The sequence below is a fragment of the Paenibacillus phytorum genome, from assembly GCF_013141715.1.
Lineage (GTDB): Bacteria > Bacillota > Bacilli > Paenibacillales > NBRC-103111 > Paenibacillus_E > Paenibacillus_E phytorum.
Genome location: NZ_WHOA01000165.1, coordinates 57,672 through 115,342 on the forward strand (window position 1 = coordinate 57,672; position 57,671 = coordinate 115,342).

Here is a 57,671-nt window from a genome sequence, read left to right on the forward strand (position 1 = left end):
CGCATAACTTAGTCGACCTCCACTAATACCGGAAGTGATAACATGCACATCGAGGACGCTGCCAATTCGGGCTGTTGCAGGTCCATTCAAGAGAAGCAGCTGTTCGTATCCGGCGCTCATCAAGCCACCGACGGAGAGAATAAAGAGGATCACAGCAATGTTGCGAATACCGGGGAGCGTGACATGCCACATTTGCCGAAAACGATTCGCGCCATCAATCTTCGCCGCTTCGTACAATTGCTGATCAATTCCAGCTATTGCCGCCATATAGATGATGGAGTTCCATCCAATATTTTTCCAAACATCAGACCCCAATATCATGGGATAAAACCATGTCGTGTTGTACAGGAATTGAATGCGCTCCAAGCCAAGTGAGGCAAGCAGGTCATTCAACGGTCCTCCATACGGAGTTAGGAGGCGCTGCATCAGTGTCACGACTACGACCCAAGATACGAAGTAAGGTAAGTAGGAAAGGGTCTGGACAACCTTTTTGAATTTCACTCTGCGAACTTCATTCAAAAGAATCGCGAGAATAATCGGCATCGGGAAACCGATGAGAAGCTTTGACAAACTGATCACAATGGTGTTACGTATGAGTTCTGTTGATTGATAATAATCAAAGAATTGGCGAAAGTACTTCAAGCCAGCCCAAGGACTTCCTGAGAAGCCGCCAGTGAATGTAAAATTACGAAACGCCACTTGAATTCCGTATAGGGGAACGTAAGAAAAGATGAAGAACCAAATGATGCCTGGCAGCATGAATAAGTAAAATACTTTATGCTGCCAGATGCGTTTCCATAGCAAACGCTTGAATGACATCGGTTTTTGGGGCTGAACTTGAGTCATAGAATTTGTCAGTGATTCCATTGTAAGCGTTTTACCTCCTTATAAGACTTACTCATAGGTTCCATTTGATATATTTATCATATCATGCGAAATTACCCACTCGTAAGTCCAAATATTTATGATCAGGTATCACTTTCTTTGGAATTGTCATATTTGTTTGATTGTCACGTCATCTTAAGCCGTTCCCTGAATTGGGTAGGCGTCATCGCGTAGTAATCTTTGAATACCTTTGTAAAATAGCGGTAACTCTGATAACCAACCTCATCCCCAACTTGAGCTACGGTTAAGGCCGTTCGTTCAAGCAGTTCCAAGCTCTTCTCCATTCGAAGACGAACGAGAAAATCAACGAAGTTATAACCCTTCTCTTGCTTAAATAAGGTGCTGAAATAAGAAGCGCTGATGCCCACATATTCAGCAACCTCCTGAAGAGAAATGTCCCGAGACAGCTTGATCTTCATGTATTCAATGCCTTTGGAAACGGGTGACAGCGAAAGGGCCTCGATGGCGATCGATTCCAGCATGAACTGAATCAACTCTTTTGCCTTCTCGGTAAGCTCAACATACGTTTCCTGACAACGGATTTCCTCTATAAACATTTCCATGACTTCACTTGTCACTGGAAGAGATTTAACTTCCCTGAGCTGACGAAACAGATTAACGAGCATCTCGCCCACGATGAAACGTATGGAATCCTCCGATTCCCCGCTGCTGCACAAATTCAGCAGAAATTCGTTGAAGAGTCCATATCCCCCTTGTTCTTCGCCTTGCTTAAAGGCAATGATGAGTTTCTTTTCAAGCTCAGTCGGGTAGAAGCCCTCGTTTTGTCCTTGAGGTGATGGATGAAAAAGATTGACAGACCCTTTACCCGTGAAAAATTTATGCCTAAGCGCCTTGAAAGCTTGAACATATGCCTCGGGAACATTGGAAATACCCTCGAACCGTTGACTGCATCCTACTGAAAGTTGAACGTTAAATAACCGCAAATATTTGTTTAAGCTTTCTTGGAAAGCATGGCCCGCAAGGAGTCCTTTGTTATCGACCGCTCTTTCTGATCCGGCTTCAAGGAGGAAAACGAAACGGTTCGGCGGCATCAGCACAGAATCAACCGCTCCGTAATTGTGAGAGATTTCATCCAAAATATTATGAACGATGAAGCGGCATAGCTTCTGGTCTTCATCGTTATAATTATCGGTGAACTTAGTGTAATCATCGAATTCCGCGACAAGCATAAGAAATGAGCCATTCACGAGGTCTAATTGAGCGTCAAATTGATTGAACCACCGCTCTGGAGAGATCAGGATGTCTTTACGCGTCAGCCAGCGCTCATAGATTTGCGCTTTTTGGAACAATGCCTTCTCCTTCTGCATTTGATTGGCATATTGGATTTTCGTCGACTGCAAATGACGCTCATCCAGTCTTCGCGCGATTGTTTCGAATACTTCTGTTAATTGCTCTTTGGTCACAGGCTTCAGCAAGTAATCTCGCACGCCAAGCTTAATGGCCTGCTGCGCATAATCGAATTCCCCGAAACCGCTAAGAATGACAATTTCCACAGGTTCACCCGGCAGAGATCGAATGCGTTCCGTTAGTTCCAAACCATCCATGTAGGGCATCCGGATATCGGTCATCACCACGTCCACTTCAGGACGTTCCTTCAGGATTTCCCATGCTTGCTGCCCATCCTCCACAATCGCAATGACTTCAAACCCATTTTTCTCCCAATTAATAATCTTGGTGTACCACTTGCGAGTTGATAACTCGTCTTCCACAATAAGCAGCTTATACATGTTCAACCCCCTCAAGCACTGGCAGCGTTAATACAACTTCCGTTCCTTTCCCGGGCTCCGACTTAATGGATAAGCCATACTCACCGCCGAAATACATCCGAATTCGACTGTTCACGTTGTACAAACCGATGCCCTTGCTGGGCGAATGATCACTTAGTAAAGTTTCTGCTTGAACCTTCGTCATCCCCACGCCATTGTCACGAACGGTCACGATGACAGCCTGCTCTGTGAGCTCTCCTATCACGGTTACAGAGCCTGCCGCCATTCCCTTCAACCCATGCTGGATCGCATTTTCCAGGAGAGGCTGAAGGATAATTTTCAAGGTGTAGAGACTTGGTATTTGCGGATCTATCTGCCATTCGACCGTATGTCGCGCACCGAAACGGATTTCCAGAATTTTCAAATAACATTTGGCGTGATCAATTTCTTGTTCGAAACGGATGGTGTTGCTTCCCTTGGATACCGATATTCGAAAGAGGTCCGCTAGGGCGACGACCATGCCAATGGCAGTCTGCTTCTCGTCCATGTCAATCTCGTTCTTGATTGCATCCAATGTATTGTAAAGGAAATGAGGATTAATTTGAGCTTGTAAAAAATTGAGCTCCATTTCCCTTCTTTCCAGTTTTTCCACATAGTTTTGGTGAATAAGGTCTCGTAAATTATCGAGCATGTTATCAAAATTACGATCTAGTTCATCGATCTCATCGCCTTTAACATGGACTCTGCGGCTCGTAGAGAGCACCCCCCTGCCTACCCGGGATACTTTGGCGTGGAGGCGTCGGATCCCGCGGGTCAGTTGACGGGTTATAAGCAAGGTCAGAAAAGAAAAAATAATCATACAAATAATGCTGACTGTTAAAATGGTTTGCCGAATTTCATTTACTTTAGATTGAATCGACGCTTTGGGCACAAGAAGGTACATCGTCCAGTCAACATTCTGGAGCTTGCGGTACCACATGACATAGTCGGTTCCCTGAATATGAAGGTTAAGCTCGGATTCGGAGCTTCGATCCGTACTCGTCTCTTCGACGATTTCCTGTGGAAGTGGTTTGCCAAGTTGAGCGGTGTCAGGGTTAAACATGATGGTTCCCTTACTGTCCGCGATGATTAAGCTTCCGCTTGCGTCCGCTTTGTTGCCCAATGTTTCCTGCACATACGTCACGGAAGGGATCTGGATCGTTAGCTTGATGTAACCAATTTTCTTAAACTGCCCGATGCTGTACATAGGACGCACTAACGCATAATAATATTTACCGTCAACCTGCTCAAGTATCCAAAACTTCGAATCCGGTATCTCATTCAATCCGAGAACCCTTCGAAGCCTATCCTCTGGAAAAAGGTATACGCCATCGGACATGACATCAGGAGATGTGGAGAAAAATTCGATGCTCTCGACATCGGTCGCCTGATAGGCTTGGATAAACCGGACCGCACGAGAGATTTCCCGATTCATAATAATAACGCCTTTTTCCCGGTATACTTCGGGTTCCGTAAGTACGTTTTGAACGGGTTCCGACACTGTTAAATTGTCTAGAATGCTTTCATAGAATCGGATATTGTAGTAAATGCCATTGTTGGATTGGACTAATATCTTTTGATAAGAATCAGATACGTACCGGATAATGAGGTCCGACATTTGATTAAGGAAGTAATTCGTTAACCCTACGATCGGAAGTAGAATGGTCACCAAATATACGATCATTAATTTTTTGTGCAACTTCATGCATGTCTGTCCCCCTTAGTTTAAGTAAGCATAACTGTCTCTTCATTTCCCTAAGGGGACAGACATTTCCTTCACGGTAATAATTAACAAATAGTTTATTGTGGAATACGCACCGTCACATTGTCGATCTGCACAGTCGCATTGTCGTCGTACCACACGCGGAACTGATAGGCATGCCCCAGTACGAAATCAGCCTCCATCATAATGGACTGATACGTATCAGCGGCATTGAAATCACTGCGCAGCACGGCTTTTTCGCCAGTTACTTTGTTGCCTGTTCCGTCATAGATGTCGAGATTCAGCACCCGCTCGGAACCGCCTGCCGGATTGTCGATCTTAATGCGGAAGTCGACTTTAAGGCTTCCGGATGGGAGATCCGCTACCCCGGGACCATGCAGCATATGACCTGCCGCATGTTCCTGCGGATTCGCATACCAACCATCTGCGGCTGCAGCTCCCGTATTATGGCCGAAGTCACGCTCCGCTTCGAAAATACGGCTCGTATAGTTCGCCGATACATGAATCGGAATCTGCGCTTCAAGGCCATTGTATGTCGCGTTCACGATGGCATCCCCGCTTTGAAGCACCTGCAGAGCGCCGCCGGCACCGATAGTGACCGTAGCTTCACCTTGCGCAACGGTCCAAGTCCCATCTACCGTCAGATTAACGTCCGGCTTGCCTTGCTCGCTCGCTTTCCCCCACAGCTGCAGCTGCTTTTGGCCTGCATCCGTTCCGAACACCAACGAGTTTACATTGGATCCACCGAATTTAAAATAAAGCGATTGTGTATTCGGCTTTGTTATTTCTGGCATATCCAGTCTCACATGGTCAACTTTGACGTTCGCCTTATCTTCGAAATGCACACGGAATTCATAGGTGCTGCCAAGCGAAAAGTCAACGTCCTCTAAACTTATATCCATGTACTGATCTTGTACGGCAAAATCCCGTAATTTCAGCTCTTTTGAAGCAATAATTTGATCAGCACTCGCATTGTTAATATCAATGATAGCAATGGTATCGTCAGATCCAGTCGCACCCGAAGCCTTCATGCGGAAAGTGACATCATGCACACCTGATGGTAAATCGGCCACATAAGGTCCATATAACATATGACCGGATCCGTGCTGCTCGATATTTGCCAACCAGCCATCTCCGTCAAGCGCCCCTGTGTTATGCCCGAAATCATTCTCTGCTTCATAGAGTCGCTGTGCTAAATTACGGTTCATCACGACGGTGACTCGATCGATTTTAACCTTGGCGTTGCCATCATACCAAGCTCTGAACTGATAAGAATGACCTGCCACAAAGTCGGCCTCAAGTGTCGAATTATGGTACGTGTCGGCGCTTTGGAACTCGGAGCGATGCACGGCTTTCTCAGCCACAACTACTCCAGCTGTATCATCATAGATATCTAGATTCAGTACACGATCATTATCGCCAGTCACACGGTCAATCATGGTTTTGAACTTAACTTGGTTGCGACCTGCAGGAATGTCTGAGGCACCCGGTCCGAAGAGCATATATCCGGCAGCATGCTCCTGCGGATTAGCTGACCAGCCATCACCATCCAACTTCCCTGTATTATGGCCAAAATCGGTTTCCGCCTCATACACCTTGTTGGCTACTTCTGTATCCTCTTTAGATACGTTATTTTGAATTAGCTTCACCATTTTTTCAGGCGTTACAACTTGAACATCGCCTTGAAGTTGATCGATAACAGCCTTTACTTCGTCCATCGATGATGACCAGGCATGAACGAGAACGAGTGAGTAGCCTGCAGCACTCTTCGGATTTCTTGGAGCCGCATTGATATGCTGCGCAACCGAATTAACATCGCTTCCAGCGATGCCATGCCATAGCATTTCACGCGGAGTGACAATAGGCTTATTGTTAGACCATTTCAAGGCCCCGTTTAACGCTTTATGGTTACTGTATTCCAAATAAATAACGCCATCGATATTCGGCTGAGCCGTATACTTATCCCACATCGCCTTTTTGTTGAAAGCATTAAAATCAATAACTTCAACAAGCGATAAATCAGCTTTGCCCATATAAATGTTTAACCTATTGAGATGTGTATCCAATTCCTGCTCCGGGTACATGGACGGATACATATATCCGCCGCCTGACGGACCAACGACAAAATTATCTTTCTTTGTACCATCCGTATAAAAACGTTCCAGAACAGTCGGTGCCAAATCCATCATGCTGGGAGAAACAGCCCAACCCATATCGAAATTCCCACGGTTTGGGTTGCCAAACCAAGGCTTGCCCTTCTCGGCCAAATCATTTAGCATCCATTGAATATTATCACCATCTGACATGACGAATGACACATAATGCACCTGATCCTGAACTGCAGGCTGCGTCGTATCCTTCTGTTTGAGCTCTTTGATGTTAAAGCTGCTTAACACTGACAAATTATAGGCATGATCTGCCGGCAGTGTGTATACACCCGCTGACGAACTCGGACGTATGAAAGCGTCTTCACCATTTGACGCATCTCCCCATCCTAAAATGACAGCATCTGGCTCCGCGTCAGCAACGACGGATTGTCGGAACGCGCTGTTCCCATCATAAAAGGTGAAAGCGTTAGCCATTACAGCGTAATCTCGTAGTTTGCCGCCCATACCGGACGCCAATTCTTCGCTCGTCTCCCCTTTTTGCTCGATCAAGGTGCGATGGTTGAGCTGGTTCCAGTATTTTTGCTTGACCCATGCTTCATCCTTCATTGAGAGATCCATCAATTGCTTATAGCTTTTGGCTTGTTTAACATCGCCTTTTTCAATTAAGATGGCTTGCTTCAAATGGGCTAGTGAAGTAGCTGCATTGATGGAGCTGTTCCCCTTTTCCCATAGTAAATAGCCATCAAACTGCTTCTTGAATTCCTTCACGAGCTTCCAAGGATCACGGATAAATTCCGTTTTCACCCCGTATTTTTGGACCAAATCGTCCAGCCATATCTTGTAATTCCCGGAATCGGGCAGTATGTAAATTTGATTAGAAGACTTATTAGCGAGTAGCCCTTGCAGCGAAGCGATCATGACACTTTCCGTTTCTGACATATCGCCCAAACGGATCACGTAAAGCTTCTTGGCTTTAACAGCAGCCTTTACATAGTTAGCGTCCAATTGCGGCGAACCACTTTGAGAAAGAGTTGTTTTATGATCTGACTCTGATTCATTAGCTGCAGCGGATGTAGACACAGATGTTCCTAAGAGTGAGATGACAATAGAAAAGCATACAAACAAGACGAATAAACTGGTTTTTCTCATTATAAACCTCCTCATAATTTGAATGTATGACTGGAACGACTTGTCATTCGAATTATACAATATATTATTAACATATTCTACATGTCATTTAGATCATTTATAATTTCTACTTAACTCCTGGATAGACTTGTAGGTGGGCCTCAGATCCTATGCAATCGATGGTTATCAATAAACAAAAAAAGCCAAGCCACTATGGTGATAACCATCCATGACTTAGCTTTTCCATTTAACCGTGTATGATTAAAGGCACAACTTTCCCTTCATTCACATCTATTAAACCAAAATCCGTTATTTTCAGTGCAGGACTAACAGGTAAAGAATGCGTGCTGATCGACATGATCGGATTATAATGGCAGTAGCCTAACGATTCCATGGCCTTGCGCAGCTGCTCAACTTCCTTGGCAACTTGCTCCAAAGGGACTTCAGTTAAAATACCTCCGACAGGCAGCTCAAGACTAGCTATCACATTGCCGTCCTCAACAACGCTGAAGCCCCCTTGATTCTTGATGACCTCATTAGCCGCGATCATCATATCGACGGGATTGTGCCCGACAACAAGCATGTTATGGTTATCGTGCGAATAAGTCGTTGCTATGGCTCCTCGCTTGATCGTATCACCGCCGATTAAACCATAAGCGCGATTCCCATTTTTCCCATAGCGCTCAAACGTAGCAATGAGTCCATAACCGCTTTCCTGCCAGTTAAGCTTTCCTTGACGAACTTCTACATCAACCTGATGCTCCTCTGTAAACGTTGAGCCATCCTTTACTATCATTGCTCGGCAAGCATACCGGCCATCAGCTGCTTCTGTGTTCACTGAGAAGTCCGCTTCTGTTAACGGTGACATATGAACGCTTTGATAGTAGTGATCTGGAAAAGCGGGTGAATGGTCGGTAGGTTGGTACGGTTCGTTCACGTCATAGACTTTGAGGCCATGCTTGTACACTTGGTCGATTGTCAGCTGCTCCAGATTGGAGATCAGTTGAAAATCACCAATTTTACCGGGTGCAATTACGCCGCGATCATACATCCGCATTCTTTTGGCTGGAGAAAGTGTGCTGGCATAAATTGCCTGCTCAGGCTTCATGCCCATGCCGATCGCTTTGCGAACAAGGTGATTCAAGTGGCCCCGACGCTCGAAGGAGTCGGCCATCACATCATCGGTAACAAAGCAATAATGCTCGGATACTTCATGCTCCATCAAATACGCCATCACTTCAGGCGTCATCGATTTTTCTTGAATTTCAATAAACATACCCGCAGCGATCCGAGCTTCCATGCCCTCGATCGATTGATGTGTATGATCGGAATCTACCCCGCTATAGATCATTCGATGCAAATCTAGATCTAATAGTTTCGGGACATGCCCTTCTATAATGAGATGAGGATAGTGGCTGCGGATATGGTTTAAGATGTGATTCGTTTTGCAGTCAGGATCTGTGATGACATCCACATAGTTCATGATTTCGCCTAAACAAATAATTCGTTCGGTACGAAGCAGCTCGTCCAAATCCTCGATTTCAATCGCGCCTCCGGTCGTTTCCATCGAAGTAGCAGGAACCGAACTCGGGATGGCGTAGAACATGTCCGCCACACAATGCTGACTAGCTTTAATGAATTCCCTCACCCCGTCAAGTCCGAAGACATTGGCGATCTCATGAGGTTCTGGAACGATGGTTGTAACACCGTTGCGAATGAGTCCATAAGAGAACGTTTCCGGCGTGACCATTGTGCTTTCGATATGCAGATGGATATCAATGAGGCCGGGAATCATATAACGTCCTTGTCCGTCCAAGCGCTGGTCTGCTTCGAATCTGTCGGTAGCCCGTTCCCCGATATATAGAAATCTTCCATCTAAGATCGCTGCATTGCCTTGAATAAATGTTTTAAAATAACTATTATAAATTCGTACATTCTCAATCAGTAAATCTACACGCATCTGTCTTCGCCTCCAAGTACATTACTCAACTAGAACTAATTTCTCGCTAGGAAAAAGAATCCGAACCTCTTGACCGTTCAGGTAAGGAAGCTCCATTTCTTTATTCACTGTGAAATTTCCCAGCTCCGTCTCGACAACGTATTGATAGCTTCTTCCAAGGAAGGTGCTGACCTTGACGCGACCTGTCAAACGATTCGCTCCTGCCTCGATTTCATCTGGCATTCCAATCACGACATCATCCGGACGAATAGCCCCTTGCTTACCCAGCTGTTCTCCTTTGCTGGCATGCTTCGTAACGGCGAACATATAATCTTTGACTTTCAACGCAATCTCTTCGTTTCCATCAAACCTTGAATCGAAAGTAATAAAATTCGTAAAGCCAATAAACCGAGCCACAAACTCCGTTTTTGGGTATTTAAATATCGCCGCTGGAGCGCCAAGCTGTTCAATGATGCCTTTATTCATAATCGCAACTTGATCGGAGATGGAGAAGCACTCTTCCTGATCGTGCGATACATAGACAGTAGTGATACCAAGCTCCTGCTGGATGCGGCGGATCTCCACCCGCATGTTAATACGCAGATTAGCGTCCAAATTGCTTAGCGGTTCGTCGAAGAGCAGCAGTTCCGGCTCGATCACAAGCGCCCTGGCAATCGCGACCCGCTGTCTTTGGCCGCCTGAAAGTTCCTTCGGAAACCGCTTTTCGAAGCCGGACAAGCTTACGATATCAAGGATGTTCCGGACACGCCGATCGATCTCTGCCCCACTCACTTTTCGAAGACGCAGACCGAAAGCTACATTATCATAAATGGATAAGTGTGGAAACAAAGCATAGCTCTGAAACACGAATCCGAAGTTCCGTTTGTTGACGGGAACGTGCGTATAATCTTTTCCGTTAAGTGAAAATTTGCCTGCCCTTGCCTCAATAAATCCCGCGATTAGCCGCAAAGTCGTCGTTTTCCCGCATCCACTAGGACCCAGCAGCGAGATCAGACTTCCTTTTTCAACACTTAGGTTGAAGTCCTGCAGAATATATTGCTGGTCATAGGCAACCGAAATATTTTCCAGTGATAGCAATGCCATGGATGAAAGCCTCCGTTATCGTTTGGTGAAATAGGATAAACCCATCAACCGTTCAATGATGAACATAAGTACGGCAGTGAAGAGCATTAGTAAGACAGAAATAGCGGCAATTGTTGGATCAAAATGATTCTCCACGTACGTAAGCATCTGTATAGGCAGCGTACTGACTCCGGGACCCGTCATAAAGACTGAAATGTCGACATTATTAAATGATTCTAAAAATGCGATAAGAATGGCTGCGATAATACCGGACTTGATGTTCGGTAAGACTACTTTGAAAAAGGTTTTAAGCTGACCAGCGCCAAGGCTTAAAGCAGCTTCCTCAATCGCAAAATCGAAATTCGATAAGCTTGATGCAATGACGCGGATAATAAAAGGAAGCATAATCACGGTATGTCCAATCAGCAAAGCTGCATAGATCGGCAGGTGATAGGTGACGATAAGGTACTTGAGCATCGTAAACCCAAGCACGATACCTGGAATAAGTACTGGGGAAATAAAAATCGCATTAAGCGCCCCTTTCCCCTTAAACTCAAACCGGCTTAACGCATAAGCCGCTGGGATACCAAGCAGCAGTGCAAACAAATTACCGATCAACGATACGATAACAGAGGTACCTGCGGTCGTCATGAACATCTTGACTTCCAAAATGTTGCGGTACCATTTCAATGAGAATCCTGTCGGTGGGAATTTCAATACACTCCCTGGCTCAAATGAAGCAAATGCAATAATGACGAGCGGCCCGAGCAAGAACATGTAGACAAGAAGCGTAAATAAGGCCAGTCCTCGATTCTTCTCCCGCATACTTCTACCCCTTCGGATTTAATTTAGTAGCCAGTTTGTTCATAAGCGCAATAACCACGAAGGTGATCACGATCATAATCACGGCAATGACGGAGGCGAGATACCAATCGTTCAGAGTAATCGCATTCTGATAGAGGAATGTAGAAATGACCCGCTGCTTGCCTCCGAGCAAAGCCGGTGTCGTATAAGCTGTCAAGCTTCCGACAAAAACAAGGATACTGCCTATAATTAATCCGGGTACACTAAGCGGCACGATGACCTTGACGAAAGCCGTAAATCGGTTAGCTCCCAAGCTCTCCGCCGCTTTGATCAGATCCGGATCTATATTCTCAAGAACACCGACCAACGTAATAATGATGAGCGGAAGAAACAAATGGAGAAGACCAATCATCATCGCAGCTGGCGTGTACAAAATATCGAGTGGCTCTTGGATGATACCAATGGCCATCAAGGCATTATTGAGCAGCCCTTTTTTACCTAAAATAATCATCCAGCTGAACGACCTGACAACCGAGCTCGTAAGCAGCGGGAAAATTGCTAATGCCAGTAAGACCGCTTTTTGTCTCGGACTCTGTTTGGAGATAAAGTAAGCCACAGGAAATCCAAGCAATATGCAAAATAGGGTGGTTACCAAGCTGACACGCAGCGTCGTCCATACGATTTTGAGAAAATAAGGGTCTTTAAAGAAATTTAAGTACCCTCCAAGCGTAAATGTCCCTTTATCGAAAAAGGTTGAACCTATCGTGAGAAGGATCGGTACCACCATGAAAATCATCAGGAACAGTAGTCCCGGTAGCAATAATAAGAATAAGAACTTTTTTTTCATGTAGCTTTACTCCTGTTCCTGGGTTCGCTAGGCACGCAGCGCGTTTATAAAAAGCTGGAGGAATTCGTCAGCCGATACCTCCGTACACACATGAACATTAGCCTCTTTGGATAAGCGGTTCTGGAAATCGCATACGGTTTGTCCGTCACACAGCTCACTTCGGGTTTCGACATCAACGTAATAATGGCGTGTCTTGACAAGCTGTTTATTCAGAGCCACTCCAACTGCAAGTGGATCATGAAGCGCACAGGCCCGAACTCCATTACGTTCATAGTAACGCTTCATATAATTCGCGGTGCTTTCCTGAACATATCGAGCTATAGGAGAATCTCCGAGCTCCCGGATATGTTCATCAGTCAGGAGAGCTTTACGCGTCACATCTAACCCTACAAGGGTTAAGGATGGAAACCCTGCCTGGAAAACGATCTTCGCAGCTTCCGGATCGACGTACATATTGTACTCCGCTGTTGGCGTTACATTGCCGAAGCCTTGTACGACGCCTCCCATTACAATCACTTCCTTGACCTGATGAATCAGATCAGGATGCTTCATAACCGCCAAAGCCAGATTCGTTAATGGAGCTGTCATAACTAAAGTGACTTCTCCAACGTGCTTCCGCACTTGATCCACGATAAAATCGGAGGCATGTCCAGCGGTCGTCTGCATATGAACCCGCATATCGCTTAAAGCGCCGCCAAGCCCGTCATTGCCGTGAACATGATGCTCAAAGTGAGAAGCTCGCATCAAAGGCTTGTCTGCCCCTTTAACGACAGGAATCTTCTCTCCCATCCCAAGCAGTTGGAGGATCTTACATGTATTCTTAGTCGCTTGGTCCAGCGAAACGTTGCCATTCACGGTTGTAATTCCGAGAACATCCATCTCTCCGCTGCGGACTGCCAACAGAATACCTAGCGCATCATCCACACCCGTGTCTACATCTAGGATGACCTTCTTTTTCATGACTAAGCCCCCTTTAAGTCCTATTGAAGAAATCAAGGATATATAAGCATATACCCTTGATTGGTTTTATTTATTGAGCAACTTCTTTGTTCCAGCGAGCAATCCATGCTTTGAGATTCTGATTGACGAATTTCATATCCAATTTGCGAAGTTTACTTACGACGTCAGCGCCATAGGTAATCCCCGTAGCTTCTTCAGGCGAAAGCTGAAGTGTCGTATTTACAGGTGAATCTACTTTCGCTTTCGCTGATTTCTCCTGTACTTCCTTGCTCAAATGCCAGTTGATAAAATCCTCAGCCAGTTGCTTATTTTTGCTTCCTTTAATCACGTTGACCGTGTTCATAACGGCGTAAGCTCCTTCTTGCGGGGAGACGAACTTCGTTTCTGGCACAGCTGCTTTCAAATCCTTCACATACATTTCCATGATAGGTCCAGCTGCAATTTCCCCTTGCGAGAACATATTAACGAATTCGGAAGTTTGGCCGTAGTATTTAACGACTCCTTTATTCACTTCCTTAACCTTAGCGAAAGCTTGATCCTCATTAAACGTCGTGCTACCAGCGACAACAGATGCTGCATCCAAAACCATTGGGCCTGTTGTTGATGTGATGTTAGGAAGTGTCAGCTTCTTGGAAAGCTCAGGGCTCCAGAGGTCGCTCCATGACTTGATCTCTTTGGTGGTTGCTTTCGGATTGTAGGCAATACCCAATCTACCTACTGTGTAGGCAGGACCGTAATCTTCGCCTAGAGGCGCCTTAGCCAAATCATAAATGTCTTTCAAGTTTGGAATACGACTGCGGTCGATCTTATCGAACAGTCCAGCTTCAATTCCTTGTTGTGCGTAATAGTCGGATAAATAAATGAGATCCACACTCGAGCTGCCTTGTTTCACTTTGTTCAAACGTTCTGCGTTGTTGCCTATTTCTAGAACGATCTTAGCATTATGCTCTTTCTCAAATGGTGCGTACACTTCTTTCTTAAAGAAATCATCCGCAAAACCCCAGGTGGAAATGATTAATGTTGTTGGTTCCCCTTTGGATGCCGCTGTGGCAGCTGCTGTGGGTGCTGTTGTAGCTCCACTTGTATTGCCCTGGTCCTTCGCTGTGCCGCAACCTGTTAAGGCTAGTCCTACTACAGATAAAGAAATTAAACCACGAACCATTTTTTGTCTCATAATTTCATCGTCCTCCCAAGTTTTATCATGTATGATTTTAATGCGTGAATCCCCTGTTAATTTTTTACTAGTATTCTTCAAGACCCCAGAACTATGCGCGTTTCGCCTTAAATCCAGCTATGCAAAAAAAAGAAAAGTACCCTTGATAGAAAGAAGCTTCTAATCAAGAGCACTTTTCATTGTAAACAATGTAAAGTGACATCTATTGGTATACATGTGGTTTCCTCTTAAGATAAATCAAAAGAGAACTCCGCCCGACTAAACTATTCGGTTTGTTTAAGAATAATGTTCGTTATTGCCCATTGCGTCGGCGGGTCATAGTCCCTTAATACCGCATCCATAGATAAACCAAGTTCTTGCTCCAGCCTGTCCCGGATTCTCTTCTTGTATATAGAGGACATATAAAAATCGACTTCGTGTTTGAGCGTTGGCGCCTCGCCTTCCAATGCAGTTGAACGTGGTGAGCGGCGATGCTTAGCATGAAAAGTAATAATGTTTTGTTCAATTGAAACCTTCAGCAGTGTTGTGCCAAAGCCGAACAGCTCTTTGGAAATTTCGTTATAGAGGTGACACAGCTTCTTCTTGTATTCATTAGAATCTAGTTGTGGCATGGAATCACCTTCAAGATTAATTATCAACCCTTATGCATGTAAATTCTATCTTAATAATACATAGGATTTCAGAATAAATCAAGAGAATCGTTCGTCTTTCTCACTGAAAAAGGGCATTATTTACCTACAACACATCTAAATGATCCAATTTCCCGAATGTCTTACAAATATTGCTTGATAGTAGTGACAGATAAACAAAAAAAAACGCTCGGGCAGCATAACACTTACTTGGTTAACACAAATCAAGGGCAGTCTCACCGCAACTTTAATACTAGTACTTTATTACTAGTAATAAGAGTGCTATACTTTAGAATAAATGAATAAATCGTAATTCTTCTGTTAAACGATAAGAGCAAAGCTAATGAAAATTAGTGACGCAAAGCTAAAGGAGCTAAGGCGAAATACTTCGCTATGCTTGCCAGTTACCGAAGGAAGGGACATATCCACAACTCCCCTTATTCTTCTTATAAGGGGAGTATTCCTTATGTAACGGGTAGCCATCTATAACAGTAAATAGCTAGGTAGAAAGTCCCCCTGAAAGGTGATAATTAAAATGGCGAGACTAATGGTTGTAGATGATTCTATCTTTATGCGATTGATGATTAAGAACATCCTCTTAGAATTAGGGCATGAAATTGTAGCCGAAGCATCGAATGGACTTGAGGCCATCTCTCTGTTTTTACAGCATTCACCTGACATCATTACGTTGGATATTACAATGCCCGAGATGGATGGTATTACTGCATTAAAGGAAATTAAAAGTTACAAGAGCGATTCAAAGATCATTATGGTCTCAGCAATGGGGCAACAATCCTTTGTCATTGAAGCCATTACCCTTGGCGCTAGAGATTTTATTGTGAAGCCTTTTGATAAAGACAGAGTAGCTGAAGCTGTAAAAAAGGTACTGAATACGTGAATGCCCACAAAGCTCTCTAAATATAGAATTAGCTATCAACGAAATAAGCAAAAATAAAGGTTTACAATTCGATCCACATATAGCTGATCTCTTTATAGGGATATTAAATAGAGAAAAAATAAGCTCGGTGGAATCCTAAAAAAAACCAGGAAGTAACACAAAAAAAGTGTTGTTTCCTGGTTTTTTTATTGAACATCTTTTACAAATATAATCCAAATCTTTTTAATTCAACAAAAATACTTTCCAATCTCTTTCCTTTTTCCGTTAACGTATATTCAACACGAGGGGGGACTTCGGGAAACACTTTCCTTTCCAATACCCCATATTCTTCTAGCGCCTTAAGACGGAGCGACAGCGTTTTTGGACTAATGCCATCCATTGATTTCAACAAGTCGCTGAATCGCAGCGTACCTTCGATAAGAAGATCCCGAATGATTAAAAAGGTCCATTTAGTCCCAATCACGTCAAGTGTTTTGGCAATGGGACAAGGCACACCAGGTGTTCCTTTGGTCAGTACGATCGGTTCAATAGTACTCATAAGAATATCCTCCATAAAAAAACGATTGATTTAGCCCATCATATCACAAAAGTAACTTTTCGGAAATTATATGAAATAAATATCACTACTTCCCTAAATGAATTAACTACATCTATAATAGCGAAGAGCCAATTGTTCCATTCCTATAAAGAATTGAAACATCTGGGTTAAGCAGTAGAGAACCTATGGAGGAGAAGAGTGAAGATGAAAAACATACTGATTATTAATGGTCACCAAAAATATGGTTCATCGTCGGGGAAATTGAATCAAACTTTGATGGATAGCATGGTAAGTTTGTTAGAAAAAAAGAACAATATCCAAACAACAATTATTCAAAACGGATATTCAATCGAAGAAGAACAACAAAAATTTCTCTGGGCTGATATTATCATTTACCAAACACCCGTCTACTGGTTCAGTGTTCCTGGGTTATTTAAAACATATATGGACGAAATCTATGCTTACGGATTATTTTTCAAGGGTGCCGATCAATATGGGAGTGGCGGATTATTAACTGGCAAAAAATATATGTTTTCGACGACTTGGAATGCCCCTAAAGAAGCATTTAACGATCCAACTCAGTTTTTTAAAGGGAATAACTTAGAAGAAGCAGTGAGTCACTTGCATCGCGTACAGGAATTTATCGGAATGCAGCCTCTAAAGAGCTTCGCTTGTTATGATGTCGTCAAAAATTCGAATATTGATCAATTTGTATACGAACTTGATGTACATCTAGAAGAGGTATTGAATTTCTAATAATACAAAATCAGGAGGAATAACCATGTTACAATATCAAAAAGTAGTGATTATCGGTGGAAGTTCTGGAATTGGTTTGGAAACAGCTAAACAAGTCATAGCGCTTGGGGCAGATGTGATCATTGCCAGCCGGTCCGAAGATAAATTGCAGAAGGCCAAAGAGGAGCTGGGATCTCGAGCTGCGGTTTACACGCTGGATACGACACAAGAGCAGCAAGTACAATCTTTCTTTGAAACCGTCGGCCAGTTCGATCATCTTGTGGTAAGTGCAGCGGAAACATCTGGCGGTTCATTTCTCCAAACGGATACAACCCAAGCGCGGCAGTTGTTCGAAAACAAATTTTGGGGCCAATACTATGCCGCTAAATACGGTGCACCGAAAATTTCAGCGAACGGATCAATCACCTTATTCTCTGGCGTCGTTGCCTACAAAGCGATGATTGGTTCTGCTACACTTGGCGCAGTCAATGCAGCAGTTGCGAATCTAGGCCAAACCTTGGCATTGGAGCTTGCACCAATTCGAGTGAATATCATTTCACCCGGTATTATTGATACGCCTTCACGCAGTAAAATGACTGAAGAAGCGCGCAATGATTTCTATGCAAAAGTAGCAAGCAAACTTCCTGTGAAACGAACTGGCACAGCAGAAGATGTCGCACAGAGCGTACTTTACTTGATTCAAAATGGTTTTGTGACCGGGACTGTTCTTCATGTTGAGGGTGGGCATATTTTGACTTAAGGATACAAGGAGTCGATGCTTTTCTTGGGAATGATATTAGAAAACGGCAGATTTTTAGCTTGAACTTTCTCAGTTGTACATAGCGAAAAATGACTGCTTCTGTCTACTTTTTTCCGACCGAAAATTGCCATTTTTTAGCGAAGAATAGCATACTTCAATGAAATCAGTTCTATCATGCAGCTAAAAAAATAAAGGGGATCAAATGGGCGTTTTCCGCCCATTCGATCCCTCATATTCCGCTTCTTCTCGCTGTCTACTTTCTTACCAGATCAACACCAACTTTGCCGTCTTGCACATTCACCTTATACGTTTTCACCCAAATCTTATCGCTGAATAAAGATTTGCCGGTTCGAATATCGAATTCCCAGCCATGCCAAGGACAGCGGATGATTTCGCCCTTTTTACCGTACTCGTATTCATACACGTCCGAAGGAAGCGTAGTACCAGAAACGAGTCCTGCGCACATCGGCGCCCCTTGGTGGGGGCAATAATTGTTTAAAGCGTAATATTCATCGTTTATCCGGTAAATGCCGATGCTCTTCCCCTCGATCGTGACGACGGCGTGACCGCCTTCGGAGACAGCGTCCGCATCCAGCACGTAATGTACCGTCATAAGGTCCTCCGTGAGTTAAAGGTTATATAGGCTTTTGGCATTTTCGTAAAAGATTTTACGCTTCGCCTCCGGCTTTAGTCTCCGCAGAATCATACTTGGTGAATCGAAGTCCCAATGCGGATAATCACTCGAATACAGAATCATATTCTCGGCATCAATCATATTGAACAAATCGATCAAATGCTGCGGATTGTCTGGCTCCTCAATGGGCTGTGTAGTTAAATAGCAATGCTCTCGAATGTACTGACTAGGCAGCTTCTTCAGCCAAGGGACGGTGGAGCGGAGCGCTTTATAGTTCTTATCCAGCCTCCACATCAGGTGCGGCAGCCAGGCAATACCACCCTCGGTAAGCACTACTTTCAACCGCGGGAACTTCTCGAATACGCCCTCGCAAACCATGCTGACGAGATGAGCCATGAACATTTGCGACAAGCATGTATGCCACTCGATGTAACGGGACGGATACCCAGCAGCGGTAGGTGCCGTGGAACTGCCCCCTCCTTCCGCGCCCGGATGAATCGCAATAGGTAAACCATTCCGCTCCGCAGCTTCATAGATAGGATGATACATTCGCTGGCCGAGGGGAGCACGAGCCGCACTGGAAATCATGACTTCGACGATATCGGGATGGCCCCCGACACGGTCGATCTCTTTAGCGGCAAGATACGGGTCCTGCGTGGCGACGGCCATGGCGCCCTTGAACGCCTTGTGTTTACCAAGCCATTCACCAATCAAATAGTCGTTGTAGGCAGAGCAAATCACAGCTGCGTAATCAGGGTCGTGCGTCGTTGAAATATTATACACAACCCCGGTCAACACGCAGTATTCAACATTGTAGCCCTCAAGCAGCTGCTTGATCATGAGGTCTGGGTCCGAGCCAGCTTTGCCGCCGCTGGCCGGAATGGCGTCCTTCTTCATGACACCTACAGGCGAATAGTAACCGGAGCCGGCATACCCGATTCCGGTATTCGCTACGCGTGACCGCCATGGTTCTGCCAGGTACGGCAGCAAGTCGGCATCATTCTGTTCATTGTGGACATCTGCATCAATGACTTTGAAATCTTCGGCCATACGAATCCCTCTATTCCGGAGTATGTGTTACATTTCCCACATTGCATGCACAATTGGATTACTTCTTGCCATAGGTGCGAGTATAAGCGGAATTGTACATATCCAGCAGTTCGTCAGACCCGAGCTTCTTCGCCTGATCGATAAATTCTTGATACGTCTTATCGTTGATCGGCGTCTTGCCCGCAACGAATTCAGTCAGCTTCTGCTCGAGGAATTTGTTCAGGTTGTTCAGCTTCGATTTTTCCAGCTCCAGCTCTTCCTTCGTCTTGACGATCTGTTTTGGCGCTGGAATAATGAACGGTTCGTATCTCTTGTTAATGTCCTTGCTCTTGTCGCTTAAGCCACGCTCCCACACCTCGCGGGATTTGGCATTATCGAGCGTAACCATGTCGTACCAAACGCCCCAATCCTTACGAAGTGTCGTGAATGGCGAAGCGCCGAAATCCTTGTTGTAGACTGCCTTGCCGTTTTCCTTCGTATACGTTTTGCCCTCGATACCAAGCGATAAGTAGTTGGAGCCTTCTTCTCCCAGTAAGTAATCAAGAAATTGAACCGCCCTGTCCTTGTCTTTCACCTTAACCGAGATCGCGCGGCCGGAAGCGCCGACAACCGAACGGGAGAACTGGTAGTTTTTGATGCCGTCTGCAGCGAACTGTGGAATCGCATCGAGTGTGTAATCCGCAGTACCCGCTTTACGGCCTTTATCCATGAGCGTCTCTAAGTCAGCCTTCCAGAAAAACGTCACGAGCGATTTGCCTTTAAGAATCCGCTCTTCCCATTGTGCTTGCGTAATCATCGAGAATTCCGGATCCAGCAGCTTCTCATTAAACAATTTATTCAAGTAAACAAGTGAGTCCTTATATCCTTTATGGTAAGGTGCGAACGCGTATTTGTCGGTGGCCGGGTCGACGTTATAGAAGCCGTGTATGCCGGTGAACGCTCTTCCGAATGTCGTAAATAATCCGGTGTCGCCGACAATGGCATTATTGATGAGCGGATAGGTATCCGGCTGTTTCTCTTTGAGCGTTTTGAGGAACTGGTAAAATTCATCCACAGAAGTCGGCGCCTTCAGTCCGTACTTATCCATGATGTCCTTGCGTGTATACCAGACAAAGTTAAATCCTTTCCCTTCTGCGTCGCCCTCAATGACAGGAACGGTATAAATACCACCGTCAACGCCAGTTGCGACCGCTCTAGCCTCTGGGTATTTGTCATAGAAAGCCTTTAGGTTCGGTGCTTTATCCAAGTAATCTTTTAAGTTCAAAAACACTTTATCCGGACCATGCTGTCTTCCCTCTAACGTATCTACCTGGATAAAGTCTGTAACGGAGTTCGTCGCAATCATAATTTGCTTCTTTTCCTTCAAACCTTCCTGACTGACCACTTGAAACTCGACCTTTACGCCGGTCTTTGCTTCGATTTCCTTGAAGATGTCCCAGTCCTGGCGCACTTTTCCTTCTGGGCGGTCGTAGGCCAGCCACGTGAATGTGATCGGCTTCTTGGACTCGTCTGGTTTCTTCGTTTCTCCGGCCGCAGGAGTATCATTCGGTTGGCTCGAACAGGCTGCTGCGACTAAACTGATGAGCATAACCGTAGTCAAACCTGTTGCGACATTTCTTTTTTTCATATGAAAACCTCCCTATCGTGGTAAAAAAAGTATCCCTCTATAGCGTTAGATTCCGGGGAATCTAGAACTATCCTTTGATGCCGCCGATCATAGTTCCCTGCACGAAGTATTTCTGGATGAACGGGTAAACGCATAGGATCGGGAGCGTAGCGATCATGATGATGGCGTACTTCATCGTTTGGAGCAGGCTCAGATCGCCTTCCGCCTGAATCGTAGTACCGGCCACCAGAATGTTCCGTAGCATAATTTGCAGCGGATACATCGAGCGGTCGTTCAAGTAAATGAGTGCATCGAAGAACGCGTTCCACTGGTTCACGGCTGTGAATAAGCCGATTGTTGCCAATACCGGCATCGATAAGGGAATCACGATGCGCAGCAGCACTTGTAAGGAAGAGCAGCCGTCGATCGTCGCCGCATCTTCAAGCTCCTCCGGCAATGCTTCAAAGAACGTTCGCATGATGAACAAGTACCACGTGCTGATCAGGGAAGGCAGAACGATTGCCCAGATCGAGTTCAACATCCCCAGCTTCTGCACAACGAGAAACGTTGGGATCATACCGCCGCTAAACAGCAGCGTAAAAGCAGCCATCATCAGAATGATTCTACGGCCGGGCAGCCACTTCTTCGCAAGCGGATACGCCATAGCCGAGGTTACGAGCAAGGTTAGTATCACATGAACGATCGTATAACGGATCGTATTCCAGTAACTGATCCATAGATCTGGATTGCTCACCAACTGCTTATAGGCAATAAACGTTACCCCCTTAGGAAAGATGAGCACATCCCCGCTCGATACGAGGGCATTATCACTGATCGAAGCGCTGAATACATAAACCAGCGGGTATACCATAACGATCATCAGAAGGATCATGATCACATAGTTGAAGGTATCAAATACCCTTGAAGCCATCGATTGTTTAATTTTCAAAAGGGTTCCTCCTTTACCATAAGCTCGTTTCTGAATATTTTCTAGCGATCCGGTTAGCGGCGATGACGAGGATAAGGCCGATCACCGACTGAAATAACCCGACGGCTGTGGCGAAGCTGAAATCCGCATCCAAGATGCCGCGCCTATACACGAATGTGTTGATGACATCCGATGTTTCATAGTTCATGGAATTGTAAAGCAGCAATATTTTTTGGAATCCGGTCTCCATAAAATGGCCAAGCGTAAGGACGAACAGGATGATCATGACGGGCACCATGCCAACGAACGTAATATGGCGCATCTGGTGGTAGCGGTTCGCCCCATCCATTTTCGCGGCTTCATAAAGCGTCGGATCGATGCCGGCAATCGCAGCCAGATACAGAATCGTCCCCCAGCCGATTTTTTGCCAAACTTCGGAGCTGACATAGATCGTCCGAAACCAATTCGGCAGTCCTAGGAATAGAATCGGCTCCATCCCAAACATTTTGACAAGAATGAAATTGATAATCCCGGTTTGCGGTGAAAGAAATGTGACTAGAATGCCGGCGATGACAACCGTTGATAAGAAGTGCGGCATGTAGCTGATGCTTTGTACAATTCGTTTAAACGTTTTGTTCTTAAGTTCGTGAAACAGAATGGCCAAAATGATCGGTGCCGGAAAATGAAACAGCAAATCGTACACGTTGAGCATGACGGTATTGCGAATCAGCTTCCAGGAATCCGGATTTACGTAGAAGAATTCGATAAAATGCTTCAAGCCTACAAATTTACTGCCTAAAATACCTTTACCGATCGAATAGTCTTGAAACGCGATGATGACACCATACATGGGTACATATTTGAAAATGATGTAATACAAAATTCCAGGCAGCATTAATAGATACAGTGCTCTATGTTTCTTCAACATGTACCACATAACATTTCGCTGTGGCATCTCATCCACCCCCTCGCCTAGATAACGCTTACAACTCTGAGTTGATGGCCTAACTATACTTAGCCATGACTGCCCCGTAAAGATCGCATAATTACGGGAAGTCTCTTTTTTTGCAGACGCAGGTTTCCAAAGGATTCCTGGTCATTTCGGGAGATCGGATGAAAAAAAAGAGACTTCGGAAAAAATGAAGTCTCTGTTCGTTCAATGGTTAATTGTGCGATACTTCGCTGGCGTAATCCCTTCATATTTACGAAACGTTCGGATAAATGAGTTGCGCCCCCAGTAACCTACCTTCTCCGCAATGTCATCGATTTTCATGTCCGTCTCCAGCAAAAATTGCTTCGCCTTCATCAGTCGGTATTTCGCAATATACTCCACATACTTCTCGCCAACCTCTTCTTTGAAGGTACGACTGAAGTGGCCGTTCGACATGTTCAAGAGCCCGGCAAAATATTCGATCGACAGCTCCTCATTATAATGCGCATGAATATAGTCCAAAATCTCTGAAAACTGCTTTGCACGCTGATCAGGCTCCTCTGTCCGAAATAAAACACTGTGAATGTCCTGGAAACAGGCTTTCAGCTCATCCCATGTCATACAACGACCCAGCCGCTCGAACAAGTCTGAAAAGAACGGCACGTTAAAATCGTTATGCTCGGTTTCTACTGCGCGGATCCATGTGTTGAGAACGTCGGTACATAAATATTTAGCCTGAATGGCAGTGGCATTCTTGCGTATTCCCACTTCGAGCATTTCGAAAGCAGAATGCAGCAGCTTATCATATTCCCGCGTCTTGAATTGGTTGAAGATACGGTTGACATCCTGAACAGATAAGAAGCTTTCCCACTGCGTTCGATCCCAGACATTCGGTCCACGACATATCTCCACATCGGAATCAAGTCCGCGATTCTGCAGCACAGACAACGCGAGCTTATACGACTCATGCAGCTCTTCGGTAGCGTTCACCGTCTTCCCGATTCCAATCGTCGCTTTAAAGTATTCGCTGTACTGTTCCAGCAAGAGGCTCACAATGTTCGCGGCCTCCTCGGCTCCGAAGTGGAGAAACGGGTCATGCAGCACCACGCACGCCATCACGTCCGGCTTCGTTTGGCAGAGCCATACCAGCGATGGCGACGATTTGACTATACGCTCTTTGAGTTCCATGAATAGGAAAGACTTCGACGTCTCTGACAGCCGTTCATAGGCGGGCGAATTGTAGTGAAACGCAATGCAGAGAACCGTGCGCATCGCGTTCTTGTTATAGGTAAACTCGATTTCCTTCGCATAATATTCGATGGACAGTGCGTCCCGATATTCACCCAGCAGAATCTTGGTTACGAAAAGCTCCTGCAGGACGGGGAACATCCCGCTCACCCTTTGAGACAGCTCTTTATTTTCTTCCGTAATTTCTTTTATCGGACGATAGACGCGACGGCTTAAATAGTAAGAGACGAAGCTTCCCACCACGAGGAAAAAGACGAGAAACGCCCAACTAATCACCCGTGTGATGTACGCTGGCTTCATCAGGGTACGCAGATCCGCGATGGTCACGTAATACCATGAATCGTCGAAGCTAGATTTCACAAGTGACATGGCAACTTCGTTTGTAATGAGAAATTGAGACCCCTTGGAATTTGCGTGTGTACGCTCCATCACCGCCTTCGCTTCCTTATCTGTCAAACCAACTTGGTTCATGATGAGCCCTTGGCTGCTCGCAATTGCCGTTCCCGTCACCCATTTTTCCGGAATGCTGATCTGCTCCTGGACCTTGTCCTCAGCGAAATCGACGACCAAATACACATCGGGCTTGTCGCTGTTAAATGGATAGCTCATTAAGGCGGACATGCCGATTGTACTCGGATCGGTAAAGTCCATCATTTTTTTGCCGGTAAAATACGACATGTACGCTTTTCTCTGCTGCTCATCAAGCGGATAAGAAAAATCAAAGTAATACTCTTTGTCCGTATAAATATCGACATCGACAACGAGATCGTGATTCACAAAATATAAGAATACCTTTGAAACCAATTTATCGGATTGAAGCTTCATCAACTGCTCTCTGAGAGAGTGAAGCTGCTCCGTACGCTGTTGGTTTTCACGCGAATCGTCGACTGTACGGAGCAGACTCGTTAAATTGGAAGAGTTGAGCATGTTAATCATATTTGTCTTGAGCGAATCTAATGCGGTGTCCGTCTGCTTGGAAAAGTGGCTTATGATGACATCGTTGAGATTCTCTGCATCCTTCTCGATCGTGCGGACCACCAGAACATGAGCCATAATGCTGGCAACAATAACCGGAATGAGAATAACGATGAAATAGGTGGTAAAAAGCCGCCAAAAAAGGGCTAATCGGAACTTATGTACCTTAGAAATGCTCAACACGATCGCCTCCCGCCCCCTGTAAACGTTCGCAGTGATGGCATTACGAATAACTTCTTATCGCGTTCTCTTAATATAGATGATACTGCTGTTTCAGCTGCGCGAATTCCCGGCTTTCGTCCCGAAATTGTTCTAATAACACCGAAACATCTAACGGATCTTCACGGTATACCTTATCCCCACATAATAAATCAATAAAAGGCCTAGATCCCTCTTTAAAAGGTGGCAGGAAAGAAAATTGTTCATAGTTACGCTTAATGGTATACATCAGTGTGATAGCTGTCTCCAAAGGCCGAATCGCTCGGGTATCCAGTACATGAAGCTGAACGCCGCTGCATGATTCTCCCTGAAATTTGGAAAAGGTCGGTTTAAAATAAGTCGGACGAAAAACGATTCCAGGCAGTTTCTTACTGTTCATCTCATCCGCCAGTTGTTGAGCGTCGATGAATGGAGCTCCTACAATTTCAAAAGGAACTGTGGTCCCTCTTCCTTCAGACATGTTGGTGCCTTCAAATATACAGGTGCCTGGATACAACAATGCCGTTTCAAACCGGGGAATCCCCAAGGAGGGCATCACCCAGTGTCGACCGGTATCAGCGAACTGCATCTTTCGCTCCCAGCCCTCCACACGTATCACATGCAGATCACAATGCCAGCTCATCTGATCGTTAGCCATCGTGGCCACCTCACCGGCAGTCAGACCGTAACGCACACAAAGCGGATAATTGCCAACAAAAGATTGATAGTCCTGCTTTAAAATGTTACCTTCTACCGTCACCCCATCCAATGGGTTGATTCGGTCCAAAATGACAAATGGCTTGCCTGCTTTCGCACAGTCTTCCAGAGCATATAGCATCGTATAAATAAAAGTGTAGTATCGTGTGCCCACGTCCTGAATATCATAGACGACCATATCTACCTCATCCAGCATTTCCTGACTCATGCGCTTGGAATCCTTACGGTACAAGCTATATACCGGCACCTGTGTGATCGGATCCAGATACGTTTCTACCAGGGCGCCTGCTGCTTGATCACCACGCACTCCGTGTTCCGGTGAAAACAGGGCTGTCAGATTGAAATTCTCATGCAAAATTTGAATGGTGGAAACGAAGTCATTGGTTAAGCCGGTAGGTGCCGTAATTAGTCCCAATCGTTTCCCCTTAAATAGATGAGTGTACTGCCCAATGCAATCGATACCGTTTCTGATCATAGCTGCCTCCCAAATTTTGTTTGATAAAAGAACAACACAATTACATCTTCGCTTTAACCAAATCCAAAGTTAAGAAAACCTCTATCAAGGCGCCATTCTAGAATGAGCAGCCGCGTTTAGAGGTTGGTTATTGTAGGTTATAATTCAGTTTTGAGAACACGCATATTTTCTTCTGGAATCATGAAGGTTTGTGCATATTCTTTTCTGGCTTCAAGGCCGCGGACTCTCATCAAATGCTTGTAGTACTCCAAATACTTGAACGACTTGCTGCCTGTTACGAACCAATGTGTAGAGACGGCCTTCACCCATAGATCAAAGGCTTCTTGGTCGTAGTCAACATACACATACGGACGATAGTCGACGGCGTCCTCCCAGTTCTCGGCATAATACAATCTCTGTGCAAAATGTGCAGGAAGCTCCCGCTCAAACGTCGGCAAGGCGGCAAAATAGCGGGCATCATTGACGATGCGGTGCGTTGTCATATGATCCTTGTGCATGCTGTTCTTCCAATGTGTAATAATGACGTTGGGACGAACTTGACGAATGACATCGCATACGCGAAAACGCATTTCTTGGTTATCCTGCAGCTCGCCGTCAGGAATATCGTCGAATACGAACGCTTCCCCGCCAAGCATCTCGGCAAAGGTTTTCGCCTCATTCACTTTCTGCACGCGATATTCGGCCATATCTTGTCCTGCCGGAACGCCGCGTTCGCCTGCTGTCAGCGCTAGGGTCGCAATTCGGTCCCCCTTCAAAGAGTGACTTGCCAATACGCCCCCTGCCGTTAATTCAGCATCACCAACATGACCACCGATGGCTAGAATCGTTAACTTTTGCTCGCTCATTCACACAAACTCCCTTCTCATGACAGAAAACTGTTTGACGGTAGTAAAGCCTGCCTTCTCGTAGATGCGGATAGCCGGGTTCGTACTGCCCGTATAGAGCGACATGTAGTCGGTCCCGATCGAACGAAAAGCTTCGCATAACTTAAAGAAAAGGATGCTGCCCAGACCGTGTCCCTCATGCTCGGGAATGACGCCGATTCCGGCGAAATAGCCCCGGCCGTTGTCTTGTCGAATGACCGGACCGGCAAATCCGATTACCTTGTCTTTATATGCAGCAATCACCACTGGCACACCTTCTGCCGTGCTTTGCCCGATTTCCTTCTGCCATAAAAGATTATTAAATCCATTTAGCATTTCATCCACGCCGTTATGCTTTTCCGGGTCGAACAATTCCACCGTGTAGCCACCCGATGCAGCCTTGCTTTCCTTGGCTCTGATATCCTCTGGTATGGTGAAACCGTCCAGCTTCAAATACATGGCGCACTCTTTGGCGCGTTCCACATACCCTGCCTGCAGCAAAAACGCATACAATTTACTTTCAATCGGCACGCCCGGCGCATTGTTATGCTCATGCTTCGGTGTCCCCGGTATATACCACGGCAATAACATCGGATTAAAAAATAAGACATCGCCTTGCTTTTTTCCCAGCTGCTGAAATCGACGCTCCAAAGCGTCTAGCATGCCTTGATAGCTCTCATCTGTTTTGAACTCATCGGCTAAAAAGATACAGGTGATGTATCCCGCCACTTCCCCAAGCGGCAGATCATCCCCTGTGCAGCCGCAAGCAAAGCCTTTGACTTCATTTTGTTCCAGTAACACAAAAGCATTTTGACTATCAAAATAAGGGTTGGCCGTGAAGATACGCTCAAAGGTTTGTTCGGTAAGCTCCTTGTAGCCTTCTTTCACGGCTTCTTCATTCCATAAGTCAATAACCGCTTGACGATATTGTTGATCCCAAGACACAATCATGAAGTAATTCCTCCCCCACGCGCGGCTTGTATTAGCCCTTCACCGCACCAACCGTTACACCTTCTAAGAAGTACTTTTGCAAGCTGAAGAAAAGAATAAACATCGGCAGTGCAGAGATCGTAGCACCCGCCATCATCGGAGCGATAAACGTCGTATTGGCGAAGCGGAAGTTTTTGAGTCCAACTTGGATCGTCTGCATATCCATAGTATTTGTGACAAGAAGCGGCCAGAAGAATGTGTTCCAGCTATCCATAAACGTTAGAATCGCCATGACGGCAAGCACGGTTTTGGACAAAGGTAGAATGATTCTCCAATAGATCGTGAACTGGCTGCACCCTTCGATCTTAGCGCTTTCCATAATCTCGTTTGGGATGCTGCTCATAAACTGTTTAGCCAGAAAAATATTATATACAGTAACGATACCCGGCATAATTAGCGCGCTGTACGTATTTTGCAGCTCGAACACGTTAACAACCAGAATATACAATGGAACTTGCGTAACTTGGTAAGGAATCATCATGGAGACAAGCAGCACAGCAAACAGTACGCCTCTCCCTTTAAAACGAAGTTTAGAAAATGCATACCCAGCCATGCTCGCAAAAATAACATTGGACACCATCACAGTAGTCGCCACGATCAACGAGTTCAAAATCCAACGATACGAATACTCACTGTAATCAAAGAAAAATTTAAAGGAAGCGAATGTAAACTTGCTTGGTAAAATGGAGTAGCTCACCGCTCCGGCCTCAACCGGATCAGCAAAAGAAGAAATGACCATGAAATAGATCGGAAATATCGTCGCCAAAGCAAAAAGTAGAAGGGCGATAAAAATGATTGAATTACGTATGGTTTTTACTCTAGGTTTTCCTGCATGATTGCTGTATAAAGCCATTTTTTATCCCCCGCTCTTAATACTCGACGTCTTTTCCTGCATATTTAAATTGAATAACCGAAATTCCCGCGATAATAACAGCTAGAATCAGCGATTGCGCCGCGGCTTTACCGAATTCAAAATAAGTAAATGCATTATTGAAAATCAGTAGACCCACCATGGTAGTGGCATTGTTAGGACCGCCACCGGTCATCAGGTACGCGTTTTGGAACACTTGGAAAGAACCGATAACACCCGTCACCAAAAGGAATAACGTAGCTGGTTTCAAAGAAGGAACAACGATGTGCCACAGCTTTTGAAAAAAGTTGGCTCCGTCCATTTCCGCTGCCTCGTAATACGTATCATCAATGCCGAGTAAACCGGCCAGGTAGATGATAATGCTTGTGCCATGACTGGACAACCAGGACATCAGAACCAAAGAAAACATCGCCGTTTTGCTTGAGCCGAGCCAGTTCTGATTGGTAAAGCCAAAGAAGTGAATCAACTGATTCAAAATTCCGCCTTCCATTGGATCGAAGATCCAAAGCCATACGACGGATAAAGCAACACCTGAAGCAACAACAGGCAAGTAATAAACACCTTTGAAAAAGCCCTGCGTTTTTTTCCTGAGCGGCAAAATCATAATCGCGATAACCATGGACAAGATCAAGTTAACAGGTACAGTCAAAAGCGTATAGACGACGGTATTGCGCATTGCTTGCCAAAATAAAGCATCTTTCACCGTAGCGACATAATTGTCAAATCCAACATACGTGGAACCAAGAGGCTTATATTGTTGGAGACTAATGATAAAGGCGCTAACGACCGGATATGCGGTGAACATCGCAAAAACAACCAAAGCGACGGCAATGAATGCATATCCCCAAGCACCTTCTCCTTTGATTCCTTTTCTTTTCATCGGTTTAGCGATATTCGTTGCCATTTTGTCTAACCCCCAAACCTCGTTTCAAAAAACTCGGATTAAAATAGTTCGGATAGCCGCGCAACAAGCATCACGACTATCCGAGGTTTACAACTTATGATTAATCTTTCACAACGCCGTCTGCGCCAAATGCAGCAATCGCAGCGGTTTTCACAGCTTCATACATCGCTTCAGGAGTAATTTCACCTGCGATCAGACCTTGGAACTTAGGCACGATAACTTCTGTTTCCAATTTAATTGCTTTAGCACCCAGTTCTGTCGGGATATCCGAACGAGCCGGTGTTGCATTTTTCAGCATGTAGTCAACAGCAGCGATGTTCTCAGGGCTTCTGTCAATTTTCATGCTTTCAGCCGCTTTTTTACCGCTTTGCGTAATGTGAGCAGAGAACAGATCACTGTTTGTTGCTGCAGCATTTTTACCGCTAGCTAAGAAGTAAGCAGCTTTTACAACATTCGCTTTGTGCTCAGCCGTAGGTTCCTTTTTACCGCGGAACGTCATGTAACCGTCAACGACAGTAGCGAATGATGGTTTTGCACCTTGGAAAGTCGGAGCCGGCAATACAACATAATCAACTGGGATAGAGTCTTTTACAGCACTTGCATCAGCTGCTTTCAGCTTCGCATTATTAGTCTTAGCGGAATTTTCAAACACCGCAAGACCTTTACCAGTGATCATCGTTTGACCTGTCAAGAACATGTTCCAACGTTTACCTGCATCTACGGAGCTAAGCTCTTTCGGCATGGAGCCGTCATCAATCAGCTGACGAAGATCTTTGAGCAATCCTAGGTAGTTTTTGCTAGTGTACGCATATTTCAAATCTTTATTAAACGCATGAGGCATGCCGGCATTTTTCGCCATGATACCCAAGTAGTCAACAGCTGCAACGCCTTTAACAGCGAACACGAAACCATATCGTGTTTTGCCGTTTTCAGTTACGACGCCTTTTTTGACCGCTTGACGGAATTCATCGTACGTCCAACCGCTCGTTTGTACTTTCTTCCAATCGATGCCGGCCTTTTCCAGGTACGCTTTGTTGCCGCCCAGTGCGTGAACTTCCATGTACGCTGGGAAACCGTAAAGTCCTTTGCCGTTCTTCATGTATTCAAGCGGAGCTTTCTCATAATCGTTAATCATCTCAGGAGTTGCTGAATCCGTAATGTCCATGAGCAAACCTTGCTGCAGATACTTAGGGATGCCGTCAGAGCCTCCGAACGCAATATCCGGCGGGCTGCCCGCATTCACTTGCGTATCCAATTTCTGCTTCATATCTTCCCAGCTTGCCGGTTCAATTTTCAAAGTCAGATTCGGATACAATGCCGTAAAGTCTTTGGACATTTGTTCGAAAGTCTTTTGGTAGTTCGGTGAAACTGGCGGCAGCAAAGCAGTAATGGTGTCTTTAGCTGTTGAGGCGCCGGCAGTAGCCGCTGGAGCAGGAGTTCCTGCTGGTGTAGTTGTTGCTTTCGTACCGGAAGTACCACCACAAGCTGTTAAAGCCATGGTTAAAGCTACGACGGAAGCTAATACGGGCATTTTTCTTTTCATGAAAATAGACCTCCATTTATAGGGATCTTTGAGCGTAGCTCAAAGTCTCTCCTTTTTATATTGAGTTTTTCACACAACTTTGCTAAAAGTACGTATGGCTGTTTTCAAACGGCCGTCACATTGATTCAATGCGCGTTCTGCCTCCACTGCATCCAAACCGGTTTTAATCATCATAATCGCTAATTTGCAATTCATGGAAGCGCTTTCCAAATGGGCAATAGCGCACTTTTCATCTACCCCTGTTGCTGCTCTAATGATACGAACAGAACGATCATACAATTTGATATTGCTTGCCTTCATGTCTACCATGAGGTTGTTATACGTCTTTCCAAGCTTCACCATCGTACAGGTCGTCAGCATGTTAAGAACCAGCTTCTGTGCTGTCCCCGCTTTCAATCGGGTAGATCCCATAATCGCTTCCGGCCCAACCACTGGCGCAATACACACATCACAGACAGGCTCTAGTTTCGAATTTTTGTTATTCACTACGCCGATCGTTGCTGCACCAATTTCCTTTGCTTTTTTCAAACTGGCAATGACGAATTGTGCGCTTCCACTGGCCGTAATTCCGATAACAGCATCCTTGTCTGTCACACCGCACCGTTCAATGAGTGCGATCCCCTCCTCCGCGTTATCCTCAAAACCTTCAACTGCAATTCTTAGTGCCCCATCGCCACCGGCGATATGACCTTGCACCAGCATGGGGTCAATACCAAAAGTAGGAGGACATTCAGAAGCGTCGAGCACACCGAGTCTGCCAGAAGATCCAGCCCCTACGTAGAACATTCTGCCACCGTTTTTTAGAACATGATGTAAAATATCAACCGCTTTCATAATTTGCGGTATTTCTGCTCCCACTGCAGCGGGAACTTCAGCATCCTGCTCATTCATTAAACGCAGCATTTGTTCCGTTGTACATTCATCCATAATTAGTGTTTTCTCGTTAATCTCTTCCGTAGTCAACCCCGACAGATACTCATCCATAGCCTTCCTCCTATCCTGTTTGTTACAATTTCTAATTTCATACTAGCGAAAAATTTCATCATGGTCAATAGTTTTTGAAATTTTATTTCTTATTACAATAAACTTTTGATTTTTTATTTTATTTTACAACAAAAAAAGACAACGACTTGATCTTGCTAAGTCGTTGTCTTTGTCTTTTATTTACGATGTTTGCTGCTGGCTATAATATCGTGCGTTTTAGCTAAATATTTCTTCACTTTCTTGTATTCCGCACTGGCTACACCCGCAAAAAGTATATCAATTACTGTCAGCATAGCAATTCGCGATCCCATGGCACCGCTTCTGATGGTTACCTCTGGTGTTGAAATGCTCAAGACGATATTCGCCTTATCTGCTAACTCGCTTTTATTATATTTGGTAATGGCAATAATACATGCGCCATTTTTTTTGGCTATTTCTAGCGAATCGAGAATTTCCACCGTACTGCCGGAATTCGAAATAAAGATGGCTACATCACTTTTGTCCATCAGCGTAGCTGCCGTGAGCTGGCTGTGCCCGTCCGTGTAGGTATGGCACATCTTGTTGATTCGTGAAAATTTCTGCTCCGCATCGATACCGACCAGACCGGAAGCACCGATTCCGAAAAATGCAATACGGTTGCTTTCACGCAGGACTTTTACAGCACGGGCTATTTCATTTTTATCAATGACACTGAGGGTGTCTTCAATAGATTTACTATTATTGCGAGAAATATTAGAGATTATGACGGATAGATCATCCCCTGGTTGTATATCGGTGTACTGGTCCTTCTCATCATCATCCATAGATCCAATTGAAGCTGAGATACTTACAATAAAGTTCCGGTAACCTTTATACCCCATCGTTTTACAGAAACGAAGAACGGATGCATCACTGGTCTTCGTCAGCCCGGCAAGGCTTTTAATCGAAAGATGCGGGATTTCCTCTAAATTCTCCAAAATGTACTCGGCTACCAACTTCTCTACAGGAGTTAGGCTTTCTTTCATATCACGAATCTTTATCAAAATATTATCATTAATTGACATATATATTATCTGTTCACCCTATTTTCTCTGAGCTAAAATTTTAATCTCATCATACGTATATTTGCTCAAAAAAACAAGATTAATATCTAAAATAGGACACAATTTCGAATTTTAAGTCAAGAAATTTATTTTCAAAATAAATCCATCAAAGTAAAATTAAATTCCAGTTTATATTGCAGCGTTTCTGAATGCGATGCTATAATAGCAGCGTGATTGAGCTAAATAGGAAGGGTGAATACATGGATGAATAAAAAATTGAAAATAGCGATTATTGGATCGGGAAGCACCTACACCCCAGAACTGATTGAAGGAATGATTAAGCGAAAAGACGTATTACCAATAGATGAACTAGTACTCATGGATATTGATACAAGAAAGCTAGACATTGTAGGCAAACTCTGTGAACGCATGATACAAGCAGCGAATATTCCATGTCGAGTCATCTTAACCGAAAACTTGGATGAAGCGCTGCAGGATGCGGATTTTGTGTTATCACAAATTCGTGTGGGTAAGCTGCCTGCCCGCGTACTCGACGAGACCATTCCTCTCAAATACGATTTAATCGGGCAAGAAACCTGCGGAATCGGTGGATTTTTTAAAGCTATGCGCACCATTCCCGTTATGCTTCATATTGCCGACCGTATGCAAGAACTGTGTCCGGATGCTTGGCTCATCAATTTCTCCAATCCAGCCGGCATCATTACAGAAGCGCTGCTTAACCATTCCAAGGTGAAGATGCTTGGTCTGTGCAACGTCCCTTTCAACATGTTCAAGAGCATTCGTGAAACCTTGCAATTAGACCATGCTAGTTTTACCTATGTTGGACTTAACCATTTAAGCTGGATTACGTCTATTGAGCAAGATGGTAAGGATTATGTGAAAGCAGCACTTGATATGGGGCTTAACAGTGAAGCGATGAAGAATATTCCTTCAAGCGGATTTAGTAAAGAGGTCGTTCAGATGGTGGGAGCCATACCTTCTTCTTATTTGGAATATTATTACTTCAAAGAGAAGAAGCTAAAATTGCTGAAAGACAGCGAACTAACACGCGGCGAGAAATGTATCCAGATCGAAGAGGAGCTGCTAAACATCTACTTGGATTCCGAACTCCATTCAAAGCCGGAGCTGCTTTCTACTCGCGGCGGTGCCAATTATTCGGAAGTAGCCATCAGTTTAGTCGATGCCATCTATAACGATAAACAAGAGGTACATGTGGTCAACCTGCTTAACAATGGGGCACTAGATTTCATGGAGGACTCCGATGCCGTTGAAGTATGTGCTGTTATTGGTAAAAATGGCGCCACACCGATCAAAGTTAACGATTTCAATAATCAACATATCATTGATTATATGCGTATGGTCAAAGCCTACGAACGTGAAACCGTGGCTGCTGCAGTGAGCGGCAGCGAAGATGCCGCCATGCGCGCGCTATTGATGAATCCATTGGTTGGTGACTATGATGCCGCGTATAACTGCTTCAATGAGTTGAAGGAAGCCCACAGAGACTACCTCCCGCAGTTTTTCGCTAATGAGAAGTAGTCATGAATGATAAAAAGTACATTATCGGTGTCGACGGCGGAAATAGTAAAACGGACTACTTTCTATTCGATATCCTGGGGAACTTTGTAGACCATATTCATACAGGTACATGCAGTCATGAACAGTTCCACGACGCGTACCTGAGCTCATTCCGAATCATGAATGAAAATATTCAGCATTTGCTGACGCGCAATCAGTTAACCATGGATCATATTGCAGCCGGTGCTTTCGGATTAGCTGGTGCAGACATTCCATCCCAAAAGGAAAATTTATGCAAAGTCATCGAGCGTATCGGCTTTACTCACTATGCCATGGACAACGACTCATTCTTGGGTGTTAAAGCTGGCAGTGAAAAGGGCTTCGGCATTTGCTCCATTAATGGCTCGGGCTCCTCTACGGGAGGGATTTCTCCAAGTGGAAAGCGCCTTCAAGTAGGCGGTGTTGGCAGTGAGCTATCTGGGGATGAAGCTGGAGGGTTCTTTTTAGCCAGAAAAGTACTTCGGGCTGTATATGACTTTTTCTACCGCATGGGGCCGGAAACTGGAATGACTGAACCCGTCATGAAGCTGCTGCAAATACCCAGTAAAGAATTGTTCATTGAATACACCTTGAACGGCATACAAAAGCGAACAAGTCCCACCACCAAGCTGGTGCAAATCCTGTTCTCCGCGGCAGATAACGGGGATTCCGTAGCTCTGAATATTATAGATAACACGGCCAAACAACTGGCCTACTCCACGGTTGGCTGTATGCACAATCTGGATTTCGACCATGAAGTCGATATCATTCTGGCAGGCTCAGTTTGGGTCAAAGCTGAAAGTCCTTTGCTGCTCCAAAACTTCAAAAATCATATTTCAAACTTGACCAATCACAGCTGCAATTACATCCTTCTACAAGTCCCACCTGCAACTGGCGCAGTCCTATGGGCACTGGAACTTGCCTATGGACATCCAGTGAATTTAGATACTCGTCTGAAAGTGATTGAGGCCGTAGAACAACATGAGACTTAATAGTGAAAAAGTATCGCTATAGTAACTAGCATATGCTAAGGGAACGACGAAAGCGCTATTTGGACGAAAAACGCCCAAAATCACGAGGAAGAGGAACGACGATGCGTTATATCGCGGTTTTTAGCCTCCGGATCGTTCCAATTGGACAAATAGCGCTGTCTCGTTCCTCTTATTCGATTTCAAACACAGAATTTCAAGAAATAAAGGATCTACGTTCCGCGCCCTTCGTACCTCATAAAGCCTCCAACAACCGTTGCCGATCATTCGATCCCATGGCTAAATGAATAAGGTGAGCCACCAATTTTTTCTGTTCTGGATTTAATCGTGCAAACACTCTTGGTTCTAGTTGACACATTTCCCTGATCACAGATTCCAGCTCTTCTTTTCTGTTATTGTCCTCAGGTTCGTCTTTAAAAGTAGGAAATGCCTTGGATTCCGCAAAGTCTTCAATAACATGATCTGCTAATAATCCCAAGTAGGGCTTCCTTTTTTGCTTAATAAACGTGTTGATTTCTTCAAGTAAAAATTGAAAGGCCTCGCTTCTTCTGCTTGCTCCAAAAGATAATTCCAGTTGTCCACCGTTGTCTTCACTATCAAAATCAAAATGATCAAATCCTTGACTTTGAATATAAACGCTATGATAGAAGGAATCACCTTTATTATTAAAAGTTGTCGGCTGCTTATGCTTCTCCGCTAAATTCGAATCGATAAAGTAAAGCTTGGAATATTCATGATTGATTCGGTCATTCCAACGAACATATTTGATTTGAAACTCCGTTTGTGTATGCTCATGAACGATTTTAAAACTTTCTTTTTCGGCTATAACGCACGAATAGTCTAAGGATACGCCATCCAATCTAACATCGAAATGTTTTTCAGAATGAAGTTCTAGGAACCATCCAAATTCCTTACATAAAAAAGTCAACAAATCCTCATATACAAAGTCTTTTATGATATTATGAAAAGTTACAGTCGTCCCTGAATCTTCATCTGTTAGTATGTTATTCGTAGCTTCATAAGTATCCAAATTTTTCGAATGAATACGAATGATATACATATTTTTAAGAAGGCCGTCTACATATGTCGTTTTCCATGTTGCATCTGATGCAAAGTGGTGGAAGGTTAATCGACCGATTCCATTCTTTCCATGCATGGCAGAAGTCGTTCTGGCTCGCTTTTCAGGATCAACTTGCTTCTCTGATTCAAAAAATGGCGTAAACTTCCGATCTAATTCTCTCCTATCTATGCCATAACCATTATCAGCAATGACAATTTGATCTATGCCGCCTAGAACATTCTTATGAAGTTTAACATCTACAACAGTAGCTTGAGCATCGAATCCATTCCAAATATATTCAGAGATTGCTTGCAAATAATCAAACTTACGAAGAGTTTTTTCGATACCTTTTGAGGATATTTCTATTTTGCTTTTGCCCAAAATGATCAACCCCTTCAATGAATAATGAATTACTCCAATATCTACAAATCTATCATATTCCAAATCTTTCATTCCGTATGTCGATCCATGCTTGCCTGATGCAAATCTTTTTCGACAAAAAAAACGACACCTCAAAGGTGTCGCTTTACATCACTTTTTAATTTCTTCCAGTGGAGAATGATGTCCGTAAAACGTTTTTTCTCTTATAACCGGGGCTGTCCATTTAACCGCATTGGCGATCACGCGCTGAACATCTTTGTTGTGATAGGTAGGATAAGTCTCATGTCCTGGACGGAAATAGAAAATTCGGCCTTGACCGCGACGGTAAGTGCAGCCGCTGCGGAACACCTCGCCCCCCTCAAACCAACTGACGAAGATTAATTCATCAGGCACGGGAATATCAAAATGCTCTCCGTACATCTCCTCTTCCGCCAAATCGATAAAGGGACCAATTCCTTCTACGATTGGGTGTGATGGATCAACAACCCAAAGCCGCTCCTTCTCGTCCGCTTCTCTCCAAAGCAGATCGCAGGATGTCCCCATTAGCTTGCGGAACATCTTGGAATGATGGCCTGAATGCAGGACGACCAGCCCCATCCCCTTATGTACACGGTCACAAATACGATCGACGACATCATCCTGAAAGCCCTTGTGATCGACGTGACCCCAATAAATGAGAACATCGGTAGCATCCAGCTTTTCTTGGGTTAGTCCGTGCTCAGGCTCATTAAAGGTTGCAAAGCTAATATCAAATCCATCCTGCCTGATACCATCAGCAATGGCTCCATGCATCCCTTTGGGATATATCCGGGCTACCTCCTCTTTTCTTTGCTCTTGCAGAAATTCATTCCATATCGTTACTTTAATCATACAACTCGCTCCTTTTTGAATAAATGAATGCAGTTATATGGTTCTCGTCACTCCGTCTTTTGCTGAATCTATGATCGCTTGCAGCACTTGTTGATTACGGTATCCGTCTATGATTGTAGGGAGTAATGGAGAGTTAGCCTGCTCCAAATAATCCACAAAATCCTGCAGCATGGGCTTCATCGTTTTCTCGTCCAAGTGAATGACTTTTTCTGTTAGCTCCAGCTTTTCGCCTTCTCTAACCGTCAAATGAACTTCATTCGGTTGTTCGACCGAAATCCTGACGGTGCCTAGATCGCCAAACAACGTAACCTGAAATTGATTTTTCGTTCCAATGGCATTTTTATGGGTATAAAAGGTGCCCATGACCCCGCCTTCAAGCACACACTGGAAACCGGTAAAGTCATCCACGTCTACTTTAACGAGCTGATTTGTCCGCGGATCCGTTCGGTGATCGATAAACGTGCTCATCATACCGGCTACTTGCGTAAATTCTCCTACAAAAAAGCGTGCCGCATCCACCATATGAGAGCCTATATCCGCTAATATACCTGACCCTGCCATCTCTTTATTAAACCGCCAGGTGTACTCCTTGTTAAACATTGGCGCGTTTTCCTCTTGCAAGTAGTGAGCGGCAATATGCCGAATACGCCCTAGAGTCCCTTGTTCTACAAGCTGCTTAACGTATTGAAAGCAAGGTCTGTAGCGGTAGGAAAATCCAATCATGCAGGGGATCGGATTTTTTTCATACAAGCGTAATAATTCATCTGCTTCTTCCATCGTTCGTGTGAAAGGTTTTTCAGAAAATATCGGTTTACCGCATTCTATCGCATATTTTAAGATGTCATAATGGAATTTATTCGAGACACCGGATATGATAAAGTCAACATCGGTATCAGCTATAATCGCTTTATAATCGCAATAGCGCTTCTCAGCCGATAAGTTTAATCGATCACCGACCTCTTGAACCGCCTTTGTATTCACATCACAAATGGCTGCAACTCTCGTATTCGCAATTCTCGAAAGATGGTTCATATGATAATCGCCAATTCCTCCAAGGCCAATGATGCCTACGTTCCATATGTCTTTGTTCATCCTGCTGCCCTCCCGATATTGTCTTCAACTACTTATCCAATCGTCAGACAAGAATTTCTTTCTATAATTTTGCTTTCAATAATCATATTTTCCGAGAAATCCCCTTGCAGAACGCCTAATTGGTGCATTAACAATCGGACAGACTGAGCCCCTAATTCCGAAGGCTGCAAATCCATGCTCGTCAAAGACGGGTTCGATTGAACCATCATAGAGAGATCTCCGCATATGACAAATAGAGATACATCTTCTGGTACCCTGAGATTCAGATCCTTGAGTGCATTAAGGACACTGAATGCCGTGCGGTCGTCATCTGCAATAATCGCGGTCACTTTCTTCTTCTGGTTACCAAGGATTTCAATTGTCTCTGCATAGCCATAGTCCATGTATTCACTAGTATTTAGGGCAGGCTTATGATGAATCATGTGATCTTCCACATCAAGCTGATGATCTTTCATCGCCTTGATAAAGCCAGCTTTTCTATCGATGGACACGGTCATAAGCTCATTTGCATTTAAAAACATAATGTCTTTATGACCCTTGTCGATCAAATACTTGCATATGCTGTCAATAATCTTGTGATTGTCGTTATCCACGCTGAAAGATTTATGAATATTGGTATTCATGACTCTGCCGACAGTAACAAAGGGGATTTGTTCACCATGCATGAGGTTGATACGGTCATCATCGGTCGTTGGGCTCATCACAACAGCACCATCAATCGGATAACTCGACAGGAATGGTGTTTTCACCTTTTGCACAGGAATCATATCAAGCAGAACCCTGTATCCATAAAAGGAAGCCTCCAAAATAACGCCATTGATGAACTGTGTATGAAATGCGCTAAAAAAGAAGCTGCCATGCGGGATTGTCAATCCGATCGCCATGGTTTTCTTCGTAGCCAAGCTTCGCGCAATATGATTAGGCACATAATTTAATTGTCTGGAGACCGTCATGACTCTCTCTTTTACTTCGTCGCTTGTAGGTCTTTTTTGGCTAAAAACATTCGACACTGTCCCTTTTGAGACTTTCGCTAATTTTGCTACTTCATCAATTTTAGCCATATATATTCAAACATCCCTTCAGAAAACCATCCATTTATCCTAATTCTTCATTGAGTTTTTCTACTAAGTCAATTAATTCCAGCGGATGGTTGATCGTATAATCAGGTATTTCACTTTCGTCTGCGTGCAACTTCGGGTATCTAGGAGTCCAGCTCAAGAAGATACTCGTAATTCCCATTGCATTAGCCCCTTTAACATCGCGGCTTAGGTTGTTGCCCACCATGACAATACGGGAGCAATCCTGCTCGCTGAGATCCAACGCTCCAATCGCGGCTTTAAACATACGAGGACTTGGTTTAGAAGCTTTAATAGTCTCTGAATAAATCATCGTGGTAAAATAATCATACAATCCATTTTGCGTTAAAATATTTTTGAACGATTGCGCCCTACCGTCGGCTACGATGGCCAGTATATATCCGCGTTCGGCAAGCGTCTTCACCATAATATCGGCCCCTGGAATCACATTCGCCCTAATGACAATATCATGATCATCTCTAATTTCAGTTCCTTCATCAATGATCGTATCTCCGCAGTCCAGAAAAACGATAAGCTTCTTAGCATTAGGATCAATCGTTGTCGTATCACTCATGTATTACACCTCTTAAGTTTAATTGATTCGCATAGTGGCAGGCAGCATAATGATTTTCGCCGACGGCTTGCAGCTCCGGTTCTTCCTGTATACATTTATCAGTCTTATACGTACACCTTGGATGAAAGTGACATCCGCTTGGAGGATTAGCTGGATTAGGAACTTCTCCTTCGAGAATAATTCGATCCTTCTTATAATTCGGGTCTGGCTCAGGTACAGCCGACAATAGCGCCTCTGTATAGGGATGCTTGGGATGATCAAATAACGAATCCACCGGCGCCAATTCTACTATTTTCCCTAAGTGCATAACCGCTACTCTGTCGGAGATGTTTTGAACGATGGATAAATCATGAGAGATGAAAATATAAGTGATCTGCAGCTGCTCTTGCAGGTCCTTCAGCAGATTAATGATTTGTGCTTTAATGGACACGTCTAACGCCGAAACAGCTTCATCACATACGATTAGTCTCGGTTGAGAAATAAGTGATCTCGCAATAGCGATACGTTGTCTTTGCCCTCCGGAAAAGGCATGAGGATATCGTTTGAGATAACTGACATTTAATCCGGTCTTCTCTGCGATTTGGGTAACTTTGTCATCTAATTGTGATTTCGTCAGTTTAAAGTTAGCGAGCAGCGGCTCAGCAATAATATCGTATACGCTCATTCTAGGACTCAGTGATGAATAGGGATCCTGAAAAATCATCTGAATATCTTTTCTATATTTCTTGAATTCTTTGCCTCGCAGCCCTAAAAAATCAACTTGCTTTTCACCTTCAGGTTGATACATCACTTGCCCTGAAGTGGCATCCATCCCTCTCACAATACAGCGGCCTAACGTCGTTTTTCCACAGCCTGATTCGCCGACAATGCTTAATGTCTCCCCTTCCAATAGCTCAAAAGAGACGTTGTTTAAAACACGAATGGATGAAGGCTTTCTAAACAGCTTATTCTTGGATTTCACTTGAAAATCCTTATTTAGATTATTTACTTTCAGTATAGGTTTAGACATCCTTATTCTCCTTCGCCTTCATCCTTATAAAGAAAACATCTAACCATATGGCTATCGGATACTCGAGTTTTCGGCACGGCCTGTTTATTGCATACACCTTCAATCCTATCCTTACAACGATCATAAAAGCCGCACATTGGAGGCATATTGAATGCCATCGGAACTGTTCCTTCAATCGATTCTAGACGTGTATGTCTATTTCCGCCTAATCTTGGCATCGATTTAAGCAGACCTTTCGTATACGGGTGTTTAGGATTATTGAAAATTTCTTCTACTGTCGATTGCTCAACAATTTTCCCTAGATACATGACAGCCACTTCGTCGCACATTTCTGCAATGATCCCAAGATCATGAGTCACCAGCAGAATGGCCATGCCAAATTCCTGTTGGAGTCCCTTCATAAGCTCTAACACTTGCGCTTGAATGGTTACATCCAGTGCAGTCGTGGGCTCATCGGCAATTAACAGTTCCGGATTGCAGGACAAAGCCATGGAGATCATCGCACGCTGGCGCATACCGCCGGAAAACTCATGCGGAAATTGGTCAAACCGCTTCTCTTGATCGGAAATCCCAACTTTACTGAGCATTTCTAGCGCTATCTTCTTGGCCTCTTTTTTATTTTTGGTGCGGTGGATCAAAATGGACTCCATGATCTGATTCCCGATCGTATACATCGGTGAAAATGCCGTCATGGGTTCTTGAAATATCATAGCAATTTTGCGACCGCGAATCGATCGAATTTGTTTGCCTCGCGAATCTAGAGATAATAAATCCAAATCGTTTAGCGACTTTTCAGAGGTGGAGTGATAAACAATCTTCCCTGAGGTTTCACATTCTTTGGGATTAATACTGATGATAGCTCGACTGGTCAGACTCTTTCCACAGCCGGATTCGCCAACAAGGCCCAATGTTTTACCCTTTTTTATTTCAAAATCAACGCCATCAACCGCTTTCATTTCGCCATTATCCATTTGAATTCGAATTTTGAGGTCTTGAACGGATAGCAGGGGTTGTTCGGATTGTGAAACAGAAGCTTGAGATGTCATAATATCTCCTCGCCTTACGCTAATATGGATTATTTCTTGTATGGATCGGCAGCATCGCGCAATCCGTCTCCAAGAAAGTTAAAAGTTAATACGGTAACGATGACAAATCCTAAAGGGATTAGCTTCCATGGATACAAAGCGACATTCTCGATCTGTTGAGCTTCCTGAAGCAGAACACCCCAGCTGGTAGCAGGAGAGCGTATACCAAGTCCAAGAAAGCTCATGGCTGTCTCTCCGAGAATCATGCCGGGTATGGCTAATGTCGTTGCCACAACCAAGTAGCTGATAAAACCAGGCAAAAGATGTTTAATAATGATTTTAGCATCGCTTACGCCGGCTATTTTGGCTGCTAGCACATATTCTTCATTTTTCAACGAAATAAACTTTCCTCTTGCTACCCTAGCCAGTTCCGTCCAACCAATAAAGGCGAAGATAATGACAATATAGATATACATCGTTACTACGGGCACACGCGGTGGTATGGCAGCCGATAGTGCCATCCATAGTGGAAGCGTCGGAAATGAACGAATAATTTCAATGAAACGCTGAATGACCGAATCAATCCAACCTCCGAAATAACCCGATACACCCCCGATAAACAAACCTAAGACAAAGCTGATCGTTACACCAATGAGAGGGATACTTAATGAAATCTGACTTCCCATCACAATACGCGATAATAAGTCTCTGCCCATCCCGTCCGTACCGAATATAAATACACGACCAGGTTGATCTACGCCAAATAGATGTCTATTCGTTGGAATCAAGCCAAGGAATTTATAGCTTTCACCTTTGACTAAAAAGCGGATCGAATGGCGAACCTTCTCATCCGGAACGAAGACTTTACGAAGGGTAACCGGGTCTCTGGCTGACTTTAGGTCATATACAAACGGTCTAAATTGAAACTTTCCCTCGGCATCTATGAAGCTCACTTTAGCTGGAGGCGCATTCACATATTTACTGTCGTAGCTCTCCAACCCGTAAGGCGCTATAAACTGAGCAAAGATGGCGGCTATGTAGAACAAGGATAGAATCACTAAGCTGATACGGGCTAATTTATGCTTCTTTAACCTGTGATACATAAGACGCCATTGTGAACTGTAATAGACATCGCTGTTTTTTTGTGGTTTGATCACGTTTAATTTCTGTTTCCCTGCTATCGGAATTGTTTTCATAGGTTATGTACCTCTGAACTCTGTGCGAATTTTTGGATCGAGCCATGCCAATAAAATATCCGAAATCAATGTCCCTATAACCGTTAACACAGCCATAAACAATAACCAGGTGCCTGCCAAATACATATCCTGGGCTAATAATGCGTTATACATAACGGGACCTTGAATGGGTAAATTCAATACGATTGCCGTAATCGTTGAACCTGTAAAAATGGAGGTTAGCGACCATCCAATGGTACTAACGATCGGGTTCATGGCAGCGCGCGTCGGATATTTAAGCAATATTTTTGTTTCCGATAAGCCCTTTGATCTTGCGGTTACCACATTCGGCTTATTCAATTCGTCCAGCATTTGACCTCTCATGACTCGAATCAGCTCTGCCGTGTTCGCCAAACCAATTACAAGAACAGGGATAATCATATGCTTCAGCAAATCAAGAACCTTGTCCATCGACCATCCTGCATTGACGAATTCATTCGAAAATAGCCCTAGCAGGGGATCGCCAAAATATACATAAGAGAGGTACATTAAAATAATAGCCATTAAGAAGTGAGGGGTAGCCATGCCAAGGAAACCTATGGCTGAAAAAATATAATCCCCAATCGAATATTGTCTTACCGCACAGTAAATACCGATTGGGATCGCCACCGCATAGGTAAAGGCCATCGTTACCAAAGAGACGATGATCGTTAACCCCATGTACTGCGCTATGACATCCATAACAGGCCTGTTATAGCTGAACGAATACCCGAAATCGAAATTAAAAACAATATTTTTCATCCACGCCAGGTATTGCATAAACCATGGTTGATCCAATCTTAAGCTTGCTCTCATTTCATCCATATCTTGCTGCGTCATGACATCGCCTGCCACAGACATCTTAGCCGCATAAGTCGATACATAGTCTCCGGGCGGCAGTTGAATGATATAGAAGACGATCATGGAAATAAAAATAACGACGGGTATTACCAATATGATTCTTCTTACAATATATTGGAGCATCTCTATTCAATCCTCTCCGCTTCATTCGAAGATGCTGATGAAGACAATAAGGGGAAGCTAAGCTCCCCCTATTAATTACAGGTTTAACTTACGGTTTGATATAAAATTGCGATGGATGACCATGCCCTAAGCTGCGGAATTCATCCGAGAAAACCAAATCCTTCGGTATGTTACCCATTTTATTTGAAGCGACAACCAGCGTTGGAGTTGGACCGGCATAACCAATAATCCATTGATTCTTTTGATGAAGCTTAATGATCTCATTACTCCATTTATTGATTTCCTCTTTACTTGTAGATGATTTCACTTTGTTCCAGTAGTCCAGAATTAAGGCGACATCACCTTCTGGTTTGACGCCTTCTTTGCCATTGGATGAAGTAAACAATCCGTAATGTCCGAACCATGGGGTCAGCACTCTCAGAGGAACAAGCGTGTCAGGTCGGAAGGCTACATTGACTAACGAAATGTTTTCAGTGGTCGCTGGGATCTTATTCGAGTACTTGAGTTCCTGCTGAGTTCCTGCATCCACAACCTTAACGTCCATCTTAATCCCGACGGCTTGATAATACTTTTTAACTAATTCTAGAAAAGTTGCCGTGTTCGTGCTGCCTTCAATAACCGTTATCGTTAAATCCGAGCCGTCTGCATTCAAACGGAAATTATTTTTATCCCGTTTCGTCAAACCTAACTCATCCAATAATTGATTGGCACGATTCACATCGAATTTGCTCCACTGGTCCGACCAGCCTTTTTGGAAACCAACTAAGCCCTCCGGAACCGATGCTTGCACAGGAGCACCTAAACCATTTGTAACGATCTCGGAAATTTCTTTACGATCAACTGCAACAGACAGTGCTTCTCTAAATCGAATATCCTGAAACAGCTTGCGCAGGTTAGGGTCTGGCGTGGTCTGATTGAGTTGAATGCCAGCACTTGACCAAGTTGGCGTGGTCCAAGGCATCACCCGGAACCCTGCTTTCTTCTCATTTTCTTTCAATACGGTGAAATCTTTAAAATCAAAGGTAAGAAGATTATAATCTCCCGCTAGTGAACCAAGAACTCTTTGAGCGGGGTCTTGAACTTTGGTAGCGACAATGCGGTCCATATAGGGTAGTTGGTTGCCTTCGCTATCCACTTTCCAATAGTAGGGATTGCGTTCCATAATAAATTGATCACTATTCGGATCGTTTTTAGCGACCCAAGCTCTTAAAGTCGGGATTTGTGGGTTTACCCAATAATAATAGCCCGTTGCTACCAAGAAAGACTTAACATCCTCAAAGCCCCATTTTTTAGCAATCTCAAGTGCTTTATCTTGGCCTACAAATTCAGGCAGTATCGTTTTTTGGAAATGTGCCGGTGCAAAGAACCATTTGTTGTCAATGGCAACGCGCTCCAGGAACAGCACACTTGGATACTTATGTACAACTTTAAAGCTGTAATCATCAATTTTCGTAATTTTAGCTAACGCTTTTTCCCCGGTCACAGGATCGACGGAGTAATAAGCGTCATATATTTTTTTGCCGAAGGTTTCTTTCGTTAGCATGTGCTCCCAGTAGAACAGGACATCATCGGCTGTGAATGGCATTCCGTCTGACCACTTCATGCCCTTCCTTAAATAAATGGTGAATTCGGTTGAATCTTTATTCACGTCAAAACCTTTGGCCACATTTGGTTCAACAGCGCTTCCATCCTTGTTAAAACGGAAAAGTGCCTCCTCTGTCGGTTGACCGACTGCCCAACGATCATTAGGTCCAGACCAGGGCATTTTCCAGTCGCCGCCGTATTTGCCGATCTCTTCAGTTACTTTTTCCACCATGATATCTTCCTTAACCGGCATACGTTCAATCACAGGTTTCAACGTGCCTGCACCGACGAGCTTAGTTAACATCGGAGCCTCTTTGAAGCCGTCAGCCTTCACTGGTGCAGATGCAACAGGAGCTTTCGTTGCCTGAACGGCTGAACTTGGCTTTGGATCACCCTCACTCTCACATGCTGCAAAAACAACGGCAAAGATCAACATCATCCCTACAAAAAACAACTTATTCTTGTTCAAACCTATCCCCTCCATGATTATACTGGTACTTCAATCTTCTTCATCAAGCTCTGAAAATTGTTTCCCTTCACCTCCTAGGTAGATCACGCATTAAACCGGTTTAATACAGTTAAGTGAGCAATATGTAGGTCGTAAATCATGTTAAGTATATATGGTGTTAAACCGGTTTAATTGAATTAACAAAAAAAAATTGTAGGCGCTTAGTAATCTATGAGTTAGAGGGGATATAACCCACTCTCTCTTAAACCGGTTTAATACAGGAACAGCATGCGTGTAAGCGCTTTATCTTTTGTAATATCGTACATCGGATTTACGTCTATTGCAACACTTTTTTTGGAAGAAATTAGGGTTCCATAAAAGGCAGTCAGCGATTTTCCCGGGGCCAGTGAGAAAACCTCTATCGAGGCCAATCAGGGATGTGCGACCGCGTTTAGAGGTAGGTTTTATCGCCAATAAGAAAGCGGTTTTCGGGATCCGAAAACTTATACTTTCTTATGTGGTAACAAAGAGCTCTGGGGATACAATCCCAGAGCTTTTCTACGACAATTCTTCTTAAAATTCTCCAAACGATTCTTTTATATCCCAAGCATCGGCACGCGAATTCCGTGCTCCTTAGCCGTCTCTATAGCAAGCTCATAACCAGCGTCGGCATGACGGATAACACCCATTCCAGGGTCCGTATTCAAGACGCGGGAAAGTCTTTCATCCGCTTCTTTGGAACCATCCGCCACCACAACCATGCCCGCATGCAGGGAATATCCCATGCCTACGCCGCCGCCGTGATGGACGGAAACCCAGCTCGCACCGGAAGCCGTATTCACAAGAGCGTTCAATATCGCCCAGTCGCCGACTACATCGCTGCCATCCTTCATGGACTCCGTTTCACGGTTAGGCGAAGCCACGGAACCGCAATCCAAATGATCGCGCCCGATGACGATCGGTGCGGAAAGTTCTCCACTTCGTACCATTTCATTGATCGCAAGCCCTAATTTCACACGCTCCCCGTAACCCAACCAGCAAATGCGGGCAGGCAAGCCTTGGAACGCAATTTTTTCCTTCGCCAATTGCATCCAACGGTGCAACGGTTCATTATCTGGGAACAGCTTCAACACCAGCTCATCCGTCTTGTAAATATCCTCCGGATCGCCGGAAAGCGCTACCCAACGGAAAGGACCTTTGCCTTCGCAAAACAGCGGTCGGATGTAAGCCGGTACAAAGCCTGGGAAGTTAAATGCATCTGTTACCCCTTCATCAAGTGCTACCTGACGAATGTTATTTCCGTAGTCGAATACAACCGAACCCAAACGCTGCAGGTCAAGCATGGCCCGAACGTGAGCGGTTATCGACTTCTTGGACAGTTTCACGTATTCAGCCGGATTACTATTGCGCAGCTCGGCCGCCGCTTGGAGGGAATACCCGCTAGGCACATAGCCGTTCAGCGGATCGTGGGCGGACGTTTGATCCGTCACGAAATCAGGAACAATACCGCGTGCTACGAACTCTGGGAAAATCTCAGCCGCGTTCCCTACGAGCCCGATCGAGAGCGCCTTGCCTTGCTCCTGAGCTTCGTTAGCCAGCTTCAAGGCTTCATTTAATTCATAAACCATGACATCGCAATAACGGGTATCGATTCTTCGTTGAATCCTAGACGGGTCGACGTCCACGCCGATGACAACGCCATCGTTCATCGTGACAGCTAACGTCTGAGCGCCGCCCATCCCGCCGAGTCCGGCCGTTAATGTCAGCGTACCTTTCAGCGTGCCATCGGAGTGCTGCCGGGCAGCCTCGGCAAACGTTTCATACGTCCCCTGTAAAATACCTTGGCTGCCGATGTAAATCCAGCTGCCCGCTGTCATTTGGCCGTACATCATTAAGCCCTTTTTATCCAACTCGTGGAATGTTTCCCAATTAGCAAAAGCTGGAACGAGGACGGAATTCGAGATAAGAACCCTAGGCGACAGCGGATGTGTCTTAAATACACCTACCGGTTTACCAGATTGAACAAGCAGCGTTTCGTCATCCTCCAGCTCGGCTAAACATTCCACGATCTTATCGAAGCATTCCCAATTTCGCGCTGCTTTACCGATGCCCCCGTAAACGACCAAATCCTCAGGACGCTCTGCCACATCGGGATCCAAGTTGTTCATCAGCATCCGGAGTACCGCTTCCTGCTGCCAGCCTTTTGCCGTAAGTTTCGTTCCATGGGACGCACGGATCGTACGACCAACTGTAGTTTGCATGCATATATCTCCCTTAATGACCCAGATACGCCTTCTTGACGTTATCCTGCGTACGCAAATTGTGTGCGGTATCGTGAAACCTGATTTCCCCATGCTCCATCACATACCCTCGATCAGCCACGGATAAAGCCATGGAGGCATTTTGCTCGATCAATAGCGTCGTTAATCCTTGCTTCTTGATGATGCGAATTGTCTCAAATATATCTTTGACCACAATCGGTGCCAAACCCATGGACGGCTCGTCTAAAATAAGTAGCTTAGGCTTCGCCATTAGCGCACGACCGATGGCAAGCATTTGCTGCTCGCCCCCGCTCATCGTACCTGCAAATTGACTTTTTCGTTCGGCTAATCGCGGAAACAATCCAAATACGAAATCGATGTCTTGCGTAAGTTCCGCCTTCGATGCTTTTCGCGAAAAAGCTCCCATCATTAGGTTTTGGACTACGGAAAGCTTGGGAAATACCTTTCTCCCTTCGGGGACCATAACGATCCCATCCTTCACAATGTCATGGGTGGACCTGCCATTCAGTTCTTTACCGTTGTATTGAATGGATCCCTGGGAAGAAATGGTTCCGCATATCGCATTCACCGTAGTCGACTTGCCCGCTCCGTTCGAACCGATTAAGGTGACAACCTCACCGGCGCCAACCTGAAGAGAAAGCCCGCGAACCGCATGAATGCTTCCGTAAGACACGTTAAGATCACGAATTTGCAGCAATGGGATTCACCTCCTCTTCAGACTCGTCAGTCTCGTCGATCTCGTCTGTCTTTCCGATATACGCTTCGATGACTTTCGGATGAGCGATGACCTGCTCCGGTTTGCCGTCCGCAATCTTCTCGCCATGATCCAGAACGACAAGGCGGTCGCACAGTCCAACCACCATTCCGACGTTGTGCTCGATAAGAATGACCGTTGTTCCATTCTTCCTGATTTTCCGTACTAGATCATCCACTTCCTTGGTTTCCTGTGCGTTCATCCCAGCCGTAGGTTCATCGAGCAGCAGCAGCTTAGGATTCGCAACAAGTGCTCGGGCGATTTCCACTCGTCGTTGATTACCGTACGATAAGCTCCCCGCCAGTTCCTGTTCGAATCCATTCAAACCTACAAGTTCAATGGCCTTCAAGCTTAATTCTGCCACCTGCTCTTCTTCAACCCTTGAAGCTCGCATGCCGAGAATTGCCGACCACAGACCGGATTTTGTTCGGCCGAACATGCCGACTTTCACATTTTCCAGCACCGTTTCATCCTTCAGCAGCCGTATATTTTGAAAGGTTCTGGACATCCCGCTCTTCGCGATGCGAAACGGCGCAAGCCCTTGAATCGGCTTGTTTTCGAAATCAATCGTGCCTTCATCCGCTTTATAAATACCAGTCAATATATTGAAGAACGTCGTCTTACCAGCTCCATTCGGACCGATCAGACCGACAATCTCTCCTTGCTTTACTTCAAAATCTACAGCGTGGACGGCGGTGAGTCCTCCGAAACGTTTCGTGATCCCTTTCACTTTAAGCATGGCTGTCACCGTCCTTAGGCGTTCCCGCTTTGTGCGGCTGCAAGGACTTGAGTTTGGCTCCCGTCTTGCCGAAAATTCCTTTCGGACGATAACGCACCACGAAAACCATCAACAGCCCGTAAATAATCATTTTATACATATCCAAATACTTCATATCGATAAAATCTAATTTGAACAACCGGAACATTTCAGGGAGCAAATACAAGAGGCTGACGCCGAATAACGTACCGCGAATACTCCCCAAACCGCCGATTACCACCATGCTGAGCACCGTTGCCGAGACGGAGAATCCGAAGGAATCCGCTCCGATAAAGGACACTTTATGAGCGAACAACGCTCCTGCAGCACCGGCGTAAGCCCCGCCGATCGCGAACACAAGAACTTTATAGTAAGTCGTGTTAATCCCCATCGCCTTGGCAACGGTTTCATCTTCCCGAATAACCATCCATGCCCTGCCGATACGGGAGCCGGTCATTTTTTTTAGCGCATAGATGCCGACAGCCATGACAACGAGTACAAGCAGCAGGTATCCCGAGTTATCCAGCTTCCACCCGAACAAGGAAGGCGTGGGAATGGAATCAATCCCGTAAGCTCCTCCGGTAATTTCGGAGTTTTTGAAGAACGATTGAATTATCAATCCGAGCCCGAGCGTCGTAATGGCCAGAAAATCTTCCCTTACCCGCAGACTAGGTAGCCCCAATATAGCGCTGAATACGAAGGTGATCACAACCGCCAAAATCATAGATAACCATGTATCCAGCCCACCTTTTACCGATAAAATGGCGGATGCATAGGCTCCGATTCCGAAGAAAGCAGCATGTCCGAGCGATACTTGACCAGCGTAACCCGTAATCAAATTTAGTCCCAATCCCAACAAAATATAGATGACTAGAAAAACGACGATATCAACGTAATAAGGATTCAGTACACTGTCCATACAAGATCACCTATACCTTCTCGATGTTTTTGCCAAAGAGTCCAGATGGTTTTACCAGAAGGATAAGAATCAAAATGATAAACGCAATCGCATCTTTATCTACAACCATCCCTGTCATAAATCCGTCGCTTAGCGATTCTACAATCCCCAAGATGAGACCTCCGATAATCGTTCCAGGTATGGAACCGAGACCGCCCAGTACGACGACGCAGAATGCTTTCAAGCCGGGTATCGAGCCCATCGTCGGATACATCGAGTTGAAGTTCAATGCGACCAGTATCCCCGCAGCAGCAGCGAGTGCCGATCCGAGCATAAAGGTAACAGCCACAACACGGTTGACGTTTACTCCCATCAAAGAGGCTGCGCGCAAATCCTGGGATGTCGCCTGAATCGCCAGACCCATTTTCGTAAATTTAAGAAACGCGTACAAAGAACCTAGCCCGACAATGCCGGCAGCAATAATGATAAGTTTCATATTCGTAATCGTAATCGACTCCGTCAGTTGAATGATGGAGGTTTCGATTCCCGTCTCCGGGAATGCTCTTGTGTCCGATGAGAACATTACTTGATAAACATTTTCCAACACGATGGCTATGCCGATACCACTGATTAAGGTTGTAATCGGATGCGCCCCCCGCAAAGGGCGATAAGCAAATCTTTCGATGAGTATGCCCATCACGCCCGATATGACCATGGCGAACAGAAACGCCACGAGAAAATGCATGTGTAAATACGTCATACCGACCATGGCTGAGAAAGCTCCGACCATATAAATCGTGCCGTGGGCAAAGTGAAGCAGCTTAAGCACCCCATATACCATCGTGAGTCCAACCGCAATCAATATATAAATGAATCCGATGGAGATGCCGTTAATCAACTGCTGAATAAATACCAAGGGGATCCATCCTTTCCGCTTACTGATTGTTAGTTATAGGTTTTGGATTTGATGAACTGGAACTTCCCGTCTTTGACAGTCATGAATATAACAGGTTTAATGACTTCGTGATCTTTGCCGAACGTAATTTTCCCCGACGTACCTTCCAAGTCTTTCGTTTCATTGATGGCCTGCTTCAGCTTTTCCTTATCGGTCCCGACTTTTTGCATGGCCTCCATAATAACCATTGCGGCATCATAGCTCTGCGAGGAAAGCATATCCGGGATATCCTTAAATTTATCCTGCCATTGATTAACGAATATTTTCACAACAGATCTGTCATCGGAAGCAAAAAATGAAGTCGTGAAAGTCGATCCTTCTGTATTGGTTTTCCCCAGCTCCAAATATTTCGGCGAATCGAAACCATCAACACCAAGCAGCTGAGCGCTAATTCCCGCTTCTTTCGCTTGCTTAACGATAGCCGCAGCTTCATTGTAATAACCAACTACGTACAAGCCATCCGGATTGGCGGCTTTGACTGCGGTCAGGATCGAGCTGAAATCTTTGTCGCCCATCTTAAACGGACGTTCAATCGCAATATTCGCACCTAGCTTGCCGGTCTCTTCCTTAAATGCGGTATAAATCGATTTCCCGTAGTCGATATCGACGTAGAGTACGGCGATGTTCTTCTTCTTCAAATCGTTCACAGCATAATCGGCCATCGCTTTTCCTTGCAATGGTCCCGTATAGATGACGCGATTCACATAATCGCCGCCTTTGGTCGCATCTGGATGTACAGCGTAGGCAATAACCATTGGAACTTTGAGCTCCTGAATTTTGGTGGCAATCGTTTTCGTCGGACCACTGTAAGCGCCTCCAACAATAGCTACAACTTTATCGTTATTGACTAGTTTCTGAACACCTTTTAACGCTTCTTCAGGTTTTCCTTGGTCGTCTTCTGCTACCAACTCAACCTTCTTGCCTTGGATTCCTCCGGCTTTATTATATTGCTCTATCGCTAGTAACGCAGCATCTCTACTGTGTGTCCCGTCCGTCGCAGTCGGCCCCGTTAGCGGACCTATCCAACCCAGCTTGACCGTATCGCCGGCTTTATTAACAGTACTATCTTTTTTCACTGAGTCACTCGGCTTTGCTGCGCAACCCGAAACCATTAGAGATACAGAAATCACACCTGCTGCAATCATAGAAAACTTTTTCAATTTATAACCCCCTATTTGATTTATGACTTCATCTTACTTTAAAAGCGCTTTCATGAATCTAGTCAAACTTGCGGAACACTAGCACAATTTTGCTGCGCGGTACTCTGACGGGCTGCAGCTCATATAGAGTTTAAATTTTCGCGTAAAGTAATTGGGATCTGGGAATCCAACCTGAGCTGCAATGAGTTGAACGGGTAAATCCGTCGTTTCTAGAAAGTGCACAGCCTTTTCAATGCGAAGTTTGTTCAGGAAATCGACGAAGCTTAAGCCTACTTCCCTCTTAAACAAATGCGCAAAGTGATAAGTGCTTAGATAACAATAACGTGCTATTTCGCCCAAAGTAATTTTATCTTGCAAATGCTCTTTCATATATTCGATGGCCGAACGAATGACGGGGGATGCCTCCCGCGCATGTGCTTCCGCTACCTGCCTTGCCAGCTTCCGCCAATAATCGCACACCTTCAGAACGTATTTATCGTAACGGATCGTATTGTACAAATCTTGAATGACTCTGGCGCTGCCCGACAATAGCTCAGACGCGTCTCCTCCCACATCAAGCACTAGCCTTGATACAGTCATAATGAGGTCGAAAGTTTCCGATTTGAACATGTCAATATTATGCTTGTACGCTTGCGCTAGCCTCTCCAGCAAAATTTTCAGATAAACGATGGAACCTTCTTCATCACCGATCCTTACACGTGCGAGCAGCTCCATTTTCTCCTCATGAGTGATGACCTGAACCCATTTTTTCTCATTCCTACTTCTCTTTTCATATTGAAAAATAAGCCGATTTCCTTGAAAAAAACGATCGATCATCGACTCCTTGGCTTCCTCGTAGGAATAATGCAGCATATATGGGTTATCATAATAGGTGCCGATTCCGGCAGAAACAGAAAAACCTTGCTGGTCCATGATATTCTGAGTTTCGTGAACCATCTGCAGCGTAAGCCCCAGATAAGCCTCTTTCGATATGATGTCAGTATTGAGCTCCAGGAGTGCAGCTAACACGCCTTCGGATACCCATACCCATAGGAACGGTACGGTTATGGCTTTATGAAGTGCTTTAACAAGTTTATGCCCAATGTCCGCTCGCCAAATAAAGGGTTGTCCTACGGCATAATCGTAATAGCGGTCGATGGAGAAAACAATTACCACGTGCGGAGATATTTCAATGCCTAGACGATTTTGAATTTCGTTGAAGTTAGCCTCGTGCACTAACGTCCCGGAAATCAGCATCTGCGAAAATGCAGCTTGCGATGCGTTTAATTTCACTAAAAGATTACCTCCTAACAGAAGTCATACAATTATATAACCGCTTTCATTGATTTCACAATGGGAATAAAATACCTGCATGGGTGACAGGGGATAACGCGATGTGATTAGAAGAGACCATCGATTCATTCATCCAATCTTGCTCTAAACGGAGTTGTCCTAAATCGGGATCAATCGTCATATGTGCTCAATTGAGGTTGCTGGATGAATGAATCCCTATTCGCGGTTGAATGATGTTGTAGAAAATGCAACAAATTCTGCCTAAATCTCGCCTTTCTCTCTTAGTTGTTGCATCGTGTACAACAATTTGGTCCTATACAGGCCATTTCGTAACAAATGGGCTCGAAATGTTGTACAAACTGCAACTTCAGCTTGCAAAATACCCTTTAGGCGTGTGAATTGTTGTAGAAACTATAACATTGGTAACGACTATAGCCCATAAACCCTTCACGAAGATGCTGAACTTGTCAGTGTTTAGCAATCGATACACGAACAAAAAGGGCTGCCCTTCAGTCACTGAACAGAAGGACAGTCCTTTATTAAGTTATCATCTCAGCCCGGCAATTCCTTCTTCAATGCATGTCAGCACGTTCTCGATTTGTTCGTAAGAGATGATGGCCGGCGGCTCAAGACGAATCACGGTAGCATTGTTAATCGTGCCGCCTACCCATATTTTCTTGCTAAAATAATTGTTTCGCCAGCGTATAGCCCAAGTTATTATCTGCAAATTCCATGCCGATCAACAGCCCCATACCGCGCATAGCTACGAGAATGTCGGAATATCGAGCTTGGATCTCCTTTAGCTGTTTCAATATATAGTCGCCTTTTTCTTTCGCCATTTGCGGAATGTTCTCATCCAATATCGTATGAATACCTGCAATCGCCCCAGCGGAGCAAAACGGGTTACCACCAAAAGTGGATGAACCAAGCAAGAATGGATTTTCTTCCATCTGGCTCCACCACTTGTCCTCATCGATATTTCCTAGTTGTGCGAAGACGGTATGGTATAACCAATATCCAGTCCCCAATAAGGGCAAGACTAGAAGAAGGAGGATGACAACGATAACTTGTATGTAAATAGCGAACTTCATGTTAGCCCGAAGCGTCCTTTGCTTTCATCTCTTCAGAAGAGTTCATTTCTATCCGCTGTGACGCTGGTTCATCCATTAGGCCATTACCACTGGTTGCATGCTTGAACTCTTTAAACATTTTACCGAATCCCCGTCCCAATTCAGGCAGCTTATTCGGTCCAAAAAGGAGTAAAGCGACGCCTGCTATCAAAATAATATGCCATGGCGATAAAGCACCCATGTGAACACCTCCTATATCTGATCCCTATGTAAGTACCGAATGAACATTCAACCTGCTCAGAACCTTATTAGCTGCTAGATTCCCAGTCTCAACAGCTCCGTTCAAAAACTGTTGAAATTGGAGCGAAGTATGCTCACCGGCAAAGAAGCAGTTACCTTCAGGTTCACCAAGGATCCCTCTGAACTTCGTATATTGACCTACTTTGTAGCAGGAATACGAGCCTTTGGTCCACTTGTAGCCAGGCCAATAATCGAGCTTAGCTTTTCCGTTCCATTTGGCAGATAAACCAGGCAAATCATGTTCAATCAATTGTAAGAAGTCTTGTGCGTGAGAGTTTACCGATCCAGATCCGAAACTGTTGCCACGATTTCCTCCGGTGAAGCTGACCATAATCCCTGATTGACCTGTTTGCCCTCTTGTAGCTTCCCATGTATCTTGATAGGCATCGGAGACAAACGCTCCGCTGCTGCCAAGCGATTCCC

General features: G+C 44.7%; 53 protein-coding genes, 1 pseudogene and 1 riboswitch (2 of these 55 cut by a window edge). Of the genes and pseudogenes, 5 read left to right on the top strand and 49 right to left on the bottom strand.

Features of this window, described 5'->3' with window-relative positions; genetic code table 11:
• From GC098_RS24365 to GC098_RS24415, 11 genes are all read right to left on the bottom strand, one after another.
• A protein-coding gene (locus tag GC098_RS24365; protein ID WP_246358908.1) for an ABC transporter permease crosses the window boundary here: on the bottom strand, nt 1–867 show its 5' portion. Its footprint begins 96 nt before the window's first position; only the first 867 of its 963 coding nucleotides appear in the window; it begins with the start codon at nt 865–867; its stop codon lies beyond the left edge, outside the window.
• A gap of 143 nt (nt 868–1,010) precedes the next feature.
• Nucleotides 1,011–2,633: a response regulator gene (locus GC098_RS24370; RefSeq protein WP_171645813.1), complete on the bottom strand. Its 1,623-nt coding sequence runs from the start codon at nt 2,631–2,633 to the stop codon at nt 1,011–1,013.
• Complete coding sequence (locus tag GC098_RS24375) at nt 2,626–4,356, bottom strand: sensor histidine kinase (RefSeq protein ID WP_171645814.1); 1,731 nt, start codon at nt 4,354–4,356, stop codon at nt 2,626–2,628. Before GC098_RS24375 ends, GC098_RS24370 begins: the two co-directional genes overlap by 8 nt.
• A 95-nt stretch (nt 4,357–4,451) precedes the next feature.
• The gene (locus GC098_RS24380; RefSeq protein WP_171645815.1) at nt 4,452–7,631 is read right to left on the bottom strand and encodes a GxGYxYP domain-containing protein; all 3,180 of its coding nucleotides are present in this window, start codon (nt 7,629–7,631) and stop codon (nt 4,452–4,454) included.
• A 226-nt stretch (nt 7,632–7,857) separates the two neighbouring features.
• Nucleotides 7,858–9,570, bottom strand: coding sequence for an adenine deaminase C-terminal domain-containing protein (locus tag GC098_RS24385; RefSeq protein ID WP_171645816.1), 1,713 nt, complete (start codon nt 9,568–9,570; stop codon nt 7,858–7,860).
• Nucleotides 9,571–9,591: 21 nt separating this feature from the next.
• The gene (locus tag GC098_RS24390) at nt 9,592–10,653 is read right to left on the bottom strand and encodes an ABC transporter ATP-binding protein (protein WP_171645817.1); all 1,062 of its coding nucleotides are present in this window, start codon (nt 10,651–10,653) and stop codon (nt 9,592–9,594) included.
• Nucleotides 10,654–10,668: 15 nt separating this feature from the next.
• Nucleotides 10,669–11,457 (bottom strand): ABC transporter permease, encoded by a 789-nt coding sequence (locus tag GC098_RS24395; protein WP_171645818.1) that lies wholly within the window; start codon nt 11,455–11,457, stop codon nt 10,669–10,671.
• A gap of 4 nt (nt 11,458–11,461) precedes the next feature.
• A complete protein-coding gene (locus GC098_RS24400) occupies nt 11,462–12,283 on the bottom strand; it encodes an ABC transporter permease (protein ID WP_171645819.1) in 822 nt (273 codons plus the stop codon).
• A 27-nt stretch (nt 12,284–12,310) separates the two neighbouring features.
• Complete coding sequence (locus GC098_RS24405) at nt 12,311–13,243, bottom strand: nucleoside hydrolase (protein ID WP_171645820.1); 933 nt, start codon at nt 13,241–13,243, stop codon at nt 12,311–12,313.
• Nucleotides 13,244–13,313: 70 nt separating this feature from the next.
• Nucleotides 13,314–14,417 (bottom strand): ABC transporter substrate-binding protein, encoded by a 1,104-nt coding sequence (locus GC098_RS24410; protein ID WP_171645821.1) that lies wholly within the window; start codon nt 14,415–14,417, stop codon nt 13,314–13,316.
• Between the two features lie 263 nt (nt 14,418–14,680).
• A complete protein-coding gene (locus GC098_RS24415; protein WP_171645822.1) occupies nt 14,681–15,028 on the bottom strand; it encodes a DUF2294 domain-containing protein in 348 nt (115 codons plus the stop codon).
• Nucleotides 15,029–15,369: 341 nt separating this feature from the next.
• Nucleotides 15,370–15,458, top strand: a riboswitch (cyclic di-GMP riboswitch).
• A gap of 123 nt (nt 15,459–15,581) precedes the next feature.
• Between GC098_RS24415 and GC098_RS24420 the strand changes: the two genes are divergently transcribed.
• Nucleotides 15,582–15,944: a response regulator gene (locus GC098_RS24420; protein WP_171645823.1), complete on the top strand. Its 363-nt coding sequence runs from the start codon at nt 15,582–15,584 to the stop codon at nt 15,942–15,944.
• A 199-nt stretch (nt 15,945–16,143) separates the two neighbouring features.
• Here the strand turns inward: GC098_RS24420 and GC098_RS24425 are convergent, their stop codons facing one another.
• Nucleotides 16,144–16,482 carry a winged helix-turn-helix transcriptional regulator gene (locus GC098_RS24425; protein WP_171645824.1) on the bottom strand — a complete coding sequence of 113 codons (339 nt, stop codon included), beginning with the start codon at nt 16,480–16,482 and terminating at the stop codon, nt 16,144–16,146.
• 204 nt (nt 16,483–16,686) lie between these two features.
• Here GC098_RS24425 and GC098_RS24430 point away from each other — a divergent pair, with 204 nt between their 5' ends.
• A complete protein-coding gene (locus GC098_RS24430) occupies nt 16,687–17,238 on the top strand; it encodes an NAD(P)H-dependent oxidoreductase (RefSeq protein ID WP_171645825.1) in 552 nt (183 codons plus the stop codon).
• On the top strand, nt 17,231–17,977 hold the full coding sequence (locus GC098_RS24435; protein WP_376773946.1) for an SDR family oxidoreductase: 747 nt from the start codon (nt 17,231–17,233) through the stop codon (nt 17,975–17,977). Before GC098_RS24430 ends, GC098_RS24435 begins: the two co-directional genes overlap by 8 nt.
• Before the next feature lie 253 nt (nt 17,978–18,230).
• Here GC098_RS24435 and GC098_RS24440 read toward each other — a convergent pair whose 3' ends face one another.
• From GC098_RS24440 to GC098_RS24505, 14 genes are all read right to left on the bottom strand, one after another.
• Nucleotides 18,231–18,590 (bottom strand): Rieske (2Fe-2S) protein, encoded by a 360-nt coding sequence (locus tag GC098_RS24440; protein ID WP_171645827.1) that lies wholly within the window; start codon nt 18,588–18,590, stop codon nt 18,231–18,233.
• A 15-nt stretch (nt 18,591–18,605) separates the two neighbouring features.
• The gene (locus tag GC098_RS24445; protein WP_171645828.1) at nt 18,606–19,661 is read right to left on the bottom strand and encodes an amidohydrolase family protein; all 1,056 of its coding nucleotides are present in this window, start codon (nt 19,659–19,661) and stop codon (nt 18,606–18,608) included.
• Nucleotides 19,662–19,719: 58 nt separating this feature from the next.
• The gene (locus GC098_RS24450) at nt 19,720–21,288 is read right to left on the bottom strand and encodes an extracellular solute-binding protein (RefSeq protein WP_171645829.1); all 1,569 of its coding nucleotides are present in this window, start codon (nt 21,286–21,288) and stop codon (nt 19,720–19,722) included.
• Nucleotides 21,289–21,355: 67 nt separating this feature from the next.
• Nucleotides 21,356–22,216: a carbohydrate ABC transporter permease gene (locus tag GC098_RS24455; RefSeq protein ID WP_171645830.1), complete on the bottom strand. Its 861-nt coding sequence runs from the start codon at nt 22,214–22,216 to the stop codon at nt 21,356–21,358.
• 13 nt (nt 22,217–22,229) lie between these two features.
• Complete coding sequence (locus tag GC098_RS24460; RefSeq protein WP_171645831.1) at nt 22,230–23,150, bottom strand: ABC transporter permease; 921 nt, start codon at nt 23,148–23,150, stop codon at nt 22,230–22,232.
• 201 nt (nt 23,151–23,351) lie between these two features.
• A complete protein-coding gene (locus GC098_RS24465; RefSeq protein WP_376773942.1) occupies nt 23,352–25,532 on the bottom strand; it encodes a helix-turn-helix domain-containing protein in 2,181 nt (726 codons plus the stop codon).
• A 67-nt stretch (nt 25,533–25,599) separates the two neighbouring features.
• Nucleotides 25,600–26,739 carry an exo-beta-N-acetylmuramidase NamZ family protein gene (locus GC098_RS24470; protein WP_171645832.1) on the bottom strand — a complete coding sequence of 380 codons (1,140 nt, stop codon included), beginning with the start codon at nt 26,737–26,739 and terminating at the stop codon, nt 25,600–25,602.
• A gap of 137 nt (nt 26,740–26,876) precedes the next feature.
• Nucleotides 26,877–27,584 carry a PIG-L deacetylase family protein gene (locus GC098_RS24475; protein WP_171645833.1) on the bottom strand — a complete coding sequence of 236 codons (708 nt, stop codon included), beginning with the start codon at nt 27,582–27,584 and terminating at the stop codon, nt 26,877–26,879.
• A complete protein-coding gene (locus GC098_RS24480; protein WP_171645834.1) occupies nt 27,585–28,553 on the bottom strand; it encodes a GNAT family N-acetyltransferase in 969 nt (322 codons plus the stop codon). It lies immediately after the preceding gene.
• Between the two features lie 31 nt (nt 28,554–28,584).
• The gene (locus GC098_RS24485) at nt 28,585–29,445 is read right to left on the bottom strand and encodes a carbohydrate ABC transporter permease (RefSeq protein ID WP_057305497.1); all 861 of its coding nucleotides are present in this window, start codon (nt 29,443–29,445) and stop codon (nt 28,585–28,587) included.
• Nucleotides 29,446–29,461: 16 nt separating this feature from the next.
• Nucleotides 29,462–30,367 carry a carbohydrate ABC transporter permease gene (locus GC098_RS24490; protein WP_171645835.1) on the bottom strand — a complete coding sequence of 302 codons (906 nt, stop codon included), beginning with the start codon at nt 30,365–30,367 and terminating at the stop codon, nt 29,462–29,464.
• A gap of 100 nt (nt 30,368–30,467) precedes the next feature.
• Nucleotides 30,468–31,910, bottom strand: a complete 1,443-nt coding sequence (locus GC098_RS24495) for an ABC transporter substrate-binding protein (RefSeq protein WP_171645836.1) — start codon at nt 31,908–31,910, stop codon at nt 30,468–30,470.
• Nucleotides 31,911–31,979: 69 nt separating this feature from the next.
• A complete protein-coding gene (murQ, locus tag GC098_RS24500; protein WP_171645837.1) occupies nt 31,980–32,894 on the bottom strand; it encodes an N-acetylmuramic acid 6-phosphate etherase in 915 nt (304 codons plus the stop codon).
• 176 nt (nt 32,895–33,070) lie between these two features.
• Nucleotides 33,071–33,937 carry a MurR/RpiR family transcriptional regulator gene (locus tag GC098_RS24505; protein ID WP_057305501.1) on the bottom strand — a complete coding sequence of 289 codons (867 nt, stop codon included), beginning with the start codon at nt 33,935–33,937 and terminating at the stop codon, nt 33,071–33,073.
• Nucleotides 33,938–34,180: 243 nt separating this feature from the next.
• On the opposite strand from GC098_RS24505, the gene GC098_RS24510 reads away from it, so the two are divergent.
• Nucleotides 34,181–35,476 (top strand): 6-phospho-beta-glucosidase, encoded by a 1,296-nt coding sequence (locus tag GC098_RS24510; protein ID WP_171645838.1) that lies wholly within the window; start codon nt 34,181–34,183, stop codon nt 35,474–35,476.
• Nucleotides 35,477–35,478: 2 nt separating this feature from the next.
• Nucleotides 35,479–36,486 (top strand): BadF/BadG/BcrA/BcrD ATPase family protein, encoded by a 1,008-nt coding sequence (locus tag GC098_RS24515; protein WP_171645839.1) that lies wholly within the window; start codon nt 35,479–35,481, stop codon nt 36,484–36,486.
• A 232-nt stretch (nt 36,487–36,718) separates the two neighbouring features.
• Here GC098_RS24515 and GC098_RS24520 read toward each other — a convergent pair whose 3' ends face one another.
• From GC098_RS24520 to GC098_RS24615, 23 genes and pseudogenes are all read right to left on the bottom strand, one after another.
• Nucleotides 36,719–37,996 (bottom strand): ATP-binding protein, encoded by a 1,278-nt coding sequence (locus GC098_RS24520; protein ID WP_171645840.1) that lies wholly within the window; start codon nt 37,994–37,996, stop codon nt 36,719–36,721.
• A 78-nt stretch (nt 37,997–38,074) separates the two neighbouring features.
• A complete protein-coding gene (locus GC098_RS24525; protein ID WP_171645841.1) occupies nt 38,075–38,794 on the bottom strand; it encodes a ThuA domain-containing protein in 720 nt (239 codons plus the stop codon).
• A gap of 33 nt (nt 38,795–38,827) precedes the next feature.
• Nucleotides 38,828–39,886, bottom strand: coding sequence for a Gfo/Idh/MocA family protein (locus tag GC098_RS24530; RefSeq protein WP_171645842.1), 1,059 nt, complete (start codon nt 39,884–39,886; stop codon nt 38,828–38,830).
• Between the two features lie 32 nt (nt 39,887–39,918).
• The gene (locus GC098_RS24535) at nt 39,919–40,947 is read right to left on the bottom strand and encodes a LacI family DNA-binding transcriptional regulator (RefSeq protein ID WP_171645843.1); all 1,029 of its coding nucleotides are present in this window, start codon (nt 40,945–40,947) and stop codon (nt 39,919–39,921) included.
• Nucleotides 40,948–40,981: 34 nt separating this feature from the next.
• Nucleotides 40,982–41,536, bottom strand: a complete 555-nt coding sequence (locus GC098_RS24540) for an HAD family hydrolase (RefSeq protein ID WP_171645844.1) — start codon at nt 41,534–41,536, stop codon at nt 40,982–40,984.
• The gene (locus GC098_RS24545; RefSeq protein ID WP_171645845.1) at nt 41,529–42,545 is read right to left on the bottom strand and encodes an ABC transporter ATP-binding protein; all 1,017 of its coding nucleotides are present in this window, start codon (nt 42,543–42,545) and stop codon (nt 41,529–41,531) included. Before GC098_RS24545 ends, GC098_RS24540 begins: the two co-directional genes overlap by 8 nt.
• A 2-nt stretch (nt 42,546–42,547) precedes the next feature.
• Nucleotides 42,548–43,591, bottom strand: a complete 1,044-nt coding sequence (locus GC098_RS24550; RefSeq protein WP_171645846.1) for an ABC transporter ATP-binding protein — start codon at nt 43,589–43,591, stop codon at nt 42,548–42,550.
• Between the two features lie 29 nt (nt 43,592–43,620).
• The gene (locus tag GC098_RS24555; RefSeq protein ID WP_312880320.1) at nt 43,621–44,727 is read right to left on the bottom strand and encodes an ABC transporter permease; all 1,107 of its coding nucleotides are present in this window, start codon (nt 44,725–44,727) and stop codon (nt 43,621–43,623) included.
• Between the two features lie 42 nt (nt 44,728–44,769).
• A complete protein-coding gene (locus GC098_RS24560) occupies nt 44,770–45,768 on the bottom strand; it encodes an ABC transporter permease (RefSeq protein ID WP_171645848.1) in 999 nt (332 codons plus the stop codon).
• Nucleotides 45,769–45,856: 88 nt separating this feature from the next.
• Entirely contained in the window at nt 45,857–47,821 is a 1,965-nt protein-coding gene (locus tag GC098_RS24565; RefSeq protein WP_246358912.1) for an ABC transporter substrate-binding protein, read from the bottom strand.
• Between the two features lie 575 nt (nt 47,822–48,396).
• A complete protein-coding gene (gene hutU, locus GC098_RS24570; RefSeq protein ID WP_171645850.1) occupies nt 48,397–50,061 on the bottom strand; it encodes a urocanate hydratase in 1,665 nt (554 codons plus the stop codon).
• Nucleotides 50,062–50,074: 13 nt separating this feature from the next.
• Nucleotides 50,075–50,779, bottom strand: a complete 705-nt coding sequence (locus GC098_RS24575) for an ABC transporter ATP-binding protein (RefSeq protein WP_171645851.1) — start codon at nt 50,777–50,779, stop codon at nt 50,075–50,077.
• Nucleotides 50,763–51,038 carry an ABC transporter ATP-binding protein C-terminal domain-containing protein gene (locus tag GC098_RS41710; protein ID WP_376769433.1) on the bottom strand — a complete coding sequence of 92 codons (276 nt, stop codon included), beginning with the start codon at nt 51,036–51,038 and terminating at the stop codon, nt 50,763–50,765. Before GC098_RS41710 ends, GC098_RS24575 begins: the two co-directional genes overlap by 17 nt.
• A 2-nt stretch (nt 51,039–51,040) precedes the next feature.
• Nucleotides 51,041–51,575: pseudogene (locus tag GC098_RS24580) on the bottom strand (ABC transporter ATP-binding protein); the annotation flags it as partial.
• Nucleotides 51,568–52,512: a branched-chain amino acid ABC transporter permease gene (locus GC098_RS24585; RefSeq protein WP_171645853.1), complete on the bottom strand. Its 945-nt coding sequence runs from the start codon at nt 52,510–52,512 to the stop codon at nt 51,568–51,570. The pseudogene GC098_RS24580 and the gene GC098_RS24585, both read right to left, overlap by 8 nt.
• A gap of 10 nt (nt 52,513–52,522) precedes the next feature.
• Nucleotides 52,523–53,407 (bottom strand): branched-chain amino acid ABC transporter permease, encoded by an 885-nt coding sequence (locus tag GC098_RS24590; RefSeq protein ID WP_171645854.1) that lies wholly within the window; start codon nt 53,405–53,407, stop codon nt 52,523–52,525.
• 29 nt (nt 53,408–53,436) lie between these two features.
• The gene (locus GC098_RS24595; protein ID WP_171645855.1) at nt 53,437–54,606 is read right to left on the bottom strand and encodes an ABC transporter substrate-binding protein; all 1,170 of its coding nucleotides are present in this window, start codon (nt 54,604–54,606) and stop codon (nt 53,437–53,439) included.
• A 78-nt stretch (nt 54,607–54,684) separates the two neighbouring features.
• Nucleotides 54,685–55,878: a helix-turn-helix domain-containing protein gene (locus GC098_RS24600; protein ID WP_171645856.1), complete on the bottom strand. Its 1,194-nt coding sequence runs from the start codon at nt 55,876–55,878 to the stop codon at nt 54,685–54,687.
• 55 nt (nt 55,879–55,933) lie between these two features.
• Nucleotides 55,934–56,059 (bottom strand): hypothetical protein, encoded by a 126-nt coding sequence (locus tag GC098_RS40925; RefSeq protein WP_281367120.1) that lies wholly within the window; start codon nt 56,057–56,059, stop codon nt 55,934–55,936.
• 366 nt (nt 56,060–56,425) lie between these two features.
• Complete coding sequence (locus GC098_RS40260) at nt 56,426–56,605, bottom strand: hypothetical protein (protein WP_246358927.1); 180 nt, start codon at nt 56,603–56,605, stop codon at nt 56,426–56,428.
• Nucleotides 56,559–56,969 carry an aminotransferase class III-fold pyridoxal phosphate-dependent enzyme gene (locus GC098_RS24605; protein ID WP_246358914.1) on the bottom strand — a complete coding sequence of 137 codons (411 nt, stop codon included), beginning with the start codon at nt 56,967–56,969 and terminating at the stop codon, nt 56,559–56,561. The genes GC098_RS40260 and GC098_RS24605 overlap by 47 nt, the downstream gene beginning before the upstream one ends.
• A gap of 1 nt (nt 56,970) precedes the next feature.
• Nucleotides 56,971–57,189, bottom strand: a complete 219-nt coding sequence (locus GC098_RS24610; protein WP_171645857.1) for a Sec-independent protein translocase subunit TatA/TatB — start codon at nt 57,187–57,189, stop codon at nt 56,971–56,973.
• A 24-nt stretch (nt 57,190–57,213) separates the two neighbouring features.
• Nucleotides 57,214–57,671, bottom strand: the end of a protein-coding gene (locus tag GC098_RS24615; RefSeq protein ID WP_171645858.1) for a flavin monoamine oxidase family protein. It continues 1,135 nt past the right edge of the window; only the last 458 of its 1,593 coding nucleotides appear in the window; the start codon falls outside the window, past its right edge; the stop codon is at nt 57,214–57,216.

Bases quoted from the DNA above. Each gene is read 5' to 3' on its own strand.
- GC098_RS24370 (WP_171645813.1), bottom strand. From the start codon at position 2,633: ATGTATAAGCTGCTTATTGTGGAAGACGAGTTATCAACTCGCAAGTGG.
- GC098_RS24375 (WP_171645814.1), bottom strand. From the start codon at position 4,356: ATGAAGTTGCACAAAAAATTAATGATCGTATATTTGGTGACCATTCTA.
- GC098_RS24380 (WP_171645815.1), bottom strand. From the start codon at position 7,631: ATGAGAAAAACCAGTTTATTCGTCTTGTTTGTATGCTTTTCTATTGTC.
- GC098_RS24385 (WP_171645816.1), bottom strand. From the start codon at position 9,570: ATGCGTGTAGATTTACTGATTGAGAATGTACGAATTTATAATAGTTAT.
- GC098_RS24390 (WP_171645817.1), bottom strand. From the start codon at position 10,653: ATGGCATTGCTATCACTGGAAAATATTTCGGTTGCCTATGACCAGCAA.
- GC098_RS24395 (WP_171645818.1), bottom strand. From the start codon at position 11,457: ATGCGGGAGAAGAATCGAGGACTGGCCTTATTTACGCTTCTTGTCTAC.
- GC098_RS24400 (WP_171645819.1), bottom strand. From the start codon at position 12,283: ATGAAAAAAAAGTTCTTATTCTTATTATTGCTACCGGGACTACTGTTC.
- GC098_RS24405 (WP_171645820.1), bottom strand. From the start codon at position 13,243: ATGAAAAAGAAGGTCATCCTAGATGTAGACACGGGTGTGGATGATGCG.
- GC098_RS24410 (WP_171645821.1), bottom strand. From the start codon at position 14,417: ATGAGACAAAAAATGGTTCGTGGTTTAATTTCTTTATCTGTAGTAGGA.
- GC098_RS24415 (WP_171645822.1), bottom strand. From the start codon at position 15,028: ATGCCACAACTAGATTCTAATGAATACAAGAAGAAGCTGTGTCACCTC.
- GC098_RS24420 (WP_171645823.1), top strand. From the start codon at position 15,582: ATGGCGAGACTAATGGTTGTAGATGATTCTATCTTTATGCGATTGATG.
- GC098_RS24425 (WP_171645824.1), bottom strand. From the start codon at position 16,482: ATGAGTACTATTGAACCGATCGTACTGACCAAAGGAACACCTGGTGTG.
- GC098_RS24430 (WP_171645825.1), top strand. From the start codon at position 16,687: ATGAAAAACATACTGATTATTAATGGTCACCAAAAATATGGTTCATCG.
- GC098_RS24440 (WP_171645827.1), bottom strand. From the start codon at position 18,590: ATGACGGTACATTACGTGCTGGATGCGGACGCTGTCTCCGAAGGCGGT.
- GC098_RS24445 (WP_171645828.1), bottom strand. From the start codon at position 19,661: ATGGCCGAAGATTTCAAAGTCATTGATGCAGATGTCCACAATGAACAG.
- GC098_RS24450 (WP_171645829.1), bottom strand. From the start codon at position 21,288: ATGAAAAAAAGAAATGTCGCAACAGGTTTGACTACGGTTATGCTCATC.
- GC098_RS24460 (WP_171645831.1), bottom strand. From the start codon at position 23,150: ATGCCACAGCGAAATGTTATGTGGTACATGTTGAAGAAACATAGAGCA.
- GC098_RS24470 (WP_171645832.1), bottom strand. From the start codon at position 26,739: ATGATCAGAAACGGTATCGATTGCATTGGGCAGTACACTCATCTATTT.
- GC098_RS24475 (WP_171645833.1), bottom strand. From the start codon at position 27,584: ATGAGCGAGCAAAAGTTAACGATTCTAGCCATCGGTGGTCATGTTGGT.
- GC098_RS24480 (WP_171645834.1), bottom strand. From the start codon at position 28,553: ATGATTGTGTCTTGGGATCAACAATATCGTCAAGCGGTTATTGACTTA.
- GC098_RS24485 (WP_057305497.1), bottom strand. From the start codon at position 29,445: ATGGCTTTATACAGCAATCATGCAGGAAAACCTAGAGTAAAAACCATA.
- GC098_RS24490 (WP_171645835.1), bottom strand. From the start codon at position 30,367: ATGGCAACGAATATCGCTAAACCGATGAAAAGAAAAGGAATCAAAGGA.
- GC098_RS24495 (WP_171645836.1), bottom strand. From the start codon at position 31,910: ATGAAAAGAAAAATGCCCGTATTAGCTTCCGTCGTAGCTTTAACCATG.
- murQ (WP_171645837.1), bottom strand. From the start codon at position 32,894: ATGGATGAGTATCTGTCGGGGTTGACTACGGAAGAGATTAACGAGAAA.
- GC098_RS24505 (WP_057305501.1), bottom strand. From the start codon at position 33,937: ATGTCAATTAATGATAATATTTTGATAAAGATTCGTGATATGAAAGAA.
- GC098_RS24510 (WP_171645838.1), top strand. From the start codon at position 34,181: ATGAATAAAAAATTGAAAATAGCGATTATTGGATCGGGAAGCACCTAC.
- GC098_RS24515 (WP_171645839.1), top strand. From the start codon at position 35,479: ATGAATGATAAAAAGTACATTATCGGTGTCGACGGCGGAAATAGTAAA.
- GC098_RS24520 (WP_171645840.1), bottom strand. From the start codon at position 37,996: ATGAAAGATTTGGAATATGATAGATTTGTAGATATTGGAGTAATTCAT.
- GC098_RS24525 (WP_171645841.1), bottom strand. From the start codon at position 38,794: ATGATTAAAGTAACGATATGGAATGAATTTCTGCAAGAGCAAAGAAAA.
- GC098_RS24530 (WP_171645842.1), bottom strand. From the start codon at position 39,886: ATGAACAAAGACATATGGAACGTAGGCATCATTGGCCTTGGAGGAATT.
- GC098_RS24535 (WP_171645843.1), bottom strand. From the start codon at position 40,947: ATGGCTAAAATTGATGAAGTAGCAAAATTAGCGAAAGTCTCAAAAGGG.
- GC098_RS24540 (WP_171645844.1), bottom strand. From the start codon at position 41,536: ATGAGTGATACGACAACGATTGATCCTAATGCTAAGAAGCTTATCGTT.
- GC098_RS24545 (WP_171645845.1), bottom strand. From the start codon at position 42,545: ATGTCTAAACCTATACTGAAAGTAAATAATCTAAATAAGGATTTTCAA.
- GC098_RS24550 (WP_171645846.1), bottom strand. From the start codon at position 43,591: ATGACATCTCAAGCTTCTGTTTCACAATCCGAACAACCCCTGCTATCC.
- GC098_RS24560 (WP_171645848.1), bottom strand. From the start codon at position 45,768: ATGCTCCAATATATTGTAAGAAGAATCATATTGGTAATACCCGTCGTT.
- hutU (WP_171645850.1), bottom strand. From the start codon at position 50,061: ATGCAAACTACAGTTGGTCGTACGATCCGTGCGTCCCATGGAACGAAA.
- GC098_RS41710 (WP_376769433.1), bottom strand. From the start codon at position 51,038: ATGAACGCACAGGAAACCAAGGAAGTGGATGATCTAGTACGGAAAATC.
- GC098_RS24585 (WP_171645853.1), bottom strand. From the start codon at position 52,512: ATGGACAGTGTACTGAATCCTTATTACGTTGATATCGTCGTTTTTCTA.
- GC098_RS40925 (WP_281367120.1), bottom strand. From the start codon at position 56,059: ATGACGATTGATCCCGATTTAGGACAACTCCGTTTAGAGCAAGATTGG.
- GC098_RS24605 (WP_246358914.1), bottom strand. From the start codon at position 56,969: ATGAAGTTCGCTATTTACATACAAGTTATCGTTGTCATCCTCCTTCTT.
- GC098_RS24610 (WP_171645857.1), bottom strand. From the start codon at position 57,189: ATGGGTGCTTTATCGCCATGGCATATTATTTTGATAGCAGGCGTCGCT.